Below are 57,671 nucleotides of genomic sequence, written 5' to 3'. Positions count from 1 at the left end.
GGCGCGCTTTTTGAGTGCGCGCACCACGCTGATCATCGCCCACCGGCTCTCGGCGGTGAAGCAGGCCGATCGGGTATTGGTGTTCGACGCAGGGCAAATCGCTGAGGACGGTGACCATTTGCAGTTGATTGCCGAAGGAGGCCTCTACGCTCGACTCTACGGTCATTTGCAACAGATACAGCAGCCTTGAGTTTCCCGAGTTTTTCTGCGCTTAGTATCGGAAAAAAAGCAGGCAAACACGCCGATCTTTCCGAATTCCACGCAAAGCCTGTCGATCTGTTCATCCATTCATTCGAAGGGGTGAAAACTAGCCTAGGCTATTGAGTCAGGAGCGGAATTCTGGCGGGTGTTCGTCCAGCAATACCTGTGCAAGGGACCTCATGAAGCAAAAGCAGACTCTCGCAACACCACGGCTGCTGGGCATCGTCTGGCCCTTTATCGCCGTCGTGCTCTTTCAGGCATTGCTTGGCGGCGTCAGCCTTTACGTGCTGTCCGCCGTTCGCGGCTACGTGGCGGGGGAGAGTCTCTGGTCCAAGGGCCAGAAAGACGCCATCTATTACCTCAACCTCTACGCCGACAGCCGCGACGAGGCGATTTTCCGCAAGTACCAGCAAGCCATCGCCGTACCTGAAGGCGGCCATGAACTACGGGTGGCGCTGGACCGCGAACCGCCGGACCTGGAAGCGGCACGGCTCGGGATTCTCAAAGGCGGCAACCATCCTGACGACGTGTCCAGCGTGATCTGGTTGTACCTCAATTTCCGTCACTTCAGTTACCTGGAAGAAGCCATCGATCTCTGGACGGTGGGCGACGGCTACCTGATCGAGCTGGATAGCGTCGCCCGACAGATGCACAGCAGCATTACCGCAGGCCAGGCGACGGAGGTGGATATCCGCGGCTGGAAGGCCCAGATCTTTGCGATCAACGATTCCGTCACCCCGGCCGCCAAGGCATTCAGCGACGCACTGGGCGAGGGCTCGCGGTTCATTCTGCGGCTTTTGCTGGTGACCAATTTCGCCACCGCCCTGGGGTTGATCGTCCTGGCGTTGTTGCGTACCCATAAACTGCTCGCCCAGCGGCAGGTGTTTGCCAATGCGCTGCAGATGGAGAAAGAGCGGGCGCAGATCACCCTGCAATCCATTGGCGACGGGGTCATCACCACCGACGTCGAAGGGGCCATCGCCTACATGAACCCCGCTGCCGAAGCGATGACCCACTGGAAAGCCGAACACGCCTCGGGCTTACCCCTGGCCGCGCTGTTCAATTTGCTCGATGACAATGCCCAGACCGAGGGGCTGACCCTGATCGAGCACATCCTCAGCGGCCGGCTCAGCGCCGCCAGCGAACATTCGAAACTGATCCAGCGCCTGGATGGCAGCACCGTGTCGGTCACCCTGGTGGGCGCGCCGATCCGCCATGCCGGCAAGGTCAGCGGCGCGGTGCTGGTGTTGCATGACATGACCCAGGAACGCCAATACATCGCCAACCTGTCGTGGCAGGCCACCCATGACGCCCTGACTGGCCTGGCCAACCGTCGGGAGTTCGAGTATCGCCTCGAGCAGGCCTTGCACAACCTCACTCGCCAGGTCGGGCGCCATGCCTTGATGTTTCTCGACCTGGACCAGTTCAAGCTGGTCAACGATACCTGCGGCCATGCAGCAGGCGACGAATTGCTGCGGCATATCTGCGCCTTGTTGCAATCAGGGCTGCGGGAAAACGACACCCTGGCCCGGCTGGGCGGGGATGAGTTCGGGATCCTGCTGGAGAACTGCTCGCCGGACGCGGCGGAAAAAATCGCCGAAGGGCTGCGCCAGACCGTGCAGAACCTTCACTTTGTCTGGAAGGGCCGGCCGTTCGTGACCACCGTCAGTATCGGCCTGGTGCATATCGCCCAGACGCCGACGACCCTGGAGGCGTCCCTGCGGGCTGCCGACATGGCTTGCTACATGGCCAAGGAAAAGGGCCGCAACCGGGTCCAGGTCTATCATGCCGACGACTCGGAGCTGTCCCTGCGCTTTGGCGAGATGGCCTGGGTCCAGCGCCTGCACATGGCCCTGGAGGAAAACCGCTTCTGCCTCTACGCCCAGGAAATCGCCGCGCTGGGCCCGGGCGATCATGGCGGTGGACACATTGAAATCCTGTTGCGCCTGCATGACGAAGCCGGGCGGATGATCCTGCCGGACAGCTTCATTCCCGCAGCGGAACGCTATGGCCTGATGACCTCCCTGGACCGTTGGGTGGTGGAGAATGTCTTCAAGATCATCCGCCAGTGCCTGAATGATTCGCGACCGGGGCCCATGGCGATGTGTGCGATCAATCTGTCAGGCACAACGATCGGAGATCAAGCGTTCCTCGACTTTTTGCGTAAACAGTTCGCGGCTTATTCGATTCCGCCAGAAATGATTTGTTTTGAAATTACAGAAACCAGCGCTATTTCGAATTTGGGCAGTGCAATTCGCTTTATCAATGAACTCAAGGGCTTGGGATGCTACTTCTCGCTGGATGACTTTTGCGCCGGAATGTCTTCATTCGCTTACCTGAAACATTTACCTGTAGACTTCCTGAAGATCGACGGGAGTTTCGTAAAGGATATGCTGGACGACCCGATTAACCGTGCAATGGTCGAAGTGATCAATCACATCGGCCACGTCATGGGTAAGCGCACGATTGCCGAGTTTGTTGAAACCGCCCAGATCGAGCAGGCATTGCTGGAAATAGGGGTGGATTACGCTCAGGGGTATGTGATCGAACGCCCGCAATTGTTTACCTGTGACACGTTGCAATGTCGGCCGGCCAGGCCCCAGCCGTTGTTATTCAAGGCCCCCGGCACGTTCCGCTGAACCTCTTGTTGATCTGGAAAATCACAATCAAAAGGAGCCCGACAGTGATCGACATATTCAACCGAACAGGCCCGCTCATGGACGCCACGAGCTATCCGAAATGGGCACAGCAGCTCATTACCGATTGCAGCGAGAGCAAGCGCCGGGTTGTCGAACACGAACTGTATCAGCGCATGCGCGACAACAAGCTCAGCGCCAGGACCATGCGCCACTACCTCATTGGTGGTTGGCCGGTCGTCGAACAGTTCGCTTTATACATGGCACAGAACCTCACCAAGACCCGCTTTGCCCGCCACCCCGGCGAGGACATGGCGCGTCGCTGGCTGATGCGCAACATTCGTGTCGAACTCAACCATGCCGACTACTGGGTCAATTGGAGCGCCGCCCATGGCGTGACCCTGGAAGACCTGCAAGCCCAGCATGTGCCGCCTGAGCTGCATGCCTTGAGCCACTGGTGCTGGCACACCAGTTCCTCGGATTCGCTGATCGTGGCCATTGCCGCGACCAACTATGCCATTGAGGGGGCCACGGGAGAGTGGTCGGCGCTGGTGTGTTCCAGCGGTGTCTACGCGGCCGCTTTCGCCGAGGAAGACCGCAAACGGGCGATGAAATGGCTGAAGATGCATGCCCAGTACGACGATGCCCATCCTTGGGAAGCGCTGGAAATCATCTGTACGCTGGCGGGGATGAACCCAAGCAAGACCCTGCAAACGGAGCTGCGCCAGGCCGTGTGCAAGAGCTATGACTACATGTACCTGTTCCTGGAGCGTTGCATGCAACTGGAGCACTCGGAGACGGTAAGCAAGTCTTCATCCACCCGCGAGCGCCTGGCACTGGCGGAGAGCTGATTTCTACCCCAACAGATAGCCACAACCCATGTGGGAGCGAGCCTGCTCGCGAAACGGTCTGACAGTCGACGGGGAGGTTGACTGCCAGACCGTCATCGCGAGCAAGCTCGCTCCCACAAGGATGTCGGTGTTCTTATATTCTTTCGTTGCTTCAGCCGGCCATTGCCAGTCGGTTACGGCCTTCGCGCTTGGCCACGTATAGCGCGCTGTCGGCCCTGCGCAGCAGGCTTTCCGATGATTCCCCCGGCAGCAGGGTGGCGCACCCCAGGCTGACCGTCAGCTCGATCCTTGTGCTCGCGGCGAAATAATCCTGGGCCTGGGCGGCGTAGCGCAGCCGTTCACCGACCATGGCTGCAGCATCCCGGCTGGTATTGGCCAGCAGGATCAGAAATTCTTCACCGCCGAACCTGAACACCATGTCCACGTTGCGCAGTTGGCTCTTGATCGACTCGGCCACGGCCTTGAGCACTTCATCGCCAACGCCATGACCATGGCTATCGTTGATGCGCTTGAAATGGTCGATGTCGAGCATCAGCACTGACAAGGGTTGGGAATGACGCTTGGCCATGTCGATTTCACGCATCAGCGTCTGGTCCATGGCGATGCGGTTGCCGGTACCGGTCAGCGGATCGCGCAGGGCGCTTTGGGTGGCGGCGCGGTAGAGCAGCGCGTTGCGCAGAGGGTACAGCAGCGTCGACATGATGGATTCAAGGTCGCTCTGTTCCGGCTCGGTGAAGCGTTGGTTGCGACGGAATACCAGTTCACCCAGGTGTTCGCCTTCATGGCTGAGGTTATAGCTGAGGGTGTGATGCCCGCGTTGTCCGAACTCCAGGCGCAGGTCACTGGCCTTATGCTGATAGGCCAACGCATCCAGGGGCACCAGCCGCTGGATTTCCCGGAAAAACAGGCCAAGGATGCGCTGTGGCTCCAGGCTGGTCTGCAATTGCTGGCTCAGTTGCTGGCGCAATTGCGAAAGACTGACGGAGCGTGCCGCGAGCGGCGATGGCTGGCCAAGACCCAGACGCTGCAATTTGGCGCTGTCGAAGTCAATCGCGTTGATCTGGGTGGGCGTTTTCATATGGCGTTAGCCCCTAAGCTAAATCTGTCCTGGCAGGTTGGGTGTGGCGGCTTTGGGCTGCGCGTCGTACTGGTCCTTCAGTCCCGTAGGACCATTGAGCTAAGTTTAGTCCGCTTTCCCTGTCAGGCATAAATCTCGTCTCGATGTCCGTTACCCGCCGAACATGGCGTGTTTGAGGATATTTAGAGCGAAAGTCGTGCCATTCGGTTCACTTCTATAAAAACCGATTGTAAATCAATAGCTTGTCAGCAAGTTATGGCAGGCTCGGCGACGTGGAGTTGGCGGTTCGCCTCGTTGGGCATCGACCTGGGCCGGTGTCGCGACGGTAAATCGTCACGACACCGGTCGGGCTCATTATTGCGCGTTGAACGCCTGGCCATTGACGCCGGTGCTGTCCGGGCCCATGAGGTACAGGTAGACCGGCATGATCTCCTCGGGCGTCGGATTGTTGAGCGGGTTTTCCCCCGGGTAGGCCTGGGCGCGCATGCTGGTGCGGGTGGCGCCGGGGTTGATGCTGTTGGCGCGCACGGCGGCAACGGTGTCGACTTCGTCGGCCAGGGTCTGCATCAGCCCCTCGGTGGCGAACTTGGACACGCCGTAGGCGCCCCAGTACGCCCGGCCCTTGCGCCCGACGCTGCTGGAGGTGAACACCACGGACGCATCCTGGGACAGCTTGAGCAGGGGCAGCAAGGTGCTGGTGAGCATGAACATCGCGTTGACGTTGACGTGCATCACCCGCATGAAATTCTCACCGGACAACTGCTCCAGCGGCGTACGCGGGCCGATGATCGAGGCGTTGTGCAGCAGGCCGTCCAGATGACCGAACTCGGTTTCGATCATCGCCGCCAGTTCATCGTACTGATGAGGCAGCGCGGTTTCGAGGTTGAACGGGATCACCGCCGGCTGCGGATGACCGGCCGCTTCGATTTCATCGTAGACCTGGGTCAGGTTGGCTTCGGTCTTGCCCAGCAGCAGCACGGTGGCACCGTGGGCGGCGTAGGCTTTCGCCGCAGCGGCGCCGATCCCGCGACCGGCGCCGGTGACCAGGATCACCCGGCCATTGAGCAGGTCGGGGCGGGCGGAATAATCAAACATAAAAGAACCTCAACAAATCAATCGGTTGGCAGAAGCTGTTGTGGCGAGGAGATTTATCTCCGCAATGTGGGAGCAAAGCTTGCTCGCGAAACAGGCGCCTCGATTCCTGAAAGACCGCATCGCCTTCATCGCGGGCAAGCCTTGCTCCCACATCACTCCCTTCACTGCAACAACAGTCACATCAGCAACTGCACAACGCGTTATCCAGCACCTCGCGCAACGCCGAGGGGTGATCGATCACCACATCCGCGCCCCAGTGCCGGGGGTTATCGTCCGGGTGGATGTAGCCGTAGGTCACCGCACACGTCCTGGTGCCGGCGCTGCGACCGGACTCGATGTCCCGCAGGTCATCACCCACGAACAGCACGCTGGCCGGGTCCAGGTCGAGCAGCTTGCACGCCAGGGTCAGCGGTTCCGGGTCTGGCTTGCTGTTTTTCACGTGGTCAGGGCAGATCAGCACTTTCGAGCGTTCGGCCAGGCCCAGTTGCTGCATGATCGGCTCGGCGAAACGCACCGGCTTGTTGGTGACCACGCCCCAGATCAGGTTGGCCGCTTCGATATCGGCCAGCACCTCGGCCATGCCGTCGAACAGGTGGCTGTGGACCGCGCAATCCTTGAGGTAGCGGTCGAGGAATTCCTGGCGCAGTTCCTCGAACCCCGGTGATTCCGGGTCCATGGAAAAGGTCACCGCGACCATCGCCCGGGCGCCGCCGGAAATCTCGTCGCGAATGTGCTGGGCGTTCATCGGTGGCAAGCCACGGTCGGCGCGCATGGCCTGGCAGATGGCGATGAAGTCCGGCGCGGTGTCGAGCAGCGTGCCGTCCATGTCGAAAAGAACCGCTTTGAGACGCATCGACTTACTCCTCGCGCAGGGTCTGGATCATGTAGTTGACGTCAACGTCGGCGGCCAGCTTGTAGTGCTTGGTCAGCGGGTTGTAGGTCAGGCCAATGATGTCCTTGACGGTCAGCCCGGCCGCACGGCTCCAGGCGCCCAGTTCGGAAGGGCGGATGAATTTCTTGAAGTCGTGAGTGCCGCGCGGCAACAGCTTCATGATGTATTCGGCGCCGACGATGGCGAACAGGTAGGCCTTCGGATTGCGGTTGATGGTGGAGAAAAACACCTGCCCGCCCGGCTTGACCATGCGAAAGCAAGCGCGGATGACTGAGGACGGGTCTGGCACGTGCTCGAGCATTTCCAGGCAGGTGACCACGTCGAATTGGCCAGGCATTTCTTCGGCCAGGCCTTCGGCGGTGATCTGCCGGTATTCCACGCTGACGCCCGACTCCAGTTGATGCAGTTGTGCAACCGCCAGTGGCGCTTCGCCCATGTCGATGCCCATCACCGTCGCCCCGCGCTGGGCCATGGCTTCGCTGAGAATGCCGCCGCCACAACCGACGTCGAGCACCTTCTTGCCGGCCAGGTTGACCCGTTCGTCAATCCAGTTGACCCGCAGCGGGTTGATGTCGTGCAGCGGTTTGAATTCGCTTTCACGGTCCCACCAGCGATGGGCCAGGGCTTCGAATTTGGCGATTTCGGCGTGGTCGACGTTACTCATGTGCAGATCCTCGAAAAGCTTGAAAAATCAGGTGCCCCGAGCCGCGGCTCAAGGGGCGTGGTCATTCGTTGTGGCCGCTGATGCGGCGACCCCAGGCCTGGGCCGTGGCGATCAGTCTTGATTCGTCCATGCGGGTCAGTCGGCCATCTTCCAATAGCGGCTTGCCGCCCACCCACAGGTGTTTTACGCAATCGCGCCCGGTGGCATAAATCAGTTGCGACACCGGGTCGTAGATCGGCTGCTGGGCCAGGCCCGACAGATCGAAGGCCACCAGGTCGGCGGCCTTGCCGACTTCCAGCGAACCGACTGTCGCTTCGATGCCCAGCGCCCGGGCGCCATTGAGCGTGGCCATGCGCAGCGCCCGATGGGCATCCAGAGCCGTGGCCGAACCGGCGACGGCCTTGGCCAGCAGGGCAGCGGTGCGGGTTTCGCCGAGCAGATCCAGGTCGTTGTTGCTCGCCGCACCGTCGGTGCCTAGGGCGACATTGACACCGGCCTGCCACAGGCGCTCCACCGGGCAGAAACCACTGGCCAGTTTCAGGTTCGATTCCGGGCAGTGGATCACGCTGCAATTGCTTTCTACCAGCAAGGCCTGGTCTTCGTCGCTGATTTGAGTCATGTGCACGGCCTGAAAGCGTGGCCCCAGCAGGCCAAGGCGTCCCAGGCGAGCCATTGGTCGCTCAGCGGTGATATCCACAGCCTGCTGCACTTCGAAGGCGGTTTCGTGAACGTGCATATGAATGGCCGCGTCCAGTTCCTCGGCGATCACGCGGATTTTCTCCAGGTTCTCGTCGCCCACGGTGTAGGGTGCGTGCGGGCCGAATGCGACTTTGATCCGCGGGTGGTGCTTGAGGTCGCCAAACAACTCGATGCCCTGACGAATGGCTTCGTCGGCGCTGGCGGCACCGGGGATCGGGAAGTCGAGGATCGGAATCGCGATTTGTGCACGAATACCGCTGTCGTGAACACACTCGCTGGCGATCTTGGGGTAGAAATACATGTCGGAGAAGCAGGTGATGCCGCCCTTGATCTGCTCGGCGATTGCCAGGTCGGTGCCATCGCGCACGAAATCTTCATCGACCCATTTGGCCTCGGCCGGCCAGATGTGCTGTTCCAGCCAGGTCATCAAGGGCAGGTCGTCGGCCAGGCCGCGGAACAGGGTCATGGCCGCGTGGCCGTGGGCGTTGATCAGGCCGGGGCTGAGCAGCATGCCGGGCAGTTCACGGACGTGGGCGGCATCACACTTCAGGGCTTCTGCCCGTGGGCCGATGAACACGATGCAACCGTCGCGAATGCCCAGACCATGATCCTTGAGCACTACACCGGCGGGTTCGACAGGCACCAACCAGGTCGGCAGCAATAATAAGTCGAGCGCAACGGCAGGCTTGGGCATCGTGGAACGGTTCCATGGGGTATAAAGGATGGCGAAGTATACCCGAGCGTCTTCGCGGAGGGATCGCTATAATCGGCGGCTTTTGTTCATGAGTACGGGGTGAAGGATGCGCGATCGACTATTGGCTGCGGAGAAGGTGAAGGCCATCGATTGGCGCGATGGCGTCCTGTACCTGCTGGATCAGCGTGTCTTGCCGTTCGAGGAAAGCTGGATCGCCTGCACCCGTGCCGCCGATGTGGCCGAGGCCATTGGCTCGATGGCAGTGCGCGGCGCACCGATCATCGGCATCAGTGCGGCCTATGGTGTCGTGCTGGCAGCGCGGGCCAGGATGGTCGAAGGCGGTGACTGGCAAGCGGCGCTGGAGGCGGATTTTACCTTGCTGGCCGAGGCTCGGCCGACGGCGGCAAACCTCTTCTGGGCGCTGGACCGGATGCGCGACCGGTTGGGGCGCTTGAAGGAACACGCCGAGCCGCTGGCGGTGCTTGAGGCTGAAGCCATCGCGATCCACGAGAGTGACCGCGAAGCCAACCTGACCATGGCTCAGTTGGGCGTCGACCTGATCCGCAAGCACCAGGGCAATGCCCAGGCCATCCTGACCCATTGCAACACGGGTGCCCTGGCGACCGGTGGCTTCGGCACGGCCTTGGGCGTCATCCGTGGTGCATATATTGAAGGCATGGTGGAGCGCGTCTATGCCGACGAAACCCGTCCATGGCTGCAAGGCTCGCGCCTGACAGCGTGGGAGCTGGCCCGCGAGGGCATCCCGGTGACCCTCAACGCCGACTCCGCCGCTGCCCACATCATGAAGACCAAAGGTGTGACCTGGGTGGTCGTCGGTGCCGATTGCATCGCCGCCAATGGTGACGTGGGGAACAAGATCGGCACCTATCAACTGGCGGTCTGTGCCATGCACCATGGCGTGCGCTTCATGGTGGTGGCGCCGAGCTCGACCATCGACATGAGTCTGGCCAGTGGTGATGACATCCCGGTCGAGGAGCACGACGGGCGCGAACTGCTGGAGATCGGCGGCAAGTGGCTCGGCGCAGATGTGGACGCCTTCAACCCGGTATTCGATGTCACCCCGGCGGACCTGATCGACGTCATCGTCACGGAAAAGGGCATCATCGAGCGCCCGGACACCGCGAAGCTGGCGCAGTTGATGTGCCGCAAGCGGTTGCATTGAAGGCCTTTTGGTGTCTGATCCACCGCCATCGCGAGCAGGCTCGCTCCCACAGTGGATAGGAGGTGTGTCTGAAATTTCAGACACAAAAGATCCTTGTGGGAGCGAGCCTGCTCGCGATGAGGCCCTTAACGGCAACAAATCCCTTGCATTTTCGCCCTGATTCTCCATCCGCAGCGCTCCTAAGCCCCTCTGATCCCATATCAGCCTGTCACCGGTCAACTAACTACGCACCATGCGCGTCTGGGGGATAGGTGCGTGGCGGCTCTTGTGATAACATCCGGCGGTTTCCAAGGCTGCCTCGCGAGGTGGCCTTTACTGCGCAGATCCATGGCATAACTCGTTGATTTGTCGTAAGTCGCTGCACGGCACTTGTTCTGCAGCGGCGAGCTTCGTTCGTCCCATCTGGATGTGACGAGGTTTCACCAGAAAAAGGAATCAGGCTTCTCATGGGCGAACTGGCCAAAGAAATCCTCCCGGTCAATATCGAAGACGAGCTGAAACAGTCCTACCTCGACTACGCAATGAGCGTAATCGTCGGGCGGGCGCTGCCGGATGCGCGCGATGGCTTGAAGCCCGTGCACCGGCGCGTGTTGTTCGCGATGAGCGAGCTGGGCAACGACTTCAACAAGCCGTACAAGAAATCTGCCCGTGTCGTCGGCGACGTGATCGGTAAGTATCACCCCCACGGCGACACTGCCGTGTACGACACCATCGTTCGTATGGCGCAGCCATTCTCCTTGCGCTACCTGCTGGTAGACGGCCAGGGCAACTTCGGTTCCGTGGACGGCGACAACGCCGCAGCCATGCGATACACCGAAGTGCGCATGACCAAGTTGGCCCACGAACTGCTGGCCGACCTGCACAAGGAAACCGTGGACTGGGTGCCGAACTACGACGGCACCGAAATGATCCCGGCGGTCATGCCGACCCGTATCCCGAACCTGCTCGTCAACGGCTCCAGCGGTATTGCCGTGGGCATGGCGACCAACATCCCGCCGCACAACCTCGGTGAAGTCATCGACGGTTGCCTGGCCCTCATCGACAATCCCGAGCTGACCGTCGATGAGCTGATGCAATACATCCCGGGTCCGGACTTCCCGACCGCTGCGATCATCAACGGTCGCGCCGGCATCATCGAAGCCTACCGCACCGGCCGTGGCCGCATTTACATGCGCGCCCGCTCCACCGTCGAAGACATCGACAAGGTGGGTGGCCGCCAGCAGATCGTCATCACCGAGCTGCCGTACCAGCTGAACAAGGCTCGCCTGATCGAGAAGATCGCCGAGCTGGTGAAAGAGAAGAAGCTCGAAGGCATCACCGAGCTGCGTGACGAGTCCGACAAGGACGGCATGCGCGTCGTGATCGAGCTGCGTCGTGGCGAAGTGCCTGAGGTGATCCTCAACAACCTCTACGCCCAGACCCAACTGCAAAGCGTGTTCGGCATCAACATCGTTGCGCTGATCGACGGCCGTCCGCGGATCCTGAACCTCAAGGACCTGCTGGAAGCCTTCGTCCGTCACCGCCGCGAAGTGGTCACCCGCCGTACCGTGTTCGAACTGCGCAAGGCTCGCGAGCGTGGTCACATTCTCGAAGGCCAGGCCGTTGCCCTGTCGAACATCGACCCGGTGATCGCCTTGATCAAGGCCTCGCCAACGCCGTCGGAAGCCAAGGAAGCGCTGATCAGCACCCCTTGGGAGTCCTCCGCGGTGGTGGCAATGGTCGAGCGCGCTGGCGCCGACTCGTGCCGCCCGGAGAACCTCGACCCGCAATACGGCCTGCGCGAAGGCAAGTACTTCCTGTCCCCGGAACAGGCGCAAGCCATCCTGGAACTGCGCCTGCACCGCCTGACCGGCCTGGAGCACGAGAAGCTGCTGGCCGAGTACCAGGAGATCCTCAACCAGATCGGCGAGCTGATCCGCATCCTCAACAGCGCCACGCGCCTGATGGAAGTGATCCGCGAAGAACTGGAAGTGATCCGCGCCGAATACGGCGACGTGCGCCGCACCGAGATCCTCGATGCGCGCCTGGACCTGACCCTGGGTGACATGATCCCGGAAGAAGAGCGCGTGGTGACCATTTCCCACGGCGGCTACGCCAAGACCCAGCCGCTGGCCGCCTACCAGGCCCAGCGTCGCGGCGGCAAAGGCAAGTCGGCGACCGGCGTCAAGGACGAGGACTACATCGCTCACCTGCTGGTCGCCAACAGCCACACCACGCTGCTGCTGTTCTCCAGCAAAGGCAAGGTGTACTGGCTCAAGACCTACGAGATCCCGGAAGCCTCCCGTGCCGCACGTGGTCGTCCGCTGGTCAACCTGTTGCCGCTGGACGATGGTGAATACATCACCACCATGCTGCCGGTGGAGGAATACACCGAAGGTCACTACATCTTCATGGCCACCGCCAACGGCACCGTGAAGAAAACCCCGCTGGAATCCTTCAGTCGCCAGCGCAGCGTCGGCCTGATCGCCCTGGAACTGGACGAAGGCGACGTGCTGATTTCCGCCGCCATCACCGACGGCGAGCGTGAGGTCATGCTGTTCTCCGACGGTGGCAAGGTCACTCGCTTCAAGGAATCCGACGTGCGTGCCATGGGCCGTACCGCCCGTGGTGTGCGCGGCATGCGCCTGCCGGAAGGCCAGAAGCTGATTTCCATGCTGATCCCTGAAGAAGGCAGCCAGATCCTCACCGCTTCGGCGCGTGGTTATGGCAAGCGCACGGCCATCAGCGAGTTCCCTGAGTACAAGCGTGGCGGCCAAGGTGTGATCGCCATGGTCAGCAACGACCGTAACGGTCGTCTGGTCGGCGCTGTCCAGGTGCTCGATGGCGAGGAGATCATGTTGATCTCCGACCAGGGCACCCTGGTGCGTACGCGAGTCGCCGAAGTCTCGAGCCTGGGCCGTAACACCCAGGGCGTGACGCTGATCAAGCTGGCCAGCGATGAAACGCTGGTAGGGCTTGAGCGGGTGCAGGAGCCATCGGAAGTCGAAGGCGAGGAGCTGGAAGGCGAGGAAGGCGAAGGCACGGCATTCGACGGCACCCTGGGTGCCGATGTCGACGACGTGACCGGCGACCAGCCGCTCGACGCTGCCGCAGACGAAGAAGAACCGCAGGACTAAGCGGACACGCGGGGGGCGGATGAAGATTCGCCCCCTTGTTGTTTGTCTCGTTTGAAATTTCGTATCAAATTGCAGCTTTGTGAGAACAAGGCTTGTGTGGGAGCAAGGCTTGTGGGAGCAAGGCTTGCCCGCGATGGCGGTAGACCAGTCAACATCAATGTTGGATGACAGTCTGCTATCGCGGGCAAGCCTTGCTCCCACACCTTTGCTCTCTCGCCCTAGGTCCACAATGCGCACCACCTGATACCGTATTAATTGCGTGAACCACCAGATCAGAGCGAGATTGGATGTGAGCAAGAGAGCCTATAACTTCTGTGCCGGCCCGGCGGCGCTTCCTGAGGCGGTCCTGAAGCGTGCCCAGGGTGAACTTCTCGACTGGCACGGCAAGGGCCTGTCGGTCATGGAAATGAGCCATCGCAGCGATGAGTTCGTATCCATTGCCACCAAGGCCGAGCAGGACCTGCGTGATCTGCTGAACATCCCGTCCAATTACAAGGTGCTGTTCCTGCAGGGCGGCGCCAGCCAGCAGTTCGCCCAGATCCCGTTGAACCTGCTGCCGGAAAGTGGCAAGGCCGACTACATCGATACCGGTATCTGGTCGCAGAAAGCCATCGAAGAAGCTTCGCGCTACGGTCACGTCAACGTGGCTGCCACCGCCAAGCCCTACGACTATTTCGCGATCCCCGGCCAGAACGAATGGAACCTGTCCAAGGACGCGGCCTACGTTCACTACGCGCCGAACGAAACCATCGGTGGCCTGGAATTCAACTGGATCCCGGAAACTGGCGACGTGCCATTGGTGGCCGACATGTCCTCGGACATTCTCTCGCGCCCTGTGGATATCTCCCGTTTCGGCATGATCTACGCCGGCGCCCAGAAAAACATCGGCCCAAGCGGCATTCTGGTCAACATCATCCGTGAAGACCTGCTGGGGCGTGCCCGTTCCCTGTGCCCGACCATGCTCAACTACAAGGTCGCGGCTGACAACGGCTCGATGTACAACACCCCGCCGACCCTGGCCTGGTACCTGTCCGGCCTGGTGTTCGAATGGCTGAAAGAGCAGGGCGGTGTCGAAGCCATTGGCAAGCTCAACGAAGTGAAGCAGCGCACGCTGTATGACTTCATCGACGCCAGCGGTCTCTACAGCAACCCGATCAACAAGACCGATCGTTCGTGGATGAACGTGCCGTTCCGCCTGGCCGACGACCGTCTGGACAAGCCGTTCCTGGCCGGTGCCGACGAGCGTGGCCTGCTGAACCTCAAGGGCCACCGTTCGGTCGGTGGCATGCGTGCCTCCATCTACAACGCCGTCGACATCAACGCCGTCAATGCGTTGATCGCCTACATGGCAGAGTTCGAGAAGGAACATGGCTGATGTCTGAGCAAGAACTCAAGGCGCTGCGCCTGCGCATCGATGCCCTGGACGAAAAGGTCCTGGAGCTGATCAGCGAGCGCGCGCGCTGCGCCCAGGAAGTCGCCCGGGTGAAGATGGCCTCCCTGGCCGAAGGCGAAGTGCCGGTGTTCTATCGTCCTGAGCGTGAAGCTCAGGTGCTCAAGCGTGTCATGGAGCGCAACAAGGGGCCGCTGGGCAACGAAGAGATGGCGCGCTTGTTTCGCGAAATCATGTCGTCGTGCCTGGCGCTCGAGCAGCCGCTGAAAATCGCCTACCTGGGCCCGGAAGGCACCTTCACCCAGGCAGCGGCCATGAAGCACTTCGGTCACGCAGTGATCAGCAAACCGATGGCTGCCATCGACGAAGTGTTCCGTGAAGTCGCCGCCGGCGCGGTGAATTTTGGCGTGGTGCCGGTGGAAAACTCCACCGAAGGCGCGGTCAACCACACGCTGGACAGCTTCCTCGAGCATGACATGGTGATCTGCGGCGAAGTCGAGCTGCGCATCCACCATCACCTGCTGGTCGGCGAGAACACCAAGACCGACAGCATCAGCCGGATCTATTCCCACGCCCAGTCGTTGGCCCAGTGCCGCAAGTGGCTGGACGCCCATTACCCGAATGTCGAGCGCGTGGCGGTATCGAGCAACGCCGAAGCGGCCAAGCGGGTCAAGGGTGAGTGGAACTCGGCGGCGATCGCTGGCGATATGGCGGCCGGCCTCTACGGGCTGACTCGCCTAGCCGAGAAAATCGAGGATCGCCCGGACAACTCCACGCGGTTCCTGATGATCGGCAGCCAGGAAGTACCGCCGACCGGCGACGACAAGACGTCGATCATCGTGTCCATGAGCAACAAGCCCGGCGCGCTCCATGAACTGCTGGTGCCGTTCCACGACAACGGTATCGACCTGACGCGGATCGAGACCCGTCCGTCGCGCAGCGGTAAATGGACCTACGTGTTCTTCATCGATTTTGTCGGCCACCACCGCGATCCGCTGGTAAAAGGTGTGCTGGAGAAAATCAGTCAGGAAGCAGTGGCACTCAAGGTGCTGGGTTCCTACCCCAAGGCAGTTCTTTAAGGGCGGATAGCAAATGAGTGGCAACTTCCTCGCTCTGGCTCAGCCAGGCGTGCAACAACTCTCGCCTTACGTTCCGGGCAAGCCCGTGGACGAACTGGCCCGCGAGCTGGACCTGGATCCGGCCAGCATCGTCAAGTTGGCGAGCAACGAAAACCCGTTGGGCGCGAGCCCCAAGGCGCTGGCGGCGATCCGCGACGAACTGGCCGAGCTGACCCGTTACCCCGATGGCAATGGGTTTGCGCTGAAAAGCCTGCTGGCCGAGCGCTGTGGTGTCGAGCTCAACCAAGTGACGCTGGGCAATGGCTCCAACGACATTCTTGAGTTGGTGGCGCGCGCGTACCTGGCACCAGGTCTCAACGCCGTGTTCAGCGAGCACGCGTTTGCGGTCTACCCGATCGCGACCCAGGCCGTCGGCGCCGATGCCCACGTGGTTCCCGCCAAGAACTGGGGGCACGATCTGCCGGCCATGCTGGCTGCCATCGACGCCAACACCCGCGTAGTTTTCATCGCCAACCCGAACAATCCGACTGGCACCTGGTTCGACGCCCAGGCCTTGGACGACTTCCTGCAAGACGTGCCCGCGCACGTGCTGGTGGTGTTGGACGAGGCTTACATCGAGTATGCCGAAGGCAGCGATTTGCCCGATGGCCTGGATTTCCTCGCGGCCTACCCGAACCTGCTGGTTTCGCGCACGTTCTCGAAAGCCTACGGCCTGGCCTCGCTGCGGGTTGGCTACGGCCTGTCCACCGCCGTGGTGGCCGATGTGCTGAACCGCGTGCGCCAGCCGTTCAACGTCAACAGCTTCGCCCTGGCAGCCGCCTGCGCCGCATTGCAGGATGCGGCCTACCTGGCGGAAAGCCGTCGCCTGAACGTGGCCGGCATGCAGCAGTTGGAAGTGGGGTTCCGGGAGCTGGGTCTGAGCTGGATTCCATCTAAAGGCAACTTCATCTGCGTCGACCTGGGGCGTGTCGCCGCGCCGGTGTACCAGGGGCTGCTGCGCGAAGGCGTGATCGTGCGTCCGGTGGCCAACTACGGCATGCCGAACCACCTGCGCATCACCATCGGCCTGCCAGCGGAGAACAACCGTTTCCTTGAGGCGTTGAGCAAGGTTCTGGCTCGTGGTTGATGTCACTTCGCTGCAACCTGCTGCCCCTATGATCGGTCGCCTGGTGGTGGTCGGCCTGGGGTTGATTGGCGGTTCGTTTGCCAAGGGCTTGCGTGAAAGCGGCCTGTGCCGCGAGGTGGTCGGTGTCGACCTGGATCCGCAGTCGCGCAAGCTGGCGGTGGAGCTGGGGGTGGTCGATCGCTGCGAGGATGACCTGGCGATCGCTTGCCAGGGCGCGGACGTGATCCAACTGGCGGTGCCGATCCTGGCCATGGAAAAACTGCTGGCGCGCCTGGCCACCATGAACCTGGGGCAAGCGATCCTGACCGACGTCGGCAGTGCCAAGGGCAACGTCGTACGTGCGGCCACCGAGGCCTTCGGCGGGATGCCGGCGCGCTTCGTGCCCGGCCATCCGATTGCCGGTTCTGAGCAGAGCGGGGTGGAAGCCTCCAACGCCGAACTGTTTCGTCGCCACAAAGTGATCCTCACGCCGCTGGACCAGACGGATCCAGCCGCGCTGGCGGTGGTGGATCGTTTGTGGCGCGAACTGGGCGCTGATGTCGAGCACATGCAGGTCGAGCGTCACGATGAAGTGTTGGCGGCCACCAGCCACTTGCCGCACCTGTTGGCGTTCGGCCTGGTGGATTCGTTGGCCAAACGCAATGAAAATCTTGAGATCTTCCGTTACGCTGCCGGCGGTTTCCGCGATTTCACGAGAATCGCTGGAAGCGACCCGGTCATGTGGCACGACATCTTCCTCGCCAACCGCGAAGCTGTCTTGCGCACACTCGATACATTTCGCAGCGACCTCGACGCCTTGCGCGACGCGGTCGATGCAGGGGACGGGCACCAATTGCTGGGCGTTTTCACACGCGCCAGGGTGGCCCGCGAGCATTTCAGTAAAATCCTGGCCCGTCGGGCCTATGTGGACGCTATGAACTCCAACGATCTGATTTTCCTGGCACAACCTGGTGGCTCCCTGAGCGGGCGTATTCGTGTACCGGGCGATAAATCGATTTCCCACCGTTCGATCATGCTCGGCTCCCTGGCCGACGGCGTGACCGAGGTGGAAGGTTTCCTCGAGGGCGAAGACGCCCTGGCGACGCTGCAAGCGTTTCGCGACATGGGGGTGGTCATCGAAGGTCCGCACCACGGTCGCGTGACCATCCATGGTGTCGGCCTGCATGGTCTCAAGCCTGCCCCGGGGCCAATCTACCTGGGTAACTCCGGGACCTCGATGCGCCTGTTGTCCGGCCTGCTGGCCGCGCAGGACTTCGACAGCACCCTGACCGGTGACGCCTCGCTGTCCAAGCGCCCGATGAATCGCGTCGCCAACCCGTTGCGGGAAATGGGCGCGGTCATCGAGACTGCCGCCGACGGTCGTCCACCGATGATCATCCGTGGTGGCAACAAGCTCAAGGGCCTGACCTACACCATGCCGATGGCTAGCGCCCAGGTGAAATCCTGCCTGCTGCTGGCGGGTCTCTACGCCGAAGGCAAGACCACCGTCACCGAGCCGGCCCCGACCCGCGACCACACCGAGCGCATGCTGCGCGGCTTCGGCTACCCGGTCACGGTCGATGGTGCCACGGCGTCCGTCGAGTCTGGCAACAAGCTGACTGCGACCCACATTGAAGTGCCGGGCGACATCTCGTCGTCGGCATTCTTCCTGGTGGCCGCCTCGATCGCCGAAGGTTCCGACCTGGTGCTCGAGCACGTCGGCATCAACCCGACCCGTACCGGCGTGATCGACATCCTGCGCTTGATGGGCGCTGACATCACCCTGGAAAACCAGCGTGAAGTCGGCGGCGAACCCGTGGCGGACCTGCGCGTACGAGCAGCTAAACTCAAGGGTATCGAGATTCCGGAAGCGCTGGTTCCGCTGGCCATCGACGAGTTTCCGGTGCTGTTCGTGGCGGCCGCCTGTGCAGAAGGGCGCACCGTATTGACGGGCGCCGAAGAACTGCGGGTCAAGGAATCGGATCGCATCCAGGTGATGGCAGATGGCTTGCTCGCCCTTGGCGTCAAGTGCCAGCCAACGCCGGACGGCATCATCATCGACGGCGGCCAGATCGGCGGCGGCGAAGTCCATGGTCACGGTGACCATCGTATCGCCATGGCCTTCAGTGTGGCGTCTTTGCGCGCTAGCGCGCCGATTCGCATCCATGATTGCGCCAACGTCGCGACGTCGTTCCCGAACTTCCTGGCGCTGTGTGCACAGGTCGGTATCCGAGTAGCGCAAGAGGCACAGTCGTGAATATCAAGGCACCGGTCATCACCATCGATGGCCCAAGCGGTTCGGGCAAGGGCACCGTCGCCGGGATCCTGGCCAGGCAATTGGGCTGGAACCTGCTTGATTCGGGTGCCTTGTACCGTCTGCTGGCGTTCGCCGCCGGCAACCACGGCGTCGACCTGACCAACGAAGAACTGCTCAAGGCACTGGCCGCTCATCTGGACGTGCAATTCATTGCGGCGACCGACGGTCAGCTCCAGCGCATCATTCTGGAAGGCGATGAGGTCAGCGACGTCATTCGTACCGAAAGCGTCGGTGCCGGAGCCTCCCAGGTCGCCGCGCTGCCGGCAGTGCGCGAAGCCTTGCTGCAGCGCCAGCGCGCCTTCCAGGAGTCGCCGGGGCTGGTGGCTGACGGTCGAGACATGGGCACAGTGGTTTTCCCCGATGCACCGTTGAAGATTTTCCTCACCGCCAGTGCGGAGGAGAGGGCGCGTCGCCGATATTTGCAGTTGAAGGGCAAGGGCGAGGATGTTAGTCTGTCGAGTCTGCTAGATGAGATCCGTGCACGCGATGAGCGTGACACCCAGCGCGCAGTAGCCCCGCTCAAGCCGGCGGCCGACGCGATACAGCTGGATTCCACGGAGTTGTCCATCGATCAGGTGCTGCAACGCATCATGAGCGAGATCGCCATTCGCGATATCGCCGGGTGACCAGGAAGCTTCGCAGGGGACCAGTCATAGTCCTGCGATGCTTCTTTTATATGAAACTAACCCACATCGTCTGGGATGTGGAGGCGGGCGTATTCTTCGCCCTAATCAACAGGAATTAAAATGAGCGAAAGCTTTGCGGAACTCTTTGAAGAAAGCCTGAAAACCCTGAACCTTCAGGCAGGCTCCATCATCACCGGTGTTATCGTTGATATCGATTACCAAGCTCGCTGGGTAACCGTTCACGCTGGTCTGAAGTCTGAAGCACTCATCCCGCTTGAGCAGTTCTACAACGACGCTGGCGAACTGAACATCAACGTCGGTGACGAAGTTCACGTTGCGCTGGACTCGGTTGAAGATGGCTTTGGTGAAACCAAGCTGTCCCGTGAAAAAGCCAAGCGCGCTGAATGCTGGATCGTTCTGGAAGCGGCTTTCGCAGCTGAGGAAGTGGTCAAGGGCGTTATCAACGGTAAGGTTAAAGGCGGCTTCACTGTCGACGTTAACGGCATCCGTGCGTTCCTGCCAGGTTCCCTGGTTGACGTCCGTCCAGTGCGCGATACCACGCACCTGGAAGGCAAAGAGCTGGAATTCAAGGTCATCAAGCTGGACCAGAAGCGCAACAACGTTGTCGTTTCCCGTCGCAGTGTCCTGGAAGCCGAGAACTCCGCCGAGCGTGAAGCTCTGCTGGAATCGCTGCAGGAAGGCCAGCAGGTCAAGGGTATTGTCAAAAACCTCACCGATTACGGCGCATTCGTCGATCTGGGTGGCGTCGATGGCCTGCTGCACATCACCGACATGGCCTGGAAGCGTATCAAGCATCCTTCGGAAATCGTCAACGTTGGCGACGAGATCGATGTCAAGGTTCTGAAGTACGATCGCGAGCGCAATCGTGTTTCCCTGGGTCTCAAGCAACTGGGTGAAGATCCATGGGTCGCTATCAAAGCCCGTTACCCAGAAAGCACCCGCGTCACCGCTCGTGTTACCAACCTCACCGACTACGGCTGCTTCGCTGAGCTGGAAGAAGGCGTTGAAGGCCTGGTACACGTTTCCGAAATGGACTGGACCAACAAGAACATCCACCCTTCGAAAGTCGTACAAGTCGGCGACGAAGTGGAAGTCATGGTTCTGGACATCGACGAAGAGCGTCGTCGTATCTCCCTCGGCATCAAGCAGTGCAAGTCCAACCCATGGGAAGACTTCTCTGGCCAGTTCAACAAGGGCGATAAAATCTCCGGCACCATCAAGTCGATCACCGATTTCGGTATCTTCATTGGTCTGGACGGCGGCATCGACGGCCTGGTTCACCTGTCCGACATCTCCTGGAACGAAGTGGGCGAAGAAGCCGTACGTCGTTTCAAGAAGGGCGACGAGCTGGACACCGTTATCCTGTCGGTTGACCCAGAGCGCGAGCGTATCTCCCTGGGTATCAAGCAACTGGAAAGCGATCCGTTCTCCGAGTACGTTCAAGAGAACGACAAAGGCGCAATCGTTAAGGGCATCGTGAAAGAAGTTGACGCCAAAGGCGCCATCATCACTCTGGCCGACGATATCGAAGCGACTCTGAAAGCCTCCGAAATCAGCCGTGACCGCGTTGAAGACGCGCGCAACGTTCTGAAAGAAGGCGAAGAAGTAGAAGCCAAGATCATCAGCGTTGACCGCAAGAGCCGCGTAATCCAGCTCTCCATCAAGTCGAAAGACGATGCTGAAGAGAAAGAAGCAATCCAGAGCCTGCGCGACAAGCCAGCTACCTCTGACATTGCTGCTGGTCCTACCACTCTGGGCGACCTGCTGCGTGCACAAATGGAAAAACAGAACTGAGTTCTGTCAGACCATAGAAAAAGGGCGACTTCGGTCGCCCTTTTTTGTGCCTGCGATATTTTCAGATTTTTCCGACTCCCATAAGCGCTGCCAAACTGCGACCATTCGAGATGCTACGAAACCAACCCCTCAACCGGAGTGTCTCTTTTATGAAGCAGATCAATAATCTATCCAAGGGGGTTCCGGCTTGTGTGCGTAATGGGGCCAGGCTCTCTACCTAAAGGATCTGAATGAACAAGTTCTTTCTGGTGTTGGTCGTCCTGATGCTGGCGGGTTGCTCTACAAGCGCCAAGACCCACGCAGTGCGTGGTGTCAGCGGTATCGAGGTCGACTGCTCGGGATTGGGTTCCGGCTGGGAGAAGTGCCATAAGAGAGCTGCAAGGGAGTGTAAAGGTGCTGGCTACAAGGTGATTACCCGATCCGACGACGCGAAGGATGAAGATTGGTATCCCTTTGGTTTCAATCCGGCAGGCTATGTGACTCGAACGATGCTGGTCATCTGTCGGTAGCATCTCCCTGCTTGCGCGGAAAGAGGCGGTAGGGGAGTCAAGAAGAATGTCAATACTTGGGCTGTTCAAATCCCTCCGGTCATGCTAAAACCTTTTCAAGCGATTTTCCTAGCTGCTTGAAAAAGAAGGGAAAAATATGACGAAGTCGGAGTTGATCGAACGAATTGTCACCCATCAAGGGCTACTCTCATCCAAGGATGTGGAGCTGGCCATCAAGACCATGCTTGAACAAATGTCCCAATGCCTGGCTACGGGAGATCGTATCGAAATCCGTGGTTTCGGCAGCTTTTCCCTGCATTACCGCGCTCCGCGGGTTGGGCGCAATCCCAAAACGGGTCAGTCCGTCAGTCTTGATGGGAAGTTCGTTCCTCATTTCAAGCCGGGTAAAGAGCTTAGGGATCGGGTGAATGAGGAGGAGGGGGATGAGCTCTGACGGAGCGCCAAAACAGAGGAATTCTCATGCGGAACTTTAAACGCCTGGCCCTTGTCGTACTTGCGCTGCTCGTGGCTTCAGCTATCGTCCTGTTCGTGCTTGAAAACAACCAGCCAGTGGCACTGCTGTTTCTGGGCTGGTCAGCTCCGCAGCTTCCTGTCTCGGTGTTCGTGATCCTGGCGCTTCTCGCTGGTATGGTAGTCGGGCCGTCGCTTGCGTGGTTTCTAGGGATGCGTAGAAGGCCGAAATAATGGATGTGTGAGCCCAGTAGTCTTGGTGTAAGGATCACGGCCAACAATTTTTTCTGACTTTGGGTGCGTTTTGTTCAAATTTAACTTGATTCAGTTTATCGCTGTGCCTGTCTTGCCTTTTAGTGAGTTCGATGTGTCTGTAGACGCAATGCCAAAAGAGGGGGGCGGGATCACCCATGCCAAATAATCGTGTTGAAACCCAAGGCACCGATGAGATCGATTTGATTGCTCTTGCGCGTGGGCTATGGGGGCAAAAGTTGTTGATCCTTGCGGTCACCTTGTTGGTTGCCGTGGGTGCGGCAGCTTATGCATATCTCAGTAAGCCGGTTTATCAAGCCCAGCTTTTTATCATGCCACCCACTCAGAACGGCATTGCTGAGTTGAACTATGGTCGAGGGAAAAGTACTGAGCTGGAGCCTTATTCCATCAAGCATGTCTATGACGTATTTGCCCGAAATCTACAGGGGGAGTCTCTTCGTCAGACATTTTTCAATGAGGTTTATCTTCCTTCACTTGATGAGTCCGAGCGAAAGGGTGCACTTGATCGCTTGTATGAGCGTTTCTCTCGAGAGCTCGTGATAAAAGGGCCTGGTAAAGATACGCCGGACCGCTATTCGGTAACGGTCCAGGGGGGGGGTCCCGTTCGAGCTACGGAGTGGGCGAAGGCTTATGTGGCGCGCGCCAGTGAAGCGGCTGAGTCAGAGCTGATCAAGAACGTTACGGCTGAAGCCTCGGTAAGGGCACGTAATCTGGAGCAGCGTATTGTCGGTTTGCGCGAAACTGCACAGCGAATACGTGAGGATCGGATTCAGCAATTGCGCGAAGCATTGAAGATCGCCGAAGCAATTGGTCTCACCGGCCCGAGTATAAACTCTACCGCGGCTGTTGATATAACCGTAGAGATGGGCAATCAAATGGATTACCGGCGAGGCAGCAAGGCCTTGGCTGCGGAAGTGAGGGCGCTGGAGTCGAGAGCTTCTGACGATGCTTTCATATCGGATTTACGTTCGCTCCAAATGCGCTACAGTTTTTACCGTAAGTTGAATATTGATCCGGAAAGCATTTCGGTTTATCGGCAAGACGGTAGCGTTGAGGTGCCGCAAAGCCCAATCAAGCCAAGAAAGGCTTTTATTTTGCTGCTGGGTATTATTGCTGGCGGAATGCTGGGTAGCTTCATAGCGTTAATTCGATTTTCGGTTATTCGGAGTAAGGGGCAGCAACTGAAGAGTTGAGATGATCAATTTCTCGATTCTAAAGTATTTTTGTGGCTCCTTAGAGATAGCTCCGAGTGATTATTTAAGCCCGTCTTTATGAGGATCCTCTTCGTAAAGACGGGTTTTTTATTGGTCCGAATAAATTAGAAATGGGTGGTGGTTTTAAATTGGGCTGGAGGTTGACAGCGAGATAGAGGTGCATGGTTTGAATAGGCGGTGAAACCTCGTCTGTTGTCGTCATGAGGTATGCCGGCGGGGCCGTCTTCAGTGGTTAGATATCATAATGATGTCAAAAAGCAAACCGGCTAACTGAAGCAAGCCAAGCTAACCAGAACTCAGTAAAGTGCAATCCAGGAAAGCCATTTTGCTACACAACAGGCATAATGGCGGTTTGTGGTGGTGCGGGATGAACGTGCCGCTCAGAAGCCGGTAGCAACAGGCCTGTGGTGTATTGAAATCAGCCCATGGTGAGACATCTGGAGGGCCGGCGGTAGGTGCCGGAGGTGCTGCCCTATAATGAGTTTTCGGCAGGAGCTGAGGTGAAAGCGTCCAGCATCCGTCCGGCGGGCTGAGACGGAGGTTTACCTGTTGTGCAATGGTAGGGGGCAGGCAGATTCAGGCCTGATCCATAGCTCTGATGAATTAGATGATTTTGACAAGTTAAATGGAGAGTTGGATGTCGAGCATAAAGCAGGCGAGCGTCGCCAAATTTAAAGCAAAAGAGGCCGTCATCGGTATCGTCGGTCTTGGGTACGTCGGCCTGCCTTTGATGCTGCGTTATAATGCGATTGGGTTCAAAGTCATTGGGCTTGATATTGATAGTTCAAAAGTTGATCTGCTGAACTCAGGCAAAAGCTACATTGAGCACATTCCTGGCGAAAAAATCGAAGCCGCTTGCCGGAGTGGATTTGAAGCCACTACCGATTTTACTCGTGTGCCGGAATGTGATGCGCTGATTCTCTGCGTGCCGACACCATTAAATAAATATCGCGAACCCGATATGAGTTTCGTGATAAATACGACTGATGCGATAAAGCCTTATTTAAGGGCTGGTCAGGTCGTCTCTCTTGAAAGTACAACTTACCCGGGCACTACAGAAGAAGAACTGCTGCCGCGTGTCCAGGAGAAAGGATTACGTGTTGGCGAGAATATCTTCCTGGTTTATTCTCCGGAGCGCGAAGATCCGGGCAATCCAAACTTTGAAACCCGTACCATTCCAAAGGTAATCGGTGGGCACACGCCCGCGTGCCTCGAGGTCGGTGTCGCTCTCTATGAGCACGCGATTGACCAGGTTGTACAGGTTAGCTCCACCAAAGCAGCTGAAATGACCAAATTGCTGGAAAATATCCACCGCGCGGTCAATATCGGCTTGGTGAATGAGATGAAAGTGGTCGCAGACCGCATGGGCATTGATATTTTCGAAGTAGTCGACGCCGCTGCAACCAAGCCCTTCGGCTTTACTGCCTACTATCCGGGCCCCGGTCTTGGTGGTCACTGCATTCCAATCGACCCGTTCTATCTGACTTGGAAAGCCCGTGAGTATGGTTTGCACACACGGTTTATCGAACTTTCGGGTGAAGTCAACCAAGCCATGCCAGAGTACGTTCTGAGCAAGTTGATGGACGGCCTGAATGAGCGTGGCAAGCCTTTGAAAGGCAGCAAAATTCTGGTGCTTGGTATCGCCTACAAGAAGAACGTAGACGATATGCGTGAGTCGCCTTCGGTTGAAATCATGGAACTGATCGAGGCCAAAGGAGGCATCGTAGGGTATTCCGATCCGCACGTCTTGAAGTTCCCGAAGATGCGCGAGCACCACTTCGACCTTTCCAGTGAGCCTCTGACCGCTGAAGTCCTAAAGGCTTATGATGCTGTCATCCTGGCCACCGACCACGATAAGTTCGACTATGAGCTTATCAGTCAACAGGCTCAACTGATCATCGATAGTCGTGGTAAGTATCGCGCCCCTCAATCGAATATTATCAAAGCTTGATGACAGGAGAGTTCTGGATGAAACGTTTTGCTCTAATTGGTGCCGCCGGATATATCGCCCCACGCCATATGCGCGCCATTAAGGATACCGGCAATACATTGGTGTCCGCTTATGACATCAATGACTCGGTAGGCATCATCGACAGCATTTCACCGCAAAGCGAATTCTTTACCGAGTTCGAGTTCTTCCTTGATCACGCTCACAGCCTCAAGCGCGACCCAGCGACCGCCTTGGATTACGTGTCGATCTGCTCGCCTAACTACTTGCACCAACCGCACATTGCCGCCGGTCTGCGCCTGGGCTGTGACGTGATCTGCGAAAAACCGCTGGTGCCGACCCCGCAGCAGCTGGACCAGTTGGCCCTGATCGAGCAGGAAACCGGCAAGCGCCTGCTCAACATCCTGCAACTGCGCCATCACCAGGCAATTATTGCCTTGAAGGACAAGGTTGCCCGCGAGAACAACCCGCACAAGTACGAAGTCGACCTGACCTACATTACTTCCCGCGGCAAGTGGTACCTGCAAAGCTGGAAAGGTGACCCACGCAAGTCGTTCGGCGTAGCCACCAACATCGGCGTGCACTTCTACGACATGCTGCATTTCATCTTCGGCAAGCTGCAGCGTAACGTTGTGCACTTCACTTCCGAACACAAGGCGGCCGGTTACCTGGAGTACGAGAAAGCACGCGTACGCTGGTTCCTGTCGGTCGACGCCAACGACCTGCCTGAATCGGTGAAGGGCAAGAAGCCGACTTACCGTTCGATTACCGTCAACGGTGAGGAAATGGAGTTCTCCGAAGGCTTCACTGACCTGCACACCACCAGCTACGAGGAAATCCTGGCTGGTCGTGGTTATGGCATCGAGGATGCTCGCCACTGCGTGGAGACGGTCAATACCATTCGCAGTGCGGCCATCGTCGTGGCAGCGGACAACGAAGCGCATCCGTTCGTCCAAGCCCTTTCTCGCTGACCGGTGAGACAACACGGGTGGCTTTGCGCCACCCGTTTTCAAATTTCCCAAGCAGGATCGCAAACCAGCGTGTCGAACGATAATTTCAACAAGTCAAATGAAGCGGGTGCGATGCGCCACGCGCGCAGTATTCGTCTCGATATTCAGGGCTTGCGTGCAATCGCGGTGCTGGCGGTCATGCTTTATCACGCCAATAGTGGCTGGCTGAAAGCCGGCTATGTTGGCGTCGACATCTTTTTTGTCATCTCTGGCTTCATCATAACGGCATTGTTGACCGAGCGAAGCGACAAGGTCGATCTTGTTTCATTCTATGCCAGCCGCATCAAGCGTATTCTGCCGGCGTATTTCGTCATGCTGGTGGTGGTGTGCGCGCTGTCCGCGCTTCTGTTTCTGCCTGATGACTTTGCATTTTTTCTCAACAGCCTGAAGTCCTCGGCGCTGTTTACCAGCAACCAGTACTTCTCTGGCTTCGGCAGTTATTTCGCGCCGCGGGCCGATGAGTTGCCGCTTCTGCATACCTGGTCCTTGGCCATCGAGATGCAGTTCTATCTGTTCTTCCCAGTGCTGGTCATTTGCTTGCCAAAGCAGTGGCGTCTCATGGCGTTTGCCTTGCTAGCCGCCAGTCTGTTTGCCTGGAGCGGCTACCGTGGACTGGGCGAATCGCAAGATGGGATGTACTTTGCCCTGTCGGCACGGATTCCCGAGTTTATGGTCGGTGCCATCGTTGCCTTGCTGATGCGCCAGCGCGAGCTACCCATGTTACTGGCAAGCGTGTTCGGTGGGCTGGGCGCAATCCTGCTGGCTTGGGCGGTGCTGGCTATCGATAAGCAACACTTCCCAGGCTTCTGGTCCATCCTGCCTTGTGTCGCGGCAGGGCTGCTCATCGTCGCCCGGCGTGGTCCGGTCAGCGCGTTTCTGGCCACTCGGCCGATGGTCTGGATCGGCGGCATTTCCTATTCGTTGTACCTGTGGCATTGGCCGGTGCTGGCGTTTATTCGCTATTACACGGGGCAGTACGAGCTGACGGCTGCATGGTTGCCGATTTTCGTGGCCAGCTCTGTACTGCTGGCATGGCTTTCCTATCGCTTGGTCGAAACACCCGCCAGAAACGCTTCCGGCATGCGCCAGGTGCCCAAGTGGGCTGTAACCGGTGCTGTGGTCGTGCTGGTGGCGTGGGGGGGGCAACGTGTCAACGCCTCGCTGGTCGCTCCGTTGCCTGTGGAACTCACCCGTTATGCTGCTCCAGAGCTTATCTGCCATGGCACCCAAGTGGGCGCGTGCAAGCGAGGCAAGGCGGATGCCGAAGTGTCCGTCCTGGTCATTGGCGATAGCCATGCTGCCCAATTGAACTACTTCTTCGACCAGGTGGGCGAAGAGCAGGGCGTCGCTTACCGTGTGCTCACTGCCAGCAGTTGCGTGCCTATCCCCGGCTTCGACTTTGAACGCCTGCCAGCGTGGGCGCAAAAGCCTTGCCGCGCGCAGATCGAGGCCGTGGCTCGTGAGTTGCCGAAGGTGGAGCGGGTGATCGTCGCAGGCATGTGGCAGTACCAGATGCAGAGCCAAGCATTCGCCAAGGCGTTTGCTGAATTTCTCGTCGATACTGCAGGAGCCCATAAACACATCGTGGTGCTTGCTCAGATACCAATGTTTGAAACAGACGTACAGCGGCTAAGGCGTTTTACCGAGCTTGGCCTGCCGGCGCCATTGACATTCAATCACGAGTGGCAGGTTGCTAACCAGCAAGTTCAGGCCATTGTCGACCGCACGCCTGGTGTGCGTTTCCTGGACTTTTCCAATAGCAGCTTCTTTGCCTCTGCGCCTTATCAGCAAGGCTTGCTCATCTACCGTGACAGCCACCACCTCAACGAGGTGGGTGCAAGTCGTTATGGGCACTATGCTGCCGAGCAACTGCAGCGAGCTTTCGATCAACCTCAGTCCAATGTGAGTCTGACGCCATGAATTACTATCAGCACCCAAGCGCGATCATCGATGAGGGCGCGCAGATCGGTGAAAACTCCCGTGTCTGGCACTTTGTCCATGTTTGCGGGGGCGCCCGCATCGGTGTCGGCGTTTCGCTCGGTCAGAATGTGTTTGTGGGCAACAAAGTCGTGATCGGCGACCGCTGCAAGGTCCAGAACAATGTGTCGGTCTACGACAATGTCACGCTGGAAGAGGGCGTGTTCTGTGGCCCCAGCATGGTCTTCACCAATGTCTATAATCCGCGTTCGCTGATCGAGCGCAAGGACCAGTACCTCGATACGCTGGTAAAAAAGGGCGCGACGCTTGGCGCCAATTGCACCATCGTCTGCGGCGTTACCATTGGTGAATATGCCTTCGTCGGTGCCGGTGCGGTCATCAACAAGGATGTACCGGCCTATGCATTGATGGTGGGTGTGCCCGCACGGCAGATTGGCTGGATGAGCGAATTTGGCGAGCAATTGCAGTTGAACGGGCAGGGCGAGGCCTTCTGCTCGCATACGGGGGCGCGCTACGTGCTGAACGGAAAACTTTTGAACAAGACGGATGCCTGAGCATGATTGAATTCATTGACCTGAAAAGTCAGCAAGCACGTATCAAGGACAAGATCGATGCCGGCATCCAGCGTGTCTTGAGCCACGGCCAGTACATTCTCGGCCCAGAAGTGCAGGAACTGGAGGAGCGCCTGGCCGCCTTTGCCGGCGCCAAGTTCTGCATCAGTTGCGCAAACGGCACCGATGCTCTGCAGATCGTGCAGATGGCCTTGGGCATTGGCCCTGGCGACGAGGTGATCACACCGGGCTTCACCTATATAGCCACTGCCGAAACAGTTGCGTTGCTGGGTGCCAAGCCTGTCTACGTAGACATCGACCCACGTACCTACAACCTTGATCCACAATTGTTGGAGGCGGCGATTACTCCGCGCACAAAGGCGATTATCCCGGTCTCGCTGTACGGCCAGTGTGCTGATTACGATGCGATCAACGCCATTGCGGCCAAACATGGCATCCCAGTGATCGAGGACGCGGCTCAGAGCTTTGGTGCTTCGTACAAAAGCAAGCGTTCGTGCAACCTCACGACCGTTTCCTGCACCAGCTTCTTCCCTAGCAAGCCGTTGGGCTGCTATGGCGATGGCGGTGCGATCTTTACCAATGACGAAGCGCTGGCTACTGTCATTCGCCAAATTGCCCGGCATGGCCAGGATCGCCGTTATCACCACATCCGGGTTGGGGTGAACAGCCGACTGGATACCCTGCAAGCGGCCATTCTGTTGCCCAAGCTTGAAATTTTCGAAGAGGAGATTGCGCTGCGTCAGCAAGTGGCGGGTTGGTACGATGTGGCCCTCAAGCAGGCGGGCGTCGACACTACCCCTTTCATCGAGGCAGGCAATATCAGCGCCTACGCGCAATATACCGTGCAAGTGGACGATCGGGATGCTGTCCAGAAACGATTGCAGGCCGCCGGCGTTCCGACTGCCGTGCATTATCCTATCCCACTGAACAAGCAACCTGCAGTGGCGGACGAAGCATCGTCGTTGCCAGTTGGTGACAAGGTTGCCACTCGCGTGATGAGTCTGCCTATGCATCCCTATCTGGACAAAGTTTCCATCGATACCATTTGTGCTGCGTTGACGAGCTGACGGATGTACATACTTGCTCGGGCCGACAGGTCTGTCCTGGTGGATACCGTTTTGGTTTTCGCCTGCTTTGCCGCTGCTCTGTGGGTGAACACTTATTCCATGGTTCTTCTCCATGAGTATATGGGCGCGGCCAACAAGTCTGTCGATGTCGGGTTGTATCTGTTGATTCTGGCGTTTGCCAGTGCGGGGCTGTGTGGCGGAGGGATTCGCAGGCTAGACCATTCTTTGTGCTTATCTCCTTCCCGTTCAAGATATCTTGGAGTGTGAAGCGATGAGCGCAATCTTCATCAAGCGCGTGGCGCGAGTATTGGTGGGCACACTTGGCGCTCAACTGATTACCATCGGCGTCACCCTGCTGCTGGTTCGTCTGTATTCCCCTGCCGAAATGGGTGATTTTAGTGCCTGGCTTTCGTTCGCTACCATTTTTGCGGTGATGGTCACCGGGCGCTATGAGTTGGCAATCTTCGCCACTAAGGCGGAAAACGATTTTCATGCCGTGATCAAGCTCATATTGCTACTCATCCTATCAATTACCATTTTAGTAGCTGGCGGTCTTGTATTGGCGGCGCCTTTTATGGAGGCACTGCCTGCTGTAGTGGGTGATTATTGGTTGGCCCTGGCAATCGTTTCGTTGGGTTTAGGTGCAAACAAACTGGTCTTGTCCCTTCTTACCTTCCAACAGTCCTTCAACAGGCTGGGAGGCGCGCGCATCAGCCTTGCTGCCTGCATCGCAGTCGCCCAAGTGTCCGCCGCATATTTATTAGGCGGTGTCTCGGGTCTTATTTATGGCCAATTGTTCGGCGTCATCGTTGCCACGGCGCTGGCGGCTATCTGGGTTGGTAAACCGTTGATCGTTGCCTGTGCCGCGACGCCTTGGCGCGCGGTGAGGCAAAGCGCGGTGAAGTACATAAACTTCCCCAAGTTTTCCTTGCCCGCAGACCTGATCAACACGGTCGCCAGCCAGATTCCGATCGTGCTGTTGGCAGCGAAGTTCGGCGGAGAGAGTGCGGGCTGGTTCGCTTTGACACTGAAGATCATGGGCGCTCCTATCTCCCTGCTAGCCGCCTCGGTACTTGATGTTTTCAAGGAGCAAGCTGCCCGTGACTATCGGGAGACGGGAAGCTGCCGCGGCATCTTCATCAAGACCTTCAAGCTACTCGCAGTACTAGCGCTCCCCCCCTTCGTAGCCTTCTGGTTCGTAGGTGAATGGGCGTTCAGTTTCATATTTGGCGACGCCTGGGCTGAATCAGGGCGCTATGCCGTGTTGATGATTCCGCTGTTCTACATGCGGTTCGTCGTCAGCCCCCTGAGTTACACGATCTATATCGCGCAGCGGCAGAATCTGGACTTGGTGTGGCAGCTAACCCTGCTGGCCTTGACGTTTGCCTGCTTCACCCTGCCGGATACCGTGGATTCGGTGTTGTGGTTCTACTCCATGGGCTATGCAATCATGTATTTCATTTATTTCTGGATGTCCTTCTACTGCACCAAGGGAGATGCCAAGTGATCGTTGTTGTTGATTATGGTGTAGGGAACATCGCCTCGGTCTTGAACATGCTGAAGCGAGTGGGCGCCAAAGCCAAGGCATCGAACAGTCGTGAGGATATCGAGCAGGCGGACAAACTCATTCTGCCAGGGGTGGGCGCTTTCGACGCTGGGATGCAGACACTGCGAAAAAGCGGCCTGATCGAGGTGTTGAATGAGCAGGTGCTGGGCAAGCAAAAGCCGGTAATGGGTGTATGCCTCGGCAGCCAGATGCTTGGCAATGGCTCTGAGGAGGGCATCGAGCCTGGCCTTGGCTGGATCGACATGGACATTGTCCGTTTCGAGAAGCGTGAGGGGCGCAAGGTGCCACACATGGGTTGGAATGAAGTTACTCCTCGGTTGCAGCACCCAATTCTGACGGGGCTCAATCAGCTGAGCCGTTTTTATTTTGTCCACAGTTATTACATGTTGCCGCGACATGCGGAGAACACCTTGCTGACCGCTAACTACGATCAACAGTTTACCGCCGCAGTGGTCAGGGACAATATTTTGGGCTTCCAATTCCATCCGGAAAAAAGTCACAAATTTGGTATGCAACTATTCAAGAATTTCGTGGAGTTGGTCTGATGGTCAGGAGGCGCGTAATTCCCTGCTTGTTGCTTAAGGATCGCGGCCTGGTCAAGACCGTGAAATTCAAAGAGCCGAAGTACGTCGGCGATCCCATCAATGCCATCCGGATCTTCAACGAGAAGGAAGTCGATGAGCTGGTGTTGCTCGACATTGAGGCTTCAAAACTCAACCGTGAGCCCAACTACGAATTGATCGCCGAGGTGGCGGGTGAGTGTTTCATGCCCATTTGTTATGGGGGGGGGATCAAAACCCTGGAGCATGCCGAGAAGGTGTTTGCCCTCGGTATCGAGAAAATTTCCATCAATACGGCTGCGCTCGCCGACCTTTCGCTGATCCGTCAAATCGCCGACAAGTTCGGGTCGCAAAGCGTCGTGGGGGCCATGGATTGCCGGAAGGGCTTCTGGGGCGGGTATTCTGTATACTCGGAAAACGGCACAAAAGATACCAAACGCTCCCCGGTCGAATGGGCCCAAACGCTTGAGGCGGCAGGGATTGGCGAAATCTTCCTGAACTCAGTCGACCGTGACGGCACACAGAAGGGTTTCGATACTGCGCTGGTAGAAAGCGTTGTTTCTGAGGTGCACGTACCTGTCATCGCTTGCGGTGGCGCTGCTTCCACGGCAGACCTGATTGAGCTTTTTGACCGTACTGGCATTTCTGCCGTGGCGGCAGGCAGCCTTTTTGTGTTCCACGGCAAGCATCGCGCCGTACTGATCAGTTATCCAGACATCAACAAGTTGAGTGCTGGATAAGCAAAAATGAATTTTCTCAAAGGCAGCGTCTCTTGGAAGCCCTTCGGCTTTACAGGCTCTTCGCTGCCTTGATTGCCATACAAATCGGGCCTGCTGCTGGGTTGTCCAATCAGGCAGGCCGATGAAAACGTTTTGGAGGTGGGTAGTGGTGAAGGTCTGTTCGCGCTGTGTCATGGATACATCTGACGCTGAAATCGTGTTCGATGATGCGGGAGTGTGCAATCACTGCCACAAGTTCGACAATGTCCAATCCAAGCAACTGTTTACCGATGCTAGTGGTGAACAGCGTCTCCAGAAGATCGTCGATCAGATCAAGAAAGAGGGCGCCGGCAAAGAGTATGACTGCATCATTGGCCTTAGTGGCGGAGTGGACAGCTCCTACTTAGCCCTGAAGGTCAAGGACTTCGGGTTACGTCCACTCGTGGTGCATGTGGATGCAGGCTGGAATAGTGAGCTGGCTGTCAGCAATATAGAAAAAATCATTAAGTATTGCGGGTATGACCTGCATACCCATGTGATGAACTGGGAAGAAGTTCGCGAGCTGCAATTGTCTTATATGAAGGCCGCCGTTGCCAATCAAGATGTGCCGCAAGATCACGCATATTTTTCCAGTATGTACCGTTTTGCTGTGCAGAATAATATCAAATATATTTTGAGTGGTGGGAATCTCGCGACTGAAGCGGTGTTTCCTGATACCTGGCATGGCAGTGCGATGGATGCGATCAATCTCAAGGCAATTCATAAGAAGTATGGTGAGCGGCCGTTGCAAGATTATAAAACCATCAGCTTCTTGGAGTACTACTTCTGGTATCCGTTTGTCAAAGGTATGCGGACTGTGCGTCCGCTTAACTACATGAATTATGACAAGTCCAAGGCGGAACTGTATTTGCAGGAGACGATTGGCTATCGCTCCTATGCCCATAAACATGGAGAGTCTATTTTTACGAAGCTGTTCCAAAATTATTATCTCCCCAAAAAATTTGGTTATGATAAGCGAAAGTTGCATTACTCCAGCATGATCCTCTCTGGTCAGCTGACTCGTAAAGAGGCCCTTGAGAGATTGGCACAACCATTGTACGACCTTGATGAGCTGCAGTATGATATTGAGTATTTTTGCAAAAAGATGCGAATTTCCACTTCGGAATTTGAAGCGCTGATGGGTGCACCCATACATGATTATTCTGATTTTAATAATTGGGATTCGCGCAAGAACTGCATGAAAAAGCTTCAGAACGTAGTTCAGCGGATTCTGGGGCGGCGCATAAATGTTTACTCTTGAGTTGAGGGATAAATAACATGGCTAGAATTGCTCATGTGTCATCCGTCCACTCTCGTTACGATGTTCGTATCTTTCAAAAGCAATGCAGAACTCTTGTCAAAGAAGGGCATGAGGTATATTTTCTTGTTGCGGACGGCAAAGGTGATGAGGTCAAGGAAGGCGTTACTTTTATCGATGTTGGGAAGTTGCAGGGGCGCCTAAATAGAATATTTAAGACGACCAAAATCATTCGCAAAAGAGCAGCGGAACTTAATGCTGATGTCTATCATTTGCACGATCCTGAGCTCATCCCCGCCGGGCTGAAATTGAAAGCGCTTGGAAAGAAGGTGATTTTCGACGCGCATGAAGATGTTCCCAAGCAGATATTGGGTAAGCCTTATTTAAATAAGGTTTCAAGGGTCCTTATATCGAAAATTTTCTCTGCTTACGAAACATGGGCATGTCGAAAGCTTGATGCAGTTTTGGCGGCGACCCCCTACATACGCGATAAATTTTCGGCTATCGGTGTTCGCGCACTTGACATCAATAACTATCCTATTATAGGGGAGCTGTCTGGTGGCAAGGTAGACTGGTCAAATAAAAAAGCGCAAGTCGTTTATATTGGCGGGCTTGGAGAGATTCGCGGTATTCGGGAGATCGTCCAAGCGATAGGGTTAGCCTCGCCCAGTGTATCCCTTTCAATCGGCGGCGTTTTCACTGAGTCTGCCTTTGAGTCGGCAGTTAAGACTGAGCCAGGATGGCGCAAGGTTATCCATCTCGGATGGCTGGATCGTCAAGGTGTTAAAGAGATACTCGATGGTTCAGTGGCGGGCCTCGTGACACTTCATCCTACCCCGAACTATTTGGATGCATTGCCAGTAAAGATGTTCGAGTATATGGCTGTTGGATTACCAGTGATTGCCTCTAACTTCACTCTCTGGCGAAATATCATTAACTCCAGTAAGTGTGGCGTTTGTGTTGACCCATTAAACGCTCAGGAAATAGCCAGGACAATCGACTATCTGGTCGCGCACCCTGCGGAAGCGGAGGAGATGGGTCGGAATGGCCAGCGAGCTGTTCTTGAAAAATATAACTGGGGCGTCGAGGCAAAAAAGCTTTGCCTATTCTACTCCGATTTGTTAGAGGTTAAGCAGTAAATGAAGATTTTGACAATAATTGGAGCGCGCCCCCAGTTTATCAAGGCAAGTGTCGTTTCTCATTTTATTTCCACGCTGCCGGGAATCGAAGAAATTGTCGTTCATACGGGTCAACATTTTGACTTTAATATGTCTGATGTATTCTTCCATGAACTGGGTATGAGTGCGCCGACCTATCATCTAGATGTTCATGGTGGTAGTCACGGTGATATGACTGGGCGGATGCTGATTGAAGTTGAAAAGGTTTTGCTTCTCGAGCGCCCTGATATTGTACTTGTGTACGGCGACACCAACTCCACATTAGCGGGAGCGTTGGCCGCCGTGAAGTTGCATATTCCCGTCGCGCATGTGGAAGCCGGGCTGCGGTCTTTCAATATTGCTATGCCTGAGGAAGTGAACCGTATCCTGACCGATAGGGTTTCTCGTTGGATGTTTACCCCTACCGTGACGGCGGCAGAGCATCTAACAAAAGAAGGTGTAAATAGAGCCAACATAATTCCAGTCGGAGACGTCATGTATGACGTCGCGAAGTTCCATGGCAGACGTGTTGACGCCAGCGGGCGCGTAATGTCTAAACTCGGCCTCAAAGAAGCTGGCTTTGTACTGGCGACAGTTCATCGGGCAGAAAATACCGATGATCCGGCTCGGCTTACCTCGATCGTCGAAGCATTCCGTGACCTGTCTACCGATTTGCCGATCGTGTGGCCAGTGCATCCACGTACCAGAGCGGTTTTGGAGAAACGTGGGCAATTGGATGATATACCTCAGAATCTGCACCTGATCGACCCAGTTGGTTATTTGGATATGGTTCAGCTCGAGAAGCATGCCGCACTCATTGCCACTGACTCCGGCGGAGTTCAGAAAGAGGCGTTCTTCTATGGCGTCCCCTGCGTCACGTTACGGGATGAAACTGAGTGGATAGAATTGGTCGAATCCGGATGGAATCGCCTGGTATCACCGAAGTCGTCGCAAGAAGTTGCAGCAGCTATTCGTGCAGCGGTGGGCACTAAGGGTCAAGCTGTCCAGCCTTACGGTGACGGCAATGCCGCAGAACTGATCGTACGACGCCTTGTAGAGGATCTTTCGGCATGAAGAATGTCTGGATTCTTAACCACTACGCGCAAGAGCCAGGTGGTGCAGGTGGCACGCGTCACTATCAACTGGCGAAGAACTTACCTGCTCATGGTTGGAGGGCTTCGATTATTGCGGCCAGTGTAGAGCATCAGTCTGGCCGACAGCGTCTTGAAGTTTCTCAAGCCTCCAGACTTGATGAATATGCCGGCATTCCGTTTCTATGGCTAAAAACGTCTGAGTACAAGGGCAATGGTACCGCGCGGATGCGCAACATGCTCGAATACTCTTGGCAGGTTGTTAGGCCAGGCAGGCTTTCCGCACTGAACAAACCTGATGTCATCATTGGATCTAGCGTTCATCCCTTTGCGGCAGCCGCTGGAGCCATGCTTGCTTGGCGATATAAAGTTCCTTTCGTATTCGAAGTGCGGGACCTATGGCCGGAAACGCTGATCGATATGGGGCGGTTAGAGCGCAAAAGTATAATTGCTCGTTCGCTTCGCGTATTGGAAAAGTGGCTCTACAAACGTGCCAAGCGGATTGTCGTATTGCTGCCTAAGGCGCATGAATACATCGTCCCTATGGGAATCGATCCAAAGAAGATTGTTTGGATTCCAAACGGGGTCGATCTTGAAGATTTTCCTCGCCCTGAGGAAAAGGCCGTTGGTGATGAGTTCACGCTGATGTACTTTGGGGCTCATGGCTCAGCCAATGGGCTCGATAATGTGTTGCGCGCGCAAAAAATCATCGAAGCCGATCCTGAAATGTCGCATGTTAAACTGCGAATTATTGGCAACGGGCCGTGCAAGGTAGACTTGCTTAACCTGTCCAGTGAGTTGGGCCTTAGGCGTGTAAGTTTCGAAGACCCTGTTCCTAAACGGCAAATTCCGGCACTGGCCGCGGAAGCGGATGCCTTTGTTTTCAATCTAATCAATGCACCAGTGTTCAAGTATGGGATCAGCTCGAACAAATTGTTCGATTTCATGGCGGGCCAGCGTCCAGTTCTTTTTTGCTGCGATGCAGGTAATAACCCCATAGAAGATTCTGGTGCCGGATATACGGTTGAGCCAGGTAATCCCAAGGCGCTGGCTGAGGCGATTGTCAGAGTGTCTAGGCTTTCAAGCGCCGAGCGGGTAAAGATGGGGCGTGCGGGGCGCCACTACGTCGAAATCGAGCATGGTTTCGATAAGCTTGCCAGAAACCTGGCACAGTGCCTCGACGAAGCATGTGAGCCCACCAGATGAAGAGAGTAATTGACTTCGTCGGTGCCCTGGTGGGCTTGATCGTTCTGTCCCCGGTAATAGTTATCGTGGCAATCCTGATCAAGCGCCGGTTAGGGGGACCAGTGTTATTCCGACAGGTTCGTCCCGGGCGTGGTGGAAAGCCTTTTGAAATGGTCAAATTCCGTACCATGCGTGATGCATATAGTCGCGATGGCGCACCATTGCCTGATGTGCTACGGATGACTCCATTTGGCAGTTTCCTACGCTCCAGCAGCCTGGATGAATTACCGGAGCTTTGGAATGTGCTTAAAGGCGAGATGAGTCTAGTAGGGCCTAGGCCGTTGTTAATGGAGTATCTGCCGCTCTATAACACGCGCCAGTACCTTCGACACCAGGTCCGGCCAGGCGTTACGGGTTGGGCCCAAATCAATGGGCGTAACGCACTGGGCTGGCCAGAAAAATTCGAACTAGATGTGTGGTATGTCGAGAATCGCTCCCTATGGCTAGATTTGAAAATTATCGCTCTGACGATCAAGAAAGTCGTAAAAAAAGACGGTATCAGCGCTAGTGGAGAAGCCACTATGTCCAAATTTACGGGCAACCAGGAATGAAAAAGCTTGCAATACTTGGCGCAAGTGGTCATGGCAAAGTAGTCGCCGATACTGCTGAGTGTTGTGGCTGGTCAGATATTGTTTTCTTTGATGATGCATGGCCTTCACGAACCACCAATGGTCCCTGGGAGGTGGTGGGCACAGGCAGCGAGTTGTTTGAGCGTATCGGTGAATTCGAGGGTGTTGTTGTCGCTATTGGCAATAACAATATTCGCCAACAGAAGCTTATCGCACTCATTCAGCGAGGAGCTGTTGTGGTGACGCTCATTCATCCTGCAGCTCATGTCAGCCGCCACGCCAGTGTGGCTGCGGGTACAGTGATTTTTGCAGGGGCTGTAGTGAATGCCGGCTCCAGCGTGGGGTTGGGCGGGATTCTAAACACCGGATGCAGTGTCGATCACGATTGCGTTCTGGCAGAAGCCGTTCATATCAGCCCAGGTGCTCGGCTTGCCGGTGGGGTCGAGGTGGGTGATCGCGCATGGGTAGGAATAGGCGCTTGCGTAAAGCAGCTGGTAGTACTCGGCGCTGATGTATTGGTTGGTGCGGGGGCGGCAGTCGTGGCTGATGTTGTAGGAGGCTGCATAGTGGTAGGCGTTCCTGCGCGGGTCTTATAGAATTCCATCCATTTGGTGATGCGGCGGTAGACCCTGTTTTAAGCCCGTTTGCATTCTTGCCAGTTTGACGAATCAGGATTAGTTCAATGCTGAATACCCCCTTTTCTCCGTGGCCATCTTTCTCTGAAGAGGAGGCAAACTGCGCTCGCGACATCATTCTGTCCAACAAGGTAAACTATTGGACCGGGCAGGAGTGCCGCCAATTTGAGCGAGAGTTCGCCGATTGGGCTGAGACTGATTATGCGGTCGCAGTGGCCAATGGTACGGTAGCGCTCGACTTGGCGCTTCTGGCACTGGGTATTGGCGCTGGTGATGAAGTGATTGTGACTTCCCGAACCTTTTTGGCCTCTGTTTCCAGCATCATTAACGCTGGCGCCATCCCTGTGTTCGCGGATGTAAATGCGGACTCACAGAATATTGATGCGTCAACCGTCAAGTCAGTTCTGTCTCCTCGTACCAAAGCCATCATCTGCGTTCATCTTGCCGGATGGCCTTGTGATATGGACCCCATCATGGCCCTGGCGACCGAGCACGGGATCCGAGTAATTGAAGACTGTGCACAGGCGCATGGGGCCCGATACAAGGGCAAGGCGATCGGGTCGATAGGTCATATCGGTGCTTGGTCGTTCTGTCAGGACAAGATAATGACCACTGCCGGTGAAGGTGGCATGGTTACGACGAATGATCGTGAACTTTGGCTCAAGATGTGGTCGTTCAAGGATCATGGAAAGAGCTGGGAAGCCGTGTATGAGCGACAGCATGCCCCAGGATTCCGTTGGCTGCACGAGAGCTTCGGCACCAACTGGAGAATGCTGGAGGTACAAGGCGGGATTGGCAGGATTCAGCTGAAACGGATGCCTCAGTGGCACCAGTCGCGGTTGGCTAACGCTCGCCGTATCTGGGATTGCGCCAAGGCTTTGCCGGGGTTGCGTGTTCCTGAGACTCCCAACGATATCGTGCATGCAGCGTATAAGTGTTATGTCTTCGTAGAATTAGATCAACTCGCAGAAGGGTGGGATCGGGACCGGATTCTTAGCGAGATCGGCGCCTGCGGCGTGCCTTGCTTTTCGGGTTCATGCTCAGAGGTCTATCTGGAGAAGGCTTTCGACAATACCCCGTGGCGACCCGAGGAGAGCTTGTCAGTGGCAGCGCGACTCGGAGAAACAAGTCTGATGTTCTTGGTTCATCCAACGCTGACGGACGCCGAAATGGCCAAGACTTGCGAAGTGTTGGCAAGGGTCATGCACGACGCCGCTGGGAAATGAAATCCTGGGTGATAACTAGCGCATGAAAACATGTGATACCGCCCAAGTTCGACTTCTTTGGTCAGATTGCACCGGCCAGGCAGGACGAATGCATGAAATGCAATTGGAAGGGGGCTGGTTTGGGGCGGAGTCAGGAGAGTAAGTGGATGCCGGATAGGCTTCGTACGGGAATGCTGCGGCTCCCACTCCAAGTAGTGACGGACGGGGTGCTGGTCTGGCTTGCCCTCTGGCTTGCGTTCATCGTACGTCTTGGTGTAGATGAAATCTATGGGCCATTGTCTACTCACTACTGGTTATTCTTGGCAGCCCCCATCATCGCTATACCCATTTTTATTCGTTTCGGCATGTACCGCGCTGTCATGCGCTATTTTGGAAATGATGCGCTTATTGCTATCTGTAAAGCGGTGTCACTGTCATCACTTATATTGGCATTGGTCGTCTATTGGCATAGCAATCATACTGCGTTTTTTCCTCGTTCAATTGTATTTAATTACTGGTGGTTAAGCCTGATGTTGATCGGCGGGCTACGTCTGATAGAGCGTCAGTACTTTCTGGGCGACTGGTTTGCAGCCAGTCTGCATGTACCGTTTACCAGTCGTGACCTTGCCAAAGGTCGCAATTTATGATGCTGGAGCGGCCGTTAGCTAAGGGTATAGAGAACAACTTTGACGCAAGCGTTGTGTGAGGATGGTTCGGGCGCTTGGCCATGACTTAGACTTCGCGCACAGGTATCATTCGCCAGGATATGTTGGATACGCACAGGCATGTATAACTAATGATTATTAAGCTGCCCCTTTTAAAGATTTCACAATATTTGTTTGCCTTGTTGTTTCCAGGTACCATTCTTTATTATGTTGCTGTTACAAGTCATATTATACCTCCTCTTGCGGGTGGATACTTCGGTGTGATTTGCGCTTTGTCATTGCTCATACTGTTTCCGTTAAGCGTTTGGGACGTGCTGCGAAGGGGTAGAATGGAGCTCGTAGAGTTTTCATATACACTATTTTTATTTTTTTTCACCGCAATTGTCATCTGGAATGGGGTGTTTGGTGGTTCTAGTGTTATGGCTTGGCATTTGGTTTCAGTTCTGCAAAGTTTGGCGGTGTTTACATTGTGTAAAAGAGTATTCTCGCATTCGGTAGAAGGCTCTCGCGTTATTTTTCTTTGTTGGTTGGCAGCTTCTATATGTATACTTACATTTACCCTGGATGGCCGATTCATACTCCGTGGAATGGCCGATGACGTTGGTCAGATCCCTAGCTATCAGACGTTTGCGCTTTGCTATTTCATTGCAACAGTATTTATTGTTAGGTCCGCAACAAGTCGACAGCTACGCATGGGTGTTCATATTGTTGCGTTAGCCTGTCTATACATCAACTCCGCCAGAAGTGAGTTTGCCGGATACGTTTTTTTTGCCTTGTTGTTGGAGTTTCTTTCTTGTAGGAAGAAGTTCACGCCGATCATTATTGGCGCAATGGTTATAGGTTTGTCTTCTATTATGCTGACTACTGGTGGTATTAGCATTCCAGAAAGCAGAGTCGCAACTTTGGTTAACTTGCAGGAAGATAATTCGAATAATGAGCGAGATAGAATGGCTCGCGAAGGCATGGAGAAAATATTTAATAGCCCTATAGTTGGCGCGTACGGCGAATACGAAGAGGGCGGATACATCCATAATGTAATGTCGGTATGGCAAGAAACAGGTATCGTTGGTGGGGTATTCTTCGCTCTGTTGGCTTTCCTTCCGTTCATTCAAGGGTGTGTGAATTATAGTTTTAGAGGCTCAACGCACCAATCAAATATTGCTATTTCATTGCTCGCAACATCAATACTGCTTTTGATTGTAGGGAAATATTTTACATATTTGATGCTTCCTGCGGCGTTGGCTATCTACGCATCCTCTAAACCTGTGAATCTCCATGATCAAGCGAGTCTAGACTCTGTACGAAAATAGCTCTCGTGATTACCGCAGAGAGCATGCCAGTTAAACCATCGAAAAGCTATGTCGCGATGGTATGCTACCTGCGGTCCTTGCGGCAGCTATTTTCGTTAAAGGCGAGATCCTAATAGAATGAATTTTCAGTTTCGCAAGTGCATCTATACCAAGTGCCAATGGCATAGAAGGGCTGATGAACAGGGCATGGGCGACCGATGAATCGTAGAGACTTTCTTATTTCTGCAGGAGTGGTCGCCGCTTTTTCGGCGATTCCTTTCATTCGTAGATTAAACCCATCAGCACCACTTACGATTCAGAACGCGTATAGCTTATGGTACAACCGACCTGCAGTAGCAGAGCTTACTGGCGGATTTTGTTTCGGCTATATTACCTCAGGTGGGGAGGTCTCTGTCGCAGAAATAACGGATGACCTATTGGTTCGTAGAGTCAATGTAATGGCCCGTTTCGAAGGCGCGAGTGATCATGGATCGCCTGCCTTGATCAGAATTCCGAGTGGACAATTTGAGGGGCATATACTAGCTTGCTTCAGTAATCACACTTCTCCATTGTATTGTATGCGAACTAAGCGTCCTGAAAACATTGGTGAGTGGGAAGATATCCGTGTATTGGATACCGGACGATCAACTTATGCGTCTGTCGGGGCTACCCGATGGGCGAATAATCCTCATGCATACACTACAAGAGCGCATCGGGAATAGCAGCGCGGGTGAGTGGCGCAGGACGGTTGCAAGATTCAGTGATGATGGCGGGGAGACTTGGTCTACGCCTTTGCAGATTGCAGGCTACGGGGCAGGAACCTTCCCATATTCGACCCCTTTGGCATCATCGTCTGATGGGCGCTGCGCGATGTCATATGCCATTTACAGGTCGGAACATAAGCGTCACGAAGGACTGTCGGTAGTCATTTCGGAAGATGCCTTCCTTTCGAGGATTGAGATTCCCATAAACTTGGGTGATGATCAAATTTACGACACCATCCCTTATGAAACGAGGTGGGTAGAAGATAACAATGTCGCAGTGTCATATAGTCAAATGAGCCAAGACGGCACGCGCGGAGTCGGCAAGATTGCTTTTGTCGACGTCGAGAATCGATCAGTTAAGTCAGTCGTCACGCTGACTGAGGCAGCTGTCCACACGTACGCAGGCGGTGCCGCACTTGATGGGAGCGGCTCGTTCGCAATCAGCTCGCCTCCTGCTGGTGGCCTGGTCATACAGGGCATTCGTAACGGGAGTTCGCGAGCTATTATCGAGCGGGGAAGCTTCTCATCGCCATGGATTTTCACGTTGCAAGGAAAGCCCATGATTTCCGCGCTGAAAAATCCGTCCATAGAGACGACTCGGCGCTTCTCTTCAGAGCTTTTCATTATGCCCCTGGCGTAGCGTAGGGCATCGCTCGGGCGGTTTAGGTCTAAAAAATCCTGGGCGAACCTCAGGGGGTTCGCCCTCCGCCTATCCTGCGCCTTGCCTACCATCAGGAGCCCATCATCATGATGTGACCCAACACCAGCGTCGAAATAGTGTTTTCTCGGCATTGTCCTGGGCTTGTTGTCGCTACAGGCGGCTTGGGTGTCATCCAGGTGGCTTTGGGTCTGGTTGATCCGCCGGGTGTCTTTATTGTCGATGCAATCGTTACTTTATTACGACGCCTGCTGCGAGGCGGAAAAATCTACGAGGCTCATCGTAGCCATGCTTATCAGTTTGCCTCCCGCCAATATGGTCGGCATTTGCCAGTGACGTTGGCGGTGGTGGCGATTAATATGTTCTGGTTGTTGCCGCTGGCGGCATGTGTCGTATTGTGGAATGTGAATGGAATGTTAGCTTTAATCATTGCCTACGTGCCTTTGTACTGCTAGCCGTCAGATTGATTTCATGCTGGCGAGCTTGAGAAGGCCTGGTTTAAAGGTAAGAAAGTCGCGTTTTTGTTTAATCGGTTGTCCAACGGTCGATGATGGAGCCGCGTTTATCAGGAATGGATTGGGTTTAGGAGTTGACCGAGGTGCGTGAAGGGTTTATGGATAAATTAAGAACAGCGTTGCTGGGACTGCCACGACGCCACAAGCGCGCGATCCAGGTGGCTATGGACGTCCTTCTCGTATGGCTCGCTTTGTGGCTGGCGTTTGTTGTTCGGCTGGGCGTCGACGCATTGACTGCCCCGATCGAGACGCACCTTTGGCTTTTTTCATCCGCTCCGATGATCGCAATTCCGATCTTCATCCGCTTCGGGATGTATCGTGCCGTCATGCGTTATTTCGGTAACGATGCGCTGATTACCATCTGTAAGGCGGTCAGCCTTTCGGCCTTGTTACTGGCGCTTGTCGTGTATTGGTACAGCAATCACACCAACGTGGTCCCACGCTCCATCATCTTCAATTACTGGTGGCTCAGCCTGATCATGATTGGCGGGATGCGCCTGATGATGCGGCAATATTTCCTCGGTGACTGGTTCACCGCCGCCCAGCATGTGCCCTTCACCAACCGTGACGACGGCTTACCCAAAGTCGCTATATACGGTGCCGGTGCTGCAGGTAACCAGCTCGTGGCCGCGCTACGCATGGGGCGGGTGATGCGTCCGGTCGCGTTCATCGATGATGATCGCAGTATTGCAGACCGGGTGATTGCCGGGCTGCAGGTCTACCAACCCGAACATATTCAAAGGATGATCGATGCGACCGGTGCCCAGGAGATTTTACTGGCGATCCCTTCGTCGTCACGAGGTCGTCGGCGGGAAATATTGACGTTGTTGGAAGGTTTCCCGCTACATGTGCGCAGTGTTCCAGGCTTCATGGACTTGGCGAGTGGCCGGGTCAAGGTGGACGACATCCAGGAAGTGGATATTGCGGATCTTCTCGGGCGTGATCCTGTGCCTGCACAGGCTGACTTACTTGAGCATTGCATCGCAGGGCAGTCGGTATTGGTTACCGGGGCGGGTGGCTCGATCGGTTCTGAACTTTGTCGACAAATCCTGTCACTTAAACCGACAACGCTGCTGCTGTTCGAGCACAGTGAGTTTAATCTCTACAGTATTCTGTCTGAACTTGAACCGCGAATCGCTCGGGAATCATTGTCTGTTCGTTTGCTGCCCATCCTGGGGTCGGTACGGGATCAGGCCAAGTTGCTGGATGTAATGAAGAGCTGGAATGTCGACACGGTCTATCACGCCGCCGCTTATAAGCATGTGCCGATGGTGGAGCACAATATTGCCGAAGGTGTCCTGAACAACGTGATCGGGACGTTGAACACCGCGCAAGCCGCGTTGCAGGCCGGTGTATCGAATTTTGTGCTGATCTCCACTGACAAGGCCGTGCGTCCCACCAATGTGATGGGCAGCACCAAGCGCCTTGCAGAACTGACCTTGCAGGCCCTGAGCCGTGAATTGGCGCCAGTGCTGTTCGGCGATACGGCCAATGTCTCGCGAGTTAATAAAACCCGTTTCACCATGGTCAGGTTCGGCAACGTCCTGGGTTCGTCTGGGTCGGTTATTCCGCTGTTCCATAAGCAGATCAAGTCCGGCGGCCCATTAACCGTTACGCATCCCAAGATCACGCGTTACTTCATGACCATTCCCGAGGCCGCACAGTTGGTGATTCAGGCGGGCTCCATGGGCTTGGGCGGCGATGTGTTCGTGTTGGACATGGGCGAGCCGGTGAAGATTGTCGAGCTGGCAGAGAAGATGATTCATCTGTCTGGCTTGAGTGTTCGTTCGGAAAAGAATCCTCATGGCGACATTGCAGTCGAGTTCACAGGCCTGCGCCCTGGCGAGAAACTTTACGAGGAATTGCTAATTGGCGATAACGTTGTCGCGACCTCGCATCCGATGATCATGAGCGCCAACGAAGATCATCTGCCGTGGGATGTGCTCAAGGCCAGCTTGGCTGAGTTGCTGGTTGCCATCGAGCACGATGATTATGCGAGGGTCCGCCAGCTGCTTCGGGACACGGTCAGTGGTTACGCTCCGGATGGCGAGATTGTCGACTGGATTTACCAGCAACGCCGTCTCGAACCCTGATTGTTACATACGTTGTAACGTACACATTTTTGACAGCGACACCTCATCGCCTAAGTTTGAGAAGCAGCTTCGGAAAAGCTGCTTCTTTCTTAACGATGTCATGGAGCGTCACTTATGCGTACAGGCTATTTCTACTCTCTGGTTTTTGCCTTTCTCACCAGCGCCTCGATTGCTGCTATCGCTGCCCCAGTGGTCAAACTCGACTCGGTCGCTACGCCGCAAGCAGTGGAGCAGCCAGCCAAAACGCAGAGCGCCAAGGTGGACTTAAACGGGGCGGATGCTGCCACGTTGCAGCGCGAGCTGTCAGGGATAGGGAAGGGCAAGGCCGAGGCGATTGTTGCGTATCGGGAGAATAATGGGCCGTTCTCTTCGGTGGAGGAGTTGCTGGAGGTCAAGGGGATCGGCAAGGCGATTCTCGACAGGAACCGTGACAAGCTGGAAGTGAATTGAGTTTGTGATTGAAGGAGGCCGGTCGAATTGACTGGCCTTTTTGCTGTCTGGCGGGTGCAAATTTTCGACGCATTCTGGAAACCTCTACCGTTGGCATAAATAATGACTATCTGTGAGTGATCCATGGCACAACTGTGCCTAGTGTTTGGCTCCGCGCCCGATGAGGCGCGTTTCCAAGCGCCGTCGTTAGCGCGTGACCGCTATATCCACCATTGCCTGGCCGAGGGCGACAAGCTTGCGGCCCACGAAGCCATGAGCCTTTACCTCGACGATTCCGAGCAACTGCTTCTACAACTGCTAACGCCCACCCATCACCACTGATCAAGGACCCGCGCCATGTACAAAGACTACCCAGCCGCCTACCAGGTCAGCAAAGGGTCAGCCCTGCAAGTGGACAAACCCTTCTACGACCGCATCCGTACCCAGCAGGACAAACGCACCTTGATCGAACAGTTCGAGGTACCCATCCGCACCGGCCGCGCTTGGCACGTACCTGCCGGTCATGTGTTTCGCGTCACGACGCCGGTGGGCCCGCAGGTAGGGGACTTCAACGTCTGGAGCGCCCACGATCCGCGGGAGCGTCTGTGGGCGGCGCGCACGCGTCAGCTTCAGGGTGCCCATGTCAGCACCCATGATCGGTTGTGGTCGAACCTGCCATTCCTGCGGCCCTTGGTGACCATCACCGATGACAGCCTGGCTGGCTACGGTATCGACGAGCATGGTGGACGGCTGCATGATCTGCTGGGCACGCGCTGTGATCCGTATGTGAACAAGATGCTGACGGGGGAGGACTTCCATCATCACTGCCATTCGAACCTGACGCGTGCGGTGTTACCTCACGGCCTGACGGAGTTCGATGTGCACGACGTGCTGAACATTTTCCAGTGCACGGGGCTCAATCATGACGATATGTACTTCATGAAGGCCTGTCCGGCGCAGAAGGGCGATTACCTGGAGTTTTTTGCCGAGATTGATCTGTTGTGCGCCCTGTCCACCTGCCCGGGTGGTGACTTGTCGCTGGCGATGTGGGGGCCGGATGCGCAGGATCCCCTTAGCGTCTGCCGCCCGCTGGGGGTTGAGATCTATCGGTTGGAGGATTCATTGCTGGAGGGCTGGAGCCAGCCTGAGCGTGCGGCGTACAAGGGGTTGCATGGCTTGCATATCGCCAAGGCGGATTGGGAGAAGTGATGCAGCAGGCGCTGGCTTTGTAGGAGCTGGCGAAGCCTGCGATCTTTTGATCTTCGCTCCAGACTCAATTGATAGGAGAAAGATCGCAGCCTCGTTGCACTCGACAGCTCCTACAGACCCAGCGGGAGCAAGCTCCCTCGCCACAAAAGCGCTGAGTAGTTAGGTGTCAACGATCCTTGGCTTCCTTCGCATCCATTTCCGCATTGCGTTCGGCAACGCGCTTGCGTTGCTCATCGGTCAACTCGACCTTATGGGCGGTGTCGCGCAGCATCATCAGACCACCCACGATCGAGCCGATTGCAACAATCAGAATCAACCAGGCATACCAGGGCATAGGGTTCTCCTTGAGGGGGGCGATGGACGGACGAACATTTCGCCGATCCATCGCACCTACCACTTATGAGCGAAGGTTGTTCGCAGTGGTTCAATACTACGCCCGTTCGGTCGGCTTCACCTCAAAGCCCGGTCAGCATCGCATCGGCGGGAGCGTCTGCACGCAGTTGTGCGGTGAGGATGAAGTAGACAAAACCCACTGCCATGAAGCCGAGGAAGATCAGCCCGATCAGCGCGTTGAACCAGGCCATTGCCACCAGGCATACCACTGCCAGTACCAGGGCGATGCCCGGCACGATCGGATAGCCCGGTGCGCGGAAAGTACGTTCCAGGTTGGGTTCGGTTTTGCGCAACTTGAACAGGCTGAGCATGCTCATGATATACATGACGATGGCGCCGAACACGGCCATGGTGATCATCGCCGCGGTCAGGGTCATGCCGCCGAGGTTGATCAGGCCGTCGCTGTAGATCGCCGCGATGCCGATCAGTCCACCAGCGATGATGGCCCGGTGCGGGGTCTGGAAGCCTGACAGTTTGGCCAGGGAGGCGGGCAGGTAGCCGGCGCGGGCCAGGGCGAAGAACTGCCGCGAGTAGCCAAGGATGATGCCGTGGAAACTCGCCACCAGGCCGAACAAGCCGATCCACACCAGCATGTGCAGCCAGCCGGAGCTTTCGCCAACCACGGTTTTCATGGCTTGGGGCAGGGGATCGTTGATGTTCGACAGGGTGCGCCAGTCGCCGACGCCGCCGGCAAAGAACATCACGCCCATCGCCAGGATTACCAGGGTCAGGATGCCGCTGATGTAAGCCTTGGGAATCGTGCGTTTCGGATCCTTGGCTTCTTCGGCGGCCATGGCCGCGCCTTCGATGGCCAGGAAGAACCAGATGGCGAAGGGAATTGCGGCGAACATGCCGGCAATGGCTGGTGCGCCGAATACATCGGAACCGGCCCAGCCGTTCAGCGCAAAGCTGCTGAAACTGAACGCCGGGGCCACGACGCCCATGAACACCAGCAGTTCGGCTACCGCCAATACGCAGACAATCAGCTCGAATGTCGCGGCCAGCTTGACCCCGAGGATGTTCAGGCCCATGAACACGATATAGGCGCCGACCGCTGCGTGTTTCGGATCCAGCGCCGGGAATTGCACGTTCAGGTAGGCGCCAATGGCCAGGGCAATGGCCGGCGGGGCGAAGACGAATTCGATCAGCGTCGCCAGCCCGGCGATCAACCCGCCTTTTTCGCCGAAGGCCCGACGGCTGTAGGCAAACGGCCCGCCGGCATGGGGAATGGCGGTGGTCAGTTCGGTGAAGCTGAAAATGAAGCAGGTGTACATGGCCGCGACCATGAATGACGTCACCAGAAAGCCCAGCGTCCCGGCCACGCCCCAGCCGTAGCTCCAGCCGAAATACTCGCCGGAAATCACCAGGCCGACGGCAATACCCCATAAATGCAGGGTGCCCAGGGTGGGTTTGAGTTGTGTGTTCATCGGTGGCTCCCCTCGATCCATAGCAAAAGCGCTGGGGAGGGGCAGTGCAGTGGGCGTGCCAGTGTGGCGAGGGCGGTCGTAATGGGTGAAATCGTGTCGTATCGGGGATGTTCGCTGCCGGATGGCTGGGTTTTGTGCCCCAGTTGAGGGCGAGGTTGCCTGTTCTGGCGTCATCGCGAGCAGGCTCGCTCCCACAGGGGATCCTCAGTGGGCACGGATTCCGTATACACAACAGAACCATTGTGGGAGCGAGCCTGCTCGCGATGACGCCAGCCCAGCCAACATTTTTTACAGATTCTTTATCCCCCAGTCCGGCTCTCGATCTCGTTCCTTTACAGCCTCCCTGCCGACAATCACTCCACACACGGCACGACGCCGTACCACGGAGAAATCCCATGAATGTTCTGGATGGGGTGTCGCTGCTGCTGGCAGTGGCGCTGTTCATTTATCTGCTGGTTGCGCTGTTGCGCGCCGATCGGAACTAGGAGCGGCTATGCACGGTTATGACTACGGGCTGATCCTCGGCTTTTTCGCCCTGGTGCTGATTCCGGCACCGTTTCTGGGGCGTTTTTACTACCGGGTGATGGAAGGCCAGCGCACTTGGCTTTCACCGATCCTCGGTCCGGTGGAGCGCGGTTGCTATCGCCTGGCCGGTGTCGACTCCGCCGCTGAGCAGAGCTGGCAGAAATACACCCTGGCCTTGCTCGCGTTCAACCTGGCGGGTTTTGTCTTGCTGTTCGCCATTCTGCTGCTGCAGGGATATTTGCCCCTCAATACCGAGCAACTGCCCGGCATGGAGTGGACCCAGGCTTTCAACACGGCCGTGAGTTTCACGACCAACACCAACTGGCAGTCCTACAGCGGTGAAGCGTCCCTGAGCTACCTGAGCCAGATGGTCGGCCTGACCGTGCAGAACTTTGTCAGCGCCGCCACCGGCCTGGCCGTGCTCGTGGCGCTGTGTCGCGGCATCGGGCGCAAGTCCGCTGCGACGCTGGGTAATTTCTGGGTCGACATGACCCGCGCCACCCTCTATGGGCTGTTGCCGCTGTGCCTGCTGCTGGCATTGTTCCTGGTCTGGCAGGGCGTGCCGCAGACCTTTGCGCACTATGTGCACGGGGTCACGCTGCAGGGCGTCGATCAGGTTATCCCGTTGGGGCCGGCCGCCAGCCAGATCGCGATCAAGCAACTGGGCACCAACGGTGGCGGTTTCTTCGGCGTCAACTCGGCGCATCCGTTCGAAAACCCGACGGCCTGGAGCAACCTGTTCGAAGTCGCTTCGATCATCCTGATTCCCGCCGCGTTGGTGTTCACCTTCGGCCATTACGTCAAGGACCTGCGCCAGAGCCGGGCGATCATCGCCTGCATGCTTGCCCTGTTCCTGATTGGCGGCGCCACGTCACTGTGGGCCGAATACCAGCCCAACCCGGCCCTGAACAACCCGGTCGTCGAGCAAACCGCGCCGCTGGAAGGCAAGGAAGCGCGCTTCGGCACCACCGCCACGGTGCTGTGGTCGGTGACCACCACGGCGGCTTCCAACGGCTCGGTCAACGCCATGCATGACAGCCTCAACCCGCTCAGTGGCATGGTGTCGCTGGTAAACATGATGGTCGGCGAGGTGATCTTCGGCGGCGTCGGGGCCGGGCTCTACGGGATGCTGTTGAACGTGCTGATCGCGGTGTTCCTGGCTGGTTTGATGATCGGTCGCACCCCGGAATACCTGGGCAAGAAGCTCGGCGCCCGGGAAGTGCAACTGTTGGTGGCAACCCTGCTGGTGATGCCCGTGAGTGTGTTGGTGCTGGGTGCCGTCGCCGCAAGCCTGCCCGGGCCGGCCGCAGCGGTGAGCAATCCGGGTGCCCATGGTTTCAGCCAGTTGTTGTACGCCTACACCTCGGCGGGGGCGAACAACGGTTCGGCATTCGCCGGGTTCGGCGCCAACACACCTTTCCACAACCTGATGCTGGGCCTGGGCATGTTGATCGGTCGGTTCGGCTACATCCTGCCGGTGCTGGCGTTGGCCGGTAGTTTGGCCTTGAAGAAGACCGCGCCGATTGGCCAGAACAGTTTTCCCACCCACGGCCCGCTGTTCGTGACCTTGTTGACCGTGACCATCCTGCTGGTGGGCGGCTTGACCTTCCTGCCGACCCTGGCGCTGGGGCCGATTGCCGAACACCTGAGCATGGGCTTCTGAGGACCTGATGATGAATATGCCGATGAGCAAAACCGTCGCCGCCAAGGCACCGGAACAACCGAAGACCCACCTGTCGGCCCTGTGGCGGCCGGCGCTGGTGCAAGCCTTCGTCAAGCTCGATCCACGCCAGTTGCACCGCGCGCCGGTGATGCTGGTGGTGGAACTGACCGCGATCCTCACCACCGTGCTGTGTTTCATTCCCGACAACGCCGTGCCGACCTTTGTGGCTGCGCAAATCGCGTTGTGGCTGTGGTTCACCGTACTGTTCGCCAACTTCGCCGAAGCCTTGGCCGAAGGCCGCGGCAAGGCCCGGGCCGACAGTCTCAAGGCTGGCAGCGAAGGCCTCAACGCACGTCGCCAGACCGCCAGCGGCTTTGAAATCATCCCCGCCACCCGTCTGCGCAAAGGCGATGTGGTGCGCGTCGAGGCCGGCGACATGATCCCCGGCGACGGTGAAGTGATCGAAGGCATCGCCGCGGTCAACGAGGCGGCGATCACCGGTGAATCGGCACCGGTCATCCGCGAGTCCGGCGGTGATCGCTCGGCCGTCACCGGCAATACGCGCCTGGTCTCCGACTGGTTGCTGATACGCATCACCAGCAATCCCGGCGAGTCCACCCTGGACCGCATGATCGCCTTGGTCGAAGGCGCCAAGCGCCAGAAAACGCCGAACGAGGTGGCGCTGGATATCCTGTTGATCGGCCTGACGCTGATCTTCCTGTTGGTGGTGGTGACGCTGCAACCGTTCGCCCATTTCGCCAACGCCAGTCTGCCGCTGGTGTTTCTGGTGGCGCTGCTGGTCACCTTGATTCCCACCACCATCGGCGGGCTGCTGTCGGCCATCGGCATCGCCGGGATGGATCGGTTGGTGCGCCTGAACGTGATCGCCAAATCCGGCCGTGCGGTCGAGGCGGCGGGGGATGTGCATGTGCTGATGCTGGACAAGACCGGCACCATCACCTTTGGCAATCGTCGCTGTACAGCGGTCTATGCCGCCCCCGGTGTGAGTGCCAAGGAACTGGCCGAAGGGGCGCTGTTCGCCTCATTGGCTGACGAGACGGCCGAGGGCAAGTCCATCGTCGAGTACCTGCGAGGTTTGCATCCACAGCCCGAGCCTGGCGTCGAAGCGCTGACGGTCGTGCCGTTCAGTGCTGAAACCCGTTTGTCCGGGGTCGACTATCAGGGCCGCATCTACCGCAAGGGCGCCGTGGACTCGTTGCTGGATTTCATCGGCTTTGTACGCAATGAGTTGCCATCGGCACTGGCGCGGGAGGTCGACAAGATCGCCCAAAGTGGGGGCACGCCATTGCTGGTATGTGTGGACGGCAAGCTGCTCGGCGCTATCCATCTCAAGGACGTGGTCAAGCCCGGCATTCGTGAGCGCTTTGCCGAGCTGCGCAAGCTGGGGATCCGCACGGTGATGGTCACCGGCGACAACCCGCTGACCGCCGCGGCGATTGCCGCCGAGGCCGGTGTCGACGACGTGCTGGCGGAGGCCACGCCGGAGAAGAAGCTGGCGCGTATCCGTCACGAGCAAAATGACGGTCGGCTGGTGGCCATGTGCGGCGACGGCGCCAACGACGCCCCGGCCCTGGCCCAGGCCGATGTCGGCATGGCGATGAACGACGGCACCCAGGCCGCGCGGGAGGCGGCCAACATGGTCGACCTCGACAGCGACCCGACCAAACTGCTGGACGTGGTGCAGATCGGCAAGGAACTGCTGGTGACCCGTGGGGCGCTGACCACCTTTTCCATCGCCAATGACATCGCCAAGTACTTCGCGATTCTGCCAGCACTGTTCGCCTCGATTTATCCACAGCTCGGCGTGTTGAACGTGATGCACCTGAGCAGCCCGCAGAGCGCGATCCTGTCGGCCATCGTCTTCAACGCCTTGATCATCGTCGTACTGATCCCCCTGGCCTTGCGCGGCGTGCGAGTGCACGCGGCAAGTGCGGCGGCGTTGTTGCGGCGCAATCTGTTGATCTATGGCCTGGGCGGGATCGTGGTGCCGTTCGTGGGGATCAAGGCGATCGATATGTTGCTGACGGCGTTGCACCTGGTTTGAGTTCACTATTTGTGGGAGCAAGGCTTGCCCGCGATGAACGATGACGCGGTCTTGCCTGGAATCTAAGTGTCTGCATCGCGAGCAAGCTTTGCTCCCACAAGGTAATTCCCCAAGGTTTTGTTTGCACAGGATTTACTTCAATTCGAGGATTTTGAAATGTCCACTCTGATTCGCCCGGCCTTGAGCCTGTTATTCCTGATGACCCTGATCACCGGTGTTGCGTACCCGCTGGTGGTCACCGGCGTGGCGCAAGTCGCCTTTCCCACCCAGGCCAATGGCAGTTTGGTTGTCGATGCCGCCGGCAAAGTCCGTGGCTCGACGCTGATCGCCCAGGATTTCACTGGCGATGCCTGGTTTCATCCACGGCCATCGGCCGGTGCCTTCGCCACGGTCGCTAGCGGTGCCAGCAACTTTTCCCCGAGCAATCCGGCCCTGGCCACCCGAGTGATCGATGACGCTCACAAACGCCTGGTACCCGGCCAGGGCCCGGTGCCGCTGGCATTGCTGACCACCTCCGCCAGCGGGCTGGATCCGCACTTGCCTCCCGCGGCGATTGCCTATCAACTGGCGCGTGTCGCCGCCGCGCGCAACCTGCCGGCCTCGACCTTGCAGCAACTGCTTGATGACAACACTGAGCAATCCTTGGTGGGCCCGCCAGTGGTGAATGTACTGGCGCTGAACCTGGCCCTGGAAAAACTGTAAAACCTGTGGGAGTAGCGCCTGTGGGAGCAAAGCCTGTGGGAGCCGGACCTGTGGGAGCAAAGCCTGTGGGAGCTGGACCTGTGGGAGCAAAGCCTGTGGGAGCCGGACCTGTGGGAGCAAAGCTTGCTCGCGATCAAGGCGACACGGTTCAACTGATGAACCGCGTAATCGTTCATCGCGAGCAAGCTTTGCTCCCACAGGTCCAGCTCCCATAAGCTTTGCTCCTACAGGTCCAGTTCCCATAAGCTTTGCTCCCACAGGTCCGACTCCCCACAGGGTGTTTGATCAATATTTGAAAGAGATTTCCACGCCATGAGCGACTCCGGCCGCGCCGACGCACTGTTAGCCAATCTGCCCCGCAACGACCGTGGTCGACTCAAGGTCTTTCTTGGCGCGGCCCCAGGTGTGGGCAAGACCTACGCCATGCTGCAAGCGGCCCACACCCAACTGCGTCAAGGCGTGAAGGTCGTCGCCGGAGTGGTGGAGACTCACGGTCGAAGCGAAACCGAAGCGCTGCTCGGCGGCCTGGCGCAGCAGCCGTTGGTGCGCTCGGAATATCGCGGTGTGATGCTTGAGGAAATGGACCTCGACGGCCTGCTCGCCGCCCGGCCGACCCTGGTCCTGGTGGACGAACTGGCCCACAGCAACGCGCCTGGCAGTCGCCATGCCAAGCGCTGGCAGGACATTCAGGAGCTGCTCACGGCTGGCATCGATGTCTACACCACCGTCAATGTCCAGCACCTGGAAAGTCTTAACGACCAAGTGCGCGGCATCACCGGTGTGCAGGTGCGCGAGACGTTGCCGGATTGGGTCCTGCAGGAGGCCGATGAACTGCTGCTGATCGACCTGCCACCGCGTGAGCTGCTGGAGCGCCTGCGCGATGGCAAGGTCTACGTGCCGGAACAGGCCCGGGCGGCGATCGATGCGTTTTTCACCCAGACCAACCTCACCGCGTTGCGTGAGCTGGCCATGCAGACCGCCGCCGCCCAGGTCGACAACGACCTGACCCAGGGCTATCGACAACTGGGCCAGGCCGCGCCCGCGGTACGTGGACGCTTGCTGGTGGGGGTGGACGGTGACGTGCAGGCTGAACGCCTGGTGCGCCATGCCAGCCGCGTTGCACAGCGTCGGCATCTGCCGTGGAGCCTGGTGCATGTGGACAACGGTAGCGCCCGTGATGAGCCCTCGCGCCAGCGCCTGCAGAATGCCCAGCAACTGGCCGAACGCCTCGGGGGTGAAGTGGTGCTGCTGCGGGCCGGCGAAGTGGCCAGGACGCTGATCCAGCATGCCAGCGAGCGTCGCGCCACGCTGGTGCTGGTGGGCCAGTCCCGGCCACGTCTGCGCCGACGGCTGTTTGGCGGTGGCCTCGCGTCGCGCCTGCTGCGCGATGCTCGGGGTCTGGAAATCAACGTGCTGGACAGCGATGAGCAACCGCGTCCCGCACGCGTGCACTCAAGCGCCGTCCAGACCGGTTTCGATTATGTGCTGGCGCTGCTGGCGACCGTGGCGGCCAGTGCATTGGCTTGGGGAATCTCGGGGTGGTTGGCGTTGCCCAATATCTCCCTGGTGTTCCTGATGGCGGTGCTGCTGGTGGCGGTTCGCAGCAGCCTCGGCCCGGCGCTGGCCTGCGCGGCGATGTCGTTCCTGGCCTATGACTTCCTGTTCATCCCACCGACGTTTTCCTTCACCATCCAGCGCGAAGAAGACGTGCTGACGTTGGTGTTTTTCCTGCTCATGGCCGCCCTGACTGGCAACCTTGCCGCTCGTCAGCGTCGCCAGTTGCAGGCCCTGCGCGACACCCAGCAGGAAACCGGCGAGTTGCTCGACCTGTCCCGCAAACTCACGGCCGCCACTGACCGCCAGGCGGTGATCAGCGCCGCCGCGCAGCACCTCAACGGTTGGCACGACTTGCAACTGTGCCTGCTCAACCGCGACGGCCAGAGTGGTTGGAAAGTCGAGAGCGGTGAGCCGTTGACGTTCACCGAGGCCGAGCGCGCGGCGGCCGACTGGTCCTGGCAGCATGATCAGCCGGCCGGCGCGGGCACCGGGACATTGCCTTCCGGGCGATGGTGGTGGTGGCCGTTGTCGGCGGAGGGCGGGCCGCTGGCCTTGCTGGGCGTATGCCCGAAAGAAGGCAAGCCGTTGAGTGGCCAGCGTCGGCGTTTGCTGGCGGCCCTCAGTCAACCATTGGCCCAGGCGCTGGCCCGGGCGCAACTGGCCCAGGATCTGGAAGCGGCGCGCCTGCACGGTGAAACCGAGCAACTGCGCAGCGCCTTGCTGGCTTCAGTGTCCCACGATCTGCGCACACCGCTGACCGCCATGCGCGGCAGCATCGACAGCCTGTTGGCGCTGGGGGAGGCGATCCCACTGGCCGATCGCCGTGAACTGCTCGAAGGCACCCGCGATGAGGCCGAGCGGCTGGATCGCTACATCCAGAACCTGCTGGACATGACCCGTCTCGGTCACGGTGCCCTGAAGCTGGCGCGGGACTGGGTAGCACCGGCCGACATCGTCGGCAGCGCGCTGAACCGCCTGCGGGCGGTGTTGGCACCGCTGGCGCTCAGTGTCGAGGTGCCCGCTGAATTACCCTTGCTCTATGTTCATGCGGCGTTGATCGAACAGGCCCTGGTGAACGTGCTGGAGAACGCTGCGCGATTTTCGCCGGCCCAAGGGCGGCTGTTGCTGAGCGCCGGGGCGACCGACAGCGAAGTGTTTTTTGCCGTGGCCGACGAGGGGCCTGGGATCCCTGAAGAGGAGCGGGCGAAAATCTTTGATATGTTTTATACCGCCGCGCGCGGTGATCGGGG

47 protein-coding genes and 3 pseudogenes (1 of these 50 running past the window's edge) are annotated in these 57,671 nt (G+C 57.4%); 43 read left to right on the top strand and 7 right to left on the bottom strand.

Annotated features, from left to right (window positions below; translation table 11 throughout):
• The 3 genes from B0E42_RS04490 to B0E42_RS04480 form a co-directional block, all read left to right on the top strand.
• A protein-coding gene (locus B0E42_RS04490) for an ABC transporter ATP-binding protein (RefSeq protein WP_077505829.1) crosses the window boundary here: on the top strand, positions 1-190 show its end. The gene continues 1,637 nt to the left of window position 1, outside the view; only the last 190 of its 1,827 coding nucleotides appear in the window; the start codon falls outside the window, past its left edge; it ends in the stop codon at positions 188-190.
• Between the two features lie 190 nt (positions 191-380).
• Positions 381-2,840, top strand: coding sequence for an EAL domain-containing protein (locus B0E42_RS04485; protein WP_018602931.1), 2,460 nt, complete (start codon positions 381-383; stop codon positions 2,838-2,840).
• A 77-nt stretch (positions 2,841-2,917) separates the two neighbouring features.
• Complete coding sequence (locus B0E42_RS04480) at positions 2,918-3,688, top strand: TenA family transcriptional regulator (RefSeq protein WP_371915888.1); 771 nt, start codon at positions 2,918-2,920, stop codon at positions 3,686-3,688.
• Between the two features lie 151 nt (positions 3,689-3,839).
• Here the strand turns inward: B0E42_RS04480 and B0E42_RS04475 are convergent, their stop codons facing one another.
• The 5 genes from B0E42_RS04475 to B0E42_RS04455 all read right to left on the bottom strand — a co-directional run bounded on the left by B0E42_RS04475 (position 3,840) and on the right by B0E42_RS04455 (position 8,810).
• Positions 3,840-4,766: a GGDEF domain-containing protein gene (locus B0E42_RS04475; protein ID WP_018602935.1), complete on the bottom strand. Its 927-nt coding sequence runs from the start codon at positions 4,764-4,766 to the stop codon at positions 3,840-3,842.
• Between the two features lie 354 nt (positions 4,767-5,120).
• Entirely contained in the window at positions 5,121-5,861 is a 741-nt protein-coding gene (locus B0E42_RS04470) for a YciK family oxidoreductase (RefSeq protein ID WP_018602937.1), read from the bottom strand.
• Between the two features lie 181 nt (positions 5,862-6,042).
• Positions 6,043-6,714, bottom strand: a complete 672-nt coding sequence (mupP, locus tag B0E42_RS04465) for an N-acetylmuramic acid 6-phosphate phosphatase MupP (RefSeq protein WP_077505827.1) — start codon at positions 6,712-6,714, stop codon at positions 6,043-6,045.
• A gap of 4 nt (positions 6,715-6,718) precedes the next feature.
• Positions 6,719-7,417: a bifunctional 2-polyprenyl-6-hydroxyphenol methylase/3-demethylubiquinol 3-O-methyltransferase UbiG gene (gene ubiG / locus B0E42_RS04460; protein ID WP_014337219.1), complete on the bottom strand. Its 699-nt coding sequence runs from the start codon at positions 7,415-7,417 to the stop codon at positions 6,719-6,721.
• 61 nt (positions 7,418-7,478) lie between these two features.
• Entirely contained in the window at positions 7,479-8,810 is a 1,332-nt protein-coding gene (locus B0E42_RS04455) for a TRZ/ATZ family hydrolase (RefSeq protein ID WP_077505825.1), read from the bottom strand.
• 106 nt (positions 8,811-8,916) lie between these two features.
• On the opposite strand from B0E42_RS04455, the gene mtnA reads away from it, so the two are divergent.
• The 35 genes and pseudogenes from mtnA (at position 8,917) to B0E42_RS04275 (ending at position 48,089) form a co-directional block, all read left to right on the top strand.
• On the top strand, positions 8,917-9,993 hold the full coding sequence (mtnA, locus tag B0E42_RS04450; RefSeq protein WP_053178527.1) for an S-methyl-5-thioribose-1-phosphate isomerase: 1,077 nt from the start codon (positions 8,917-8,919) through the stop codon (positions 9,991-9,993).
• 446 nt (positions 9,994-10,439) lie between these two features.
• Positions 10,440-13,109: a DNA gyrase subunit A gene (gyrA, locus tag B0E42_RS04445; RefSeq protein ID WP_018602945.1), complete on the top strand. Its 2,670-nt coding sequence runs from the start codon at positions 10,440-10,442 to the stop codon at positions 13,107-13,109.
• A 289-nt stretch (positions 13,110-13,398) separates the two neighbouring features.
• A complete protein-coding gene (gene serC, locus B0E42_RS04440) occupies positions 13,399-14,484 on the top strand; it encodes a 3-phosphoserine/phosphohydroxythreonine transaminase (RefSeq protein ID WP_041475799.1) in 1,086 nt (361 codons plus the stop codon).
• On the top strand, positions 14,484-15,578 hold the full coding sequence (gene pheA / locus B0E42_RS04435) for a prephenate dehydratase (RefSeq protein ID WP_014337224.1): 1,095 nt from the start codon (positions 14,484-14,486) through the stop codon (positions 15,576-15,578). The genes serC and pheA overlap by 1 nt, the downstream gene beginning before the upstream one ends.
• A 13-nt stretch (positions 15,579-15,591) precedes the next feature.
• Positions 15,592-16,704, top strand: a complete 1,113-nt coding sequence (gene hisC / locus B0E42_RS04430) for a histidinol-phosphate transaminase (protein ID WP_077505823.1) — start codon at positions 15,592-15,594, stop codon at positions 16,702-16,704.
• A gap of 28 nt (positions 16,705-16,732) precedes the next feature.
• Positions 16,733-18,940, top strand: a complete 2,208-nt coding sequence (locus B0E42_RS04425; RefSeq protein ID WP_024619547.1) for a bifunctional prephenate dehydrogenase/3-phosphoshikimate 1-carboxyvinyltransferase — start codon at positions 16,733-16,735, stop codon at positions 18,938-18,940.
• Positions 18,937-19,626: a (d)CMP kinase gene (cmk, locus tag B0E42_RS04420; protein WP_077505819.1), complete on the top strand. Its 690-nt coding sequence runs from the start codon at positions 18,937-18,939 to the stop codon at positions 19,624-19,626. Before B0E42_RS04425 ends, cmk begins: the two co-directional genes overlap by 4 nt.
• Before the next feature lie 120 nt (positions 19,627-19,746).
• Positions 19,747-21,441 carry a 30S ribosomal protein S1 gene (gene rpsA / locus B0E42_RS04415; RefSeq protein ID WP_014337228.1) on the top strand — a complete coding sequence of 565 codons (1,695 nt, stop codon included), beginning with the start codon at positions 19,747-19,749 and terminating at the stop codon, positions 21,439-21,441.
• A 230-nt stretch (positions 21,442-21,671) separates the two neighbouring features.
• Positions 21,672-21,950, top strand: coding sequence for a hypothetical protein (locus B0E42_RS04410; RefSeq protein WP_018602958.1), 279 nt, complete (start codon positions 21,672-21,674; stop codon positions 21,948-21,950).
• Between the two features lie 136 nt (positions 21,951-22,086).
• Entirely contained in the window at positions 22,087-22,383 is a 297-nt protein-coding gene (ihfB, locus tag B0E42_RS04405; RefSeq protein WP_003199243.1) for an integration host factor subunit beta, read from the top strand.
• Positions 22,384-22,409: 26 nt separating this feature from the next.
• Positions 22,410-22,634 carry a lipopolysaccharide assembly protein LapA domain-containing protein gene (locus B0E42_RS04400; RefSeq protein ID WP_018602966.1) on the top strand — a complete coding sequence of 75 codons (225 nt, stop codon included), beginning with the start codon at positions 22,410-22,412 and terminating at the stop codon, positions 22,632-22,634.
• A gap of 176 nt (positions 22,635-22,810) precedes the next feature.
• A complete protein-coding gene (locus B0E42_RS04395; protein WP_077505817.1) occupies positions 22,811-23,866 on the top strand; it encodes an LPS O-antigen chain length determinant protein WzzB in 1,056 nt (351 codons plus the stop codon).
• A gap of 658 nt (positions 23,867-24,524) precedes the next feature.
• Entirely contained in the window at positions 24,525-25,838 is a 1,314-nt protein-coding gene (gene wbpA, locus B0E42_RS04390; protein ID WP_018602969.1) for a UDP-N-acetyl-D-glucosamine 6-dehydrogenase, read from the top strand.
• A 17-nt stretch (positions 25,839-25,855) separates the two neighbouring features.
• Complete coding sequence (gene wbpB, locus B0E42_RS04385; protein WP_018602971.1) at positions 25,856-26,806, top strand: UDP-N-acetyl-2-amino-2-deoxy-D-glucuronate oxidase; 951 nt, start codon at positions 25,856-25,858, stop codon at positions 26,804-26,806.
• A 111-nt stretch (positions 26,807-26,917) separates the two neighbouring features.
• Complete coding sequence (locus B0E42_RS04380; RefSeq protein WP_053178533.1) at positions 26,918-28,765, top strand: acyltransferase family protein; 1,848 nt, start codon at positions 26,918-26,920, stop codon at positions 28,763-28,765.
• Positions 28,762-29,337, top strand: a complete 576-nt coding sequence (gene wbpD, locus B0E42_RS04375) for a UDP-2-acetamido-3-amino-2,3-dideoxy-D-glucuronate N-acetyltransferase (RefSeq protein WP_018602974.1) — start codon at positions 28,762-28,764, stop codon at positions 29,335-29,337. Before B0E42_RS04380 ends, wbpD begins: the two co-directional genes overlap by 4 nt.
• 2 nt (positions 29,338-29,339) lie before the next feature.
• Positions 29,340-30,422, top strand: a complete 1,083-nt coding sequence (locus B0E42_RS04370) for a DegT/DnrJ/EryC1/StrS aminotransferase family protein (protein ID WP_053178534.1) — start codon at positions 29,340-29,342, stop codon at positions 30,420-30,422.
• Between the two features lie 271 nt (positions 30,423-30,693).
• Entirely contained in the window at positions 30,694-31,929 is a 1,236-nt protein-coding gene (locus tag B0E42_RS04360; protein WP_053178536.1) for an oligosaccharide flippase family protein, read from the top strand.
• Positions 31,926-32,534, top strand: a complete 609-nt coding sequence (gene hisH / locus B0E42_RS04355; protein WP_018602982.1) for an imidazole glycerol phosphate synthase subunit HisH — start codon at positions 31,926-31,928, stop codon at positions 32,532-32,534. Before B0E42_RS04360 ends, hisH begins: the two co-directional genes overlap by 4 nt.
• The gene (locus B0E42_RS04350; protein ID WP_053178537.1) at positions 32,534-33,289 is read left to right on the top strand and encodes an AglZ/HisF2 family acetamidino modification protein; all 756 of its coding nucleotides are present in this window, start codon (positions 32,534-32,536) and stop codon (positions 33,287-33,289) included. The genes hisH and B0E42_RS04350 overlap by 1 nt, the downstream gene beginning before the upstream one ends.
• 145 nt (positions 33,290-33,434) lie before the next feature.
• A complete protein-coding gene (locus B0E42_RS04345; protein WP_139353098.1) occupies positions 33,435-34,568 on the top strand; it encodes an N-acetyl sugar amidotransferase in 1,134 nt (377 codons plus the stop codon).
• 17 nt (positions 34,569-34,585) lie between these two features.
• Positions 34,586-35,704, top strand: coding sequence for a glycosyltransferase family 4 protein (locus tag B0E42_RS04340; protein ID WP_053178539.1), 1,119 nt, complete (start codon positions 34,586-34,588; stop codon positions 35,702-35,704).
• The gene (gene wecB, locus B0E42_RS04335) at positions 35,705-36,796 is read left to right on the top strand and encodes a non-hydrolyzing UDP-N-acetylglucosamine 2-epimerase (RefSeq protein WP_053178540.1); all 1,092 of its coding nucleotides are present in this window, start codon (positions 35,705-35,707) and stop codon (positions 36,794-36,796) included.
• Positions 36,793-38,019 carry a glycosyltransferase family 4 protein gene (locus tag B0E42_RS04330; protein ID WP_018602992.1) on the top strand — a complete coding sequence of 409 codons (1,227 nt, stop codon included), beginning with the start codon at positions 36,793-36,795 and terminating at the stop codon, positions 38,017-38,019. The genes wecB and B0E42_RS04330 overlap by 4 nt, the downstream gene beginning before the upstream one ends.
• Positions 38,016-38,609 (top strand): sugar transferase, encoded by a 594-nt coding sequence (locus B0E42_RS04325; RefSeq protein ID WP_053178541.1) that lies wholly within the window; start codon positions 38,016-38,018, stop codon positions 38,607-38,609. The genes B0E42_RS04330 and B0E42_RS04325 overlap by 4 nt, the downstream gene beginning before the upstream one ends.
• Positions 38,606-39,223, top strand: a complete 618-nt coding sequence (locus B0E42_RS04320; protein WP_018602996.1) for an acetyltransferase — start codon at positions 38,606-38,608, stop codon at positions 39,221-39,223. The genes B0E42_RS04325 and B0E42_RS04320 overlap by 4 nt, the downstream gene beginning before the upstream one ends.
• A gap of 86 nt (positions 39,224-39,309) precedes the next feature.
• Positions 39,310-40,488, top strand: coding sequence for a DegT/DnrJ/EryC1/StrS aminotransferase family protein (locus tag B0E42_RS04315; protein ID WP_018602998.1), 1,179 nt, complete (start codon positions 39,310-39,312; stop codon positions 40,486-40,488).
• Between the two features lie 146 nt (positions 40,489-40,634).
• Positions 40,635-41,127 (top strand): annotated as a pseudogene (locus tag B0E42_RS04310) (polysaccharide biosynthesis protein); the annotation flags it as partial.
• 136 nt (positions 41,128-41,263) lie between these two features.
• Positions 41,264-42,442, top strand: a complete 1,179-nt coding sequence (locus tag B0E42_RS29705; RefSeq protein ID WP_139353095.1) for an O-antigen ligase domain-containing protein — start codon at positions 41,264-41,266, stop codon at positions 42,440-42,442.
• 669 nt (positions 42,443-43,111) lie between these two features.
• A complete protein-coding gene (locus B0E42_RS04300) occupies positions 43,112-43,825 on the top strand; it encodes a hypothetical protein (RefSeq protein ID WP_139353094.1) in 714 nt (237 codons plus the stop codon).
• Between the two features lie 141 nt (positions 43,826-43,966).
• A pseudogene (locus tag B0E42_RS04295) lies at positions 43,967-44,298 on the top strand (glycosyl transferase); the annotation flags it as partial.
• A gap of 158 nt (positions 44,299-44,456) precedes the next feature.
• Positions 44,457-46,451, top strand: a complete 1,995-nt coding sequence (locus B0E42_RS04290) for a nucleoside-diphosphate sugar epimerase/dehydratase (protein WP_053178562.1) — start codon at positions 44,457-44,459, stop codon at positions 46,449-46,451.
• Between the two features lie 114 nt (positions 46,452-46,565).
• The gene (locus B0E42_RS04285) at positions 46,566-46,901 is read left to right on the top strand and encodes a helix-hairpin-helix domain-containing protein (protein WP_077505813.1); all 336 of its coding nucleotides are present in this window, start codon (positions 46,566-46,568) and stop codon (positions 46,899-46,901) included.
• Between the two features lie 123 nt (positions 46,902-47,024).
• Positions 47,025-47,222, top strand: a pseudogene (locus B0E42_RS04280) (GntR family transcriptional regulator); the annotation flags it as partial.
• Between the two features lie 15 nt (positions 47,223-47,237).
• Entirely contained in the window at positions 47,238-48,089 is an 852-nt protein-coding gene (locus B0E42_RS04275) for a DUF1989 domain-containing protein (RefSeq protein ID WP_053186682.1), read from the top strand.
• Between the two features lie 166 nt (positions 48,090-48,255).
• On the opposite strand, the gene B0E42_RS04270 is transcribed toward B0E42_RS04275, so the two are convergent.
• Positions 48,256-48,423 carry a DUF2897 family protein gene (locus tag B0E42_RS04270; RefSeq protein ID WP_014337248.1) on the bottom strand — a complete coding sequence of 56 codons (168 nt, stop codon included), beginning with the start codon at positions 48,421-48,423 and terminating at the stop codon, positions 48,256-48,258.
• A gap of 121 nt (positions 48,424-48,544) precedes the next feature.
• The gene (eat, locus tag B0E42_RS04265; RefSeq protein ID WP_077505811.1) at positions 48,545-49,909 is read right to left on the bottom strand and encodes an ethanolamine permease; all 1,365 of its coding nucleotides are present in this window, start codon (positions 49,907-49,909) and stop codon (positions 48,545-48,547) included.
• A 395-nt stretch (positions 49,910-50,304) separates the two neighbouring features.
• On the opposite strand from eat, the gene kdpF reads away from it, so the two are divergent.
• The 5 genes from kdpF to B0E42_RS04235 all read left to right on the top strand — a co-directional run.
• The gene (gene kdpF / locus B0E42_RS04260) at positions 50,305-50,394 is read left to right on the top strand and encodes a K(+)-transporting ATPase subunit F (RefSeq protein ID WP_033033323.1); all 90 of its coding nucleotides are present in this window, start codon (positions 50,305-50,307) and stop codon (positions 50,392-50,394) included.
• 8 nt (positions 50,395-50,402) lie between these two features.
• Entirely contained in the window at positions 50,403-52,097 is a 1,695-nt protein-coding gene (gene kdpA / locus B0E42_RS04255) for a potassium-transporting ATPase subunit KdpA (protein ID WP_077505809.1), read from the top strand.
• Between the two features lie 10 nt (positions 52,098-52,107).
• A complete protein-coding gene (gene kdpB, locus B0E42_RS04250; RefSeq protein ID WP_053178549.1) occupies positions 52,108-54,162 on the top strand; it encodes a potassium-transporting ATPase subunit KdpB in 2,055 nt (684 codons plus the stop codon).
• Positions 54,163-54,318: 156 nt separating this feature from the next.
• Positions 54,319-54,864: a potassium-transporting ATPase subunit KdpC gene (kdpC, locus tag B0E42_RS04245; protein ID WP_077505807.1), complete on the top strand. Its 546-nt coding sequence runs from the start codon at positions 54,319-54,321 to the stop codon at positions 54,862-54,864.
• A gap of 312 nt (positions 54,865-55,176) precedes the next feature.
• On the top strand, positions 55,177-57,671 hold a 2,495-nt coding region (locus tag B0E42_RS04235), incomplete at its 3' end, for a sensor histidine kinase KdpD (RefSeq protein WP_077505803.1).

This window comes from Pseudomonas sp. A25(2017), assembly GCF_002001065.1.
Lineage (GTDB): Bacteria > Pseudomonadota > Gammaproteobacteria > Pseudomonadales > Pseudomonadaceae > Aquipseudomonas > Aquipseudomonas kilonensis.
The sequence above is the reverse complement of the archived record's forward strand: the minus strand, read 5'-3'. Positions and strand labels throughout refer to the sequence as shown.

What these genes read in the sequence shown, in the direction of transcription:
- B0E42_RS04315 (WP_018602998.1), top strand. Translation starts at nt 39,310, where the DNA reads ATGCTGAATACCCCCTTTTCTCCGTGGCCATCTTTCTCTGAAGAGGAG.
- B0E42_RS04290 (WP_053178562.1), top strand. Translation starts at nt 44,457, where the DNA reads ATGGATAAATTAAGAACAGCGTTGCTGGGACTGCCACGACGCCACAAG.
- ihfB (WP_003199243.1), top strand. Translation starts at nt 22,087, where the DNA reads ATGACGAAGTCGGAGTTGATCGAACGAATTGTCACCCATCAAGGGCTA.
- B0E42_RS04380 (WP_053178533.1), top strand. Translation starts at nt 26,918, where the DNA reads ATGCGCCACGCGCGCAGTATTCGTCTCGATATTCAGGGCTTGCGTGCA.
- B0E42_RS04330 (WP_018602992.1), top strand. Translation starts at nt 36,793, where the DNA reads ATGAAGAATGTCTGGATTCTTAACCACTACGCGCAAGAGCCAGGTGGT.
- kdpC (WP_077505807.1), top strand. Translation starts at nt 54,319, where the DNA reads ATGTCCACTCTGATTCGCCCGGCCTTGAGCCTGTTATTCCTGATGACC.
- gyrA (WP_018602945.1), top strand. Translation starts at nt 10,440, where the DNA reads ATGGGCGAACTGGCCAAAGAAATCCTCCCGGTCAATATCGAAGACGAG.
- B0E42_RS04350 (WP_053178537.1), top strand. Translation starts at nt 32,534, where the DNA reads ATGGTCAGGAGGCGCGTAATTCCCTGCTTGTTGCTTAAGGATCGCGGC.
- B0E42_RS04325 (WP_053178541.1), top strand. Translation starts at nt 38,016, where the DNA reads ATGAAGAGAGTAATTGACTTCGTCGGTGCCCTGGTGGGCTTGATCGTT.
- B0E42_RS04395 (WP_077505817.1), top strand. Translation starts at nt 22,811, where the DNA reads ATGCCAAATAATCGTGTTGAAACCCAAGGCACCGATGAGATCGATTTG.
- B0E42_RS04455 (WP_077505825.1), bottom strand. Translation starts at nt 8,810, where the DNA reads ATGCCCAAGCCTGCCGTTGCGCTCGACTTATTATTGCTGCCGACCTGG.
- B0E42_RS04370 (WP_053178534.1), top strand. Translation starts at nt 29,340, where the DNA reads ATGATTGAATTCATTGACCTGAAAAGTCAGCAAGCACGTATCAAGGAC.
- wecB (WP_053178540.1), top strand. Translation starts at nt 35,705, where the DNA reads ATGAAGATTTTGACAATAATTGGAGCGCGCCCCCAGTTTATCAAGGCA.
- mtnA (WP_053178527.1), top strand. Translation starts at nt 8,917, where the DNA reads ATGCGCGATCGACTATTGGCTGCGGAGAAGGTGAAGGCCATCGATTGG.
- wbpB (WP_018602971.1), top strand. Translation starts at nt 25,856, where the DNA reads ATGAAACGTTTTGCTCTAATTGGTGCCGCCGGATATATCGCCCCACGC.
- B0E42_RS04340 (WP_053178539.1), top strand. Translation starts at nt 34,586, where the DNA reads ATGGCTAGAATTGCTCATGTGTCATCCGTCCACTCTCGTTACGATGTT.
- B0E42_RS04320 (WP_018602996.1), top strand. Translation starts at nt 38,606, where the DNA reads ATGAAAAAGCTTGCAATACTTGGCGCAAGTGGTCATGGCAAAGTAGTC.
- B0E42_RS04425 (WP_024619547.1), top strand. Translation starts at nt 16,733, where the DNA reads ATGATCGGTCGCCTGGTGGTGGTCGGCCTGGGGTTGATTGGCGGTTCG.
- kdpA (WP_077505809.1), top strand. Translation starts at nt 50,403, where the DNA reads ATGCACGGTTATGACTACGGGCTGATCCTCGGCTTTTTCGCCCTGGTG.
- B0E42_RS04410 (WP_018602958.1), top strand. Translation starts at nt 21,672, where the DNA reads ATGAACAAGTTCTTTCTGGTGTTGGTCGTCCTGATGCTGGCGGGTTGC.
- mupP (WP_077505827.1), bottom strand. Translation starts at nt 6,714, where the DNA reads ATGCGTCTCAAAGCGGTTCTTTTCGACATGGACGGCACGCTGCTCGAC.
- B0E42_RS04475 (WP_018602935.1), bottom strand. Translation starts at nt 4,766, where the DNA reads ATGAAAACGCCCACCCAGATCAACGCGATTGACTTCGACAGCGCCAAA.
- kdpF (WP_033033323.1), top strand. Translation starts at nt 50,305, where the DNA reads ATGAATGTTCTGGATGGGGTGTCGCTGCTGCTGGCAGTGGCGCTGTTC.
- wbpA (WP_018602969.1), top strand. Translation starts at nt 24,525, where the DNA reads ATGTCGAGCATAAAGCAGGCGAGCGTCGCCAAATTTAAAGCAAAAGAG.
- eat (WP_077505811.1), bottom strand. Translation starts at nt 49,909, where the DNA reads ATGAACACACAACTCAAACCCACCCTGGGCACCCTGCATTTATGGGGT.
- B0E42_RS04360 (WP_053178536.1), top strand. Translation starts at nt 30,694, where the DNA reads ATGAGCGCAATCTTCATCAAGCGCGTGGCGCGAGTATTGGTGGGCACA.
- B0E42_RS04275 (WP_053186682.1), top strand. Translation starts at nt 47,238, where the DNA reads ATGTACAAAGACTACCCAGCCGCCTACCAGGTCAGCAAAGGGTCAGCC.
- B0E42_RS04300 (WP_139353094.1), top strand. Translation starts at nt 43,112, where the DNA reads ATGCATACACTACAAGAGCGCATCGGGAATAGCAGCGCGGGTGAGTGG.
- B0E42_RS04400 (WP_018602966.1), top strand. Translation starts at nt 22,410, where the DNA reads ATGCGGAACTTTAAACGCCTGGCCCTTGTCGTACTTGCGCTGCTCGTG.
- hisC (WP_077505823.1), top strand. Translation starts at nt 15,592, where the DNA reads ATGAGTGGCAACTTCCTCGCTCTGGCTCAGCCAGGCGTGCAACAACTC.
- B0E42_RS04480 (WP_371915888.1), top strand. Translation starts at nt 2,918, where the DNA reads ATGGACGCCACGAGCTATCCGAAATGGGCACAGCAGCTCATTACCGAT.
- wbpD (WP_018602974.1), top strand. Translation starts at nt 28,762, where the DNA reads ATGAATTACTATCAGCACCCAAGCGCGATCATCGATGAGGGCGCGCAG.
- pheA (WP_014337224.1), top strand. Translation starts at nt 14,484, where the DNA reads ATGTCTGAGCAAGAACTCAAGGCGCTGCGCCTGCGCATCGATGCCCTG.
- B0E42_RS04270 (WP_014337248.1), bottom strand. Translation starts at nt 48,423, where the DNA reads ATGCCCTGGTATGCCTGGTTGATTCTGATTGTTGCAATCGGCTCGATC.
- rpsA (WP_014337228.1), top strand. Translation starts at nt 19,747, where the DNA reads ATGAGCGAAAGCTTTGCGGAACTCTTTGAAGAAAGCCTGAAAACCCTG.
- B0E42_RS04285 (WP_077505813.1), top strand. Translation starts at nt 46,566, where the DNA reads ATGCGTACAGGCTATTTCTACTCTCTGGTTTTTGCCTTTCTCACCAGC.
- B0E42_RS04470 (WP_018602937.1), bottom strand. Translation starts at nt 5,861, where the DNA reads ATGTTTGATTATTCCGCCCGCCCCGACCTGCTCAATGGCCGGGTGATC.
- B0E42_RS29705 (WP_139353095.1), top strand. Translation starts at nt 41,264, where the DNA reads ATGATTATTAAGCTGCCCCTTTTAAAGATTTCACAATATTTGTTTGCC.
- B0E42_RS04485 (WP_018602931.1), top strand. Translation starts at nt 381, where the DNA reads ATGAAGCAAAAGCAGACTCTCGCAACACCACGGCTGCTGGGCATCGTC.
- ubiG (WP_014337219.1), bottom strand. Translation starts at nt 7,417, where the DNA reads ATGAGTAACGTCGACCACGCCGAAATCGCCAAATTCGAAGCCCTGGCC.
- kdpB (WP_053178549.1), top strand. Translation starts at nt 52,108, where the DNA reads ATGAATATGCCGATGAGCAAAACCGTCGCCGCCAAGGCACCGGAACAA.